This is a genomic window from Rhodoferax sp. SPJ4 (assembly GCF_058216275.1).
The window spans coordinates 113,409-169,012 of the sequence record NZ_JBYZMN010000001.1 but is presented as its reverse complement, the minus strand read 5'-3'; the positions used below and the strand labels follow the sequence as shown (position 1 = coordinate 169,012).

General features: G+C 68.0%; 50 protein-coding genes and 1 riboswitch (2 of these 51 cut by a window edge). Of the genes, 9 read left to right on the top strand and 41 right to left on the bottom strand.

What is annotated here, in order from left to right; genetic code table 11:
- Positions 1–99 carry the 5' portion of a dihydroorotase gene (gene pyrC, locus AC4BAR_RS00780; RefSeq protein ID WP_490625914.1) on the bottom strand. 942 nt of this gene lie to the left of the window's left edge, so only the first 99 of its 1,041 coding nucleotides appear in the window; it begins with the start codon at positions 97–99; its stop codon lies beyond the left edge, outside the window.
- Positions 100–227: 128 nt separating this feature from the next.
- Here pyrC and AC4BAR_RS00775 point away from each other — a divergent pair, with 128 nt between their 5' ends.
- Positions 228–2,261: a C1 family peptidase gene (locus AC4BAR_RS00775; protein WP_490625913.1), complete on the top strand. Its 2,034-nt coding sequence runs from the start codon at positions 228–230 to the stop codon at positions 2,259–2,261.
- Between the two features lie 28 nt (positions 2,262–2,289).
- The gene (locus tag AC4BAR_RS00770) at positions 2,290–2,589 is read left to right on the top strand and encodes a protease inhibitor I42 family protein (RefSeq protein ID WP_490625912.1); all 300 of its coding nucleotides are present in this window, start codon (positions 2,290–2,292) and stop codon (positions 2,587–2,589) included.
- Between the two features lie 10 nt (positions 2,590–2,599).
- Here AC4BAR_RS00770 and AC4BAR_RS00765 read toward each other — a convergent pair whose 3' ends face one another.
- The 8 genes from AC4BAR_RS00765 to AC4BAR_RS00730 all read right to left on the bottom strand — a co-directional run bounded on the left by AC4BAR_RS00765 (position 2,600) and on the right by AC4BAR_RS00730 (position 11,357).
- Positions 2,600–3,337 carry an amino acid ABC transporter ATP-binding protein gene (locus AC4BAR_RS00765; protein ID WP_490625911.1) on the bottom strand — a complete coding sequence of 246 codons (738 nt, stop codon included), beginning with the start codon at positions 3,335–3,337 and terminating at the stop codon, positions 2,600–2,602.
- A gap of 11 nt (positions 3,338–3,348) precedes the next feature.
- On the bottom strand, positions 3,349–4,014 hold the full coding sequence (locus AC4BAR_RS00760) for an amino acid ABC transporter permease (protein WP_490625910.1): 666 nt from the start codon (positions 4,012–4,014) through the stop codon (positions 3,349–3,351).
- 1 nt (position 4,015) lies between these two features.
- Positions 4,016–4,723: an amino acid ABC transporter permease gene (locus AC4BAR_RS00755; protein WP_490625909.1), complete on the bottom strand. Its 708-nt coding sequence runs from the start codon at positions 4,721–4,723 to the stop codon at positions 4,016–4,018.
- Between the two features lie 81 nt (positions 4,724–4,804).
- Entirely contained in the window at positions 4,805–5,707 is a 903-nt protein-coding gene (locus AC4BAR_RS00750) for an amino acid ABC transporter substrate-binding protein (RefSeq protein ID WP_490625908.1), read from the bottom strand.
- A gap of 125 nt (positions 5,708–5,832) precedes the next feature.
- Positions 5,833–7,233, bottom strand: a complete 1,401-nt coding sequence (locus AC4BAR_RS00745) for an aspartate ammonia-lyase (RefSeq protein WP_490625907.1) — start codon at positions 7,231–7,233, stop codon at positions 5,833–5,835.
- Between the two features lie 109 nt (positions 7,234–7,342).
- Positions 7,343–8,272 carry a LysR substrate-binding domain-containing protein gene (locus AC4BAR_RS00740; protein WP_490625906.1) on the bottom strand — a complete coding sequence of 310 codons (930 nt, stop codon included), beginning with the start codon at positions 8,270–8,272 and terminating at the stop codon, positions 7,343–7,345.
- Between the two features lie 40 nt (positions 8,273–8,312).
- Entirely contained in the window at positions 8,313–9,230 is a 918-nt protein-coding gene (locus AC4BAR_RS00735) for a GGDEF domain-containing protein (protein ID WP_490625905.1), read from the bottom strand.
- Positions 9,231–9,251: 21 nt separating this feature from the next.
- Positions 9,252–11,357, bottom strand: coding sequence for a lytic transglycosylase domain-containing protein (locus AC4BAR_RS00730; RefSeq protein ID WP_490625904.1), 2,106 nt, complete (start codon positions 11,355–11,357; stop codon positions 9,252–9,254).
- Between the two features lie 9 nt (positions 11,358–11,366).
- Between AC4BAR_RS00730 and AC4BAR_RS00725 the strand changes: the two genes are divergently transcribed.
- A complete protein-coding gene (locus AC4BAR_RS00725; protein WP_490625903.1) occupies positions 11,367–11,993 on the top strand; it encodes a 5-formyltetrahydrofolate cyclo-ligase in 627 nt (208 codons plus the stop codon).
- Between the two features lie 17 nt (positions 11,994–12,010).
- Here AC4BAR_RS00725 and AC4BAR_RS00720 read toward each other — a convergent pair whose 3' ends face one another.
- The 7 genes from AC4BAR_RS00720 to AC4BAR_RS00690 all read right to left on the bottom strand — a co-directional run bounded on the left by AC4BAR_RS00720 (position 12,011) and on the right by AC4BAR_RS00690 (position 19,119).
- The gene (locus AC4BAR_RS00720) at positions 12,011–13,177 is read right to left on the bottom strand and encodes a DUF1501 domain-containing protein (RefSeq protein ID WP_490625902.1); all 1,167 of its coding nucleotides are present in this window, start codon (positions 13,175–13,177) and stop codon (positions 12,011–12,013) included.
- A gap of 3 nt (positions 13,178–13,180) precedes the next feature.
- The gene (locus AC4BAR_RS00715; RefSeq protein ID WP_490625901.1) at positions 13,181–14,512 is read right to left on the bottom strand and encodes a DUF1800 domain-containing protein; all 1,332 of its coding nucleotides are present in this window, start codon (positions 14,510–14,512) and stop codon (positions 13,181–13,183) included.
- A 39-nt stretch (positions 14,513–14,551) separates the two neighbouring features.
- On the bottom strand, positions 14,552–15,055 hold the full coding sequence (locus tag AC4BAR_RS00710; protein ID WP_490625900.1) for a septal ring lytic transglycosylase RlpA family protein: 504 nt from the start codon (positions 15,053–15,055) through the stop codon (positions 14,552–14,554).
- Positions 15,056–15,110: 55 nt separating this feature from the next.
- A complete protein-coding gene (gene metF, locus AC4BAR_RS00705; RefSeq protein WP_490625899.1) occupies positions 15,111–15,950 on the bottom strand; it encodes a methylenetetrahydrofolate reductase [NAD(P)H] in 840 nt (279 codons plus the stop codon).
- The gene (locus AC4BAR_RS00700) at positions 15,947–16,951 is read right to left on the bottom strand and encodes a TlyA family RNA methyltransferase (protein ID WP_490625898.1); all 1,005 of its coding nucleotides are present in this window, start codon (positions 16,949–16,951) and stop codon (positions 15,947–15,949) included. The genes metF and AC4BAR_RS00700 overlap by 4 nt, the downstream gene beginning before the upstream one ends.
- Before the next feature lie 147 nt (positions 16,952–17,098).
- Entirely contained in the window at positions 17,099–18,535 is a 1,437-nt protein-coding gene (gene ahcY / locus AC4BAR_RS00695; RefSeq protein ID WP_490625897.1) for an adenosylhomocysteinase, read from the bottom strand.
- Between the two features lie 73 nt (positions 18,536–18,608).
- Positions 18,609–18,698: riboswitch (S-adenosyl-L-homocysteine riboswitch) on the bottom strand.
- 61 nt (positions 18,699–18,759) lie between these two features.
- Complete coding sequence (locus AC4BAR_RS00690) at positions 18,760–19,119, bottom strand: group I truncated hemoglobin (protein WP_490625896.1); 360 nt, start codon at positions 19,117–19,119, stop codon at positions 18,760–18,762.
- A 158-nt stretch (positions 19,120–19,277) separates the two neighbouring features.
- On the opposite strand from AC4BAR_RS00690, the gene AC4BAR_RS00685 reads away from it, so the two are divergent.
- The 3 genes from AC4BAR_RS00685 (at position 19,278) to AC4BAR_RS00675 (ending at position 24,578) form a co-directional block, all read left to right on the top strand.
- Positions 19,278–20,852 (top strand): winged helix-turn-helix domain-containing tetratricopeptide repeat protein, encoded by a 1,575-nt coding sequence (locus tag AC4BAR_RS00685; protein ID WP_490625895.1) that lies wholly within the window; start codon positions 19,278–19,280, stop codon positions 20,850–20,852.
- A gap of 108 nt (positions 20,853–20,960) precedes the next feature.
- Complete coding sequence (locus AC4BAR_RS00680) at positions 20,961–22,589, top strand: peptide chain release factor 3 (protein ID WP_490625894.1); 1,629 nt, start codon at positions 20,961–20,963, stop codon at positions 22,587–22,589.
- 126 nt (positions 22,590–22,715) lie between these two features.
- A complete protein-coding gene (locus AC4BAR_RS00675; RefSeq protein WP_490625893.1) occupies positions 22,716–24,578 on the top strand; it encodes a YhgE/Pip domain-containing protein in 1,863 nt (620 codons plus the stop codon).
- Between the two features lie 25 nt (positions 24,579–24,603).
- On the opposite strand, the gene uvrA is transcribed toward AC4BAR_RS00675, so the two are convergent.
- The 13 genes from uvrA to AC4BAR_RS00610 all read right to left on the bottom strand — a co-directional run bounded on the left by uvrA (position 24,604) and on the right by AC4BAR_RS00610 (position 42,656).
- Positions 24,604–30,582 carry an excinuclease ABC subunit UvrA gene (uvrA, locus tag AC4BAR_RS00670; protein WP_490625892.1) on the bottom strand — a complete coding sequence of 1,993 codons (5,979 nt, stop codon included), beginning with the start codon at positions 30,580–30,582 and terminating at the stop codon, positions 24,604–24,606.
- Between the two features lie 123 nt (positions 30,583–30,705).
- Positions 30,706–31,194 carry a hypothetical protein gene (locus AC4BAR_RS00665; protein WP_490625891.1) on the bottom strand — a complete coding sequence of 163 codons (489 nt, stop codon included), beginning with the start codon at positions 31,192–31,194 and terminating at the stop codon, positions 30,706–30,708.
- Positions 31,195–31,291: 97 nt separating this feature from the next.
- A complete protein-coding gene (locus AC4BAR_RS00660) occupies positions 31,292–31,933 on the bottom strand; it encodes a 2-hydroxychromene-2-carboxylate isomerase (protein WP_490625890.1) in 642 nt (213 codons plus the stop codon).
- Positions 31,930–32,151 (bottom strand): DUF1289 domain-containing protein, encoded by a 222-nt coding sequence (locus tag AC4BAR_RS00655; RefSeq protein WP_490625889.1) that lies wholly within the window; start codon positions 32,149–32,151, stop codon positions 31,930–31,932. The genes AC4BAR_RS00660 and AC4BAR_RS00655 overlap by 4 nt, the downstream gene beginning before the upstream one ends.
- Positions 32,148–32,681 (bottom strand): YbaK/EbsC family protein, encoded by a 534-nt coding sequence (locus tag AC4BAR_RS00650; RefSeq protein ID WP_490625888.1) that lies wholly within the window; start codon positions 32,679–32,681, stop codon positions 32,148–32,150. The genes AC4BAR_RS00655 and AC4BAR_RS00650 overlap by 4 nt, the downstream gene beginning before the upstream one ends.
- 87 nt (positions 32,682–32,768) lie before the next feature.
- Positions 32,769–33,677, bottom strand: coding sequence for a hydroxymethylglutaryl-CoA lyase (locus tag AC4BAR_RS00645; protein ID WP_490625887.1), 909 nt, complete (start codon positions 33,675–33,677; stop codon positions 32,769–32,771).
- The gene (locus AC4BAR_RS00640; RefSeq protein WP_490625886.1) at positions 33,674–35,674 is read right to left on the bottom strand and encodes an acetyl/propionyl/methylcrotonyl-CoA carboxylase subunit alpha; all 2,001 of its coding nucleotides are present in this window, start codon (positions 35,672–35,674) and stop codon (positions 33,674–33,676) included. Before AC4BAR_RS00640 ends, AC4BAR_RS00645 begins: the two co-directional genes overlap by 4 nt.
- A gap of 8 nt (positions 35,675–35,682) precedes the next feature.
- A complete protein-coding gene (locus AC4BAR_RS00635; protein WP_490625885.1) occupies positions 35,683–36,318 on the bottom strand; it encodes a DUF4126 domain-containing protein in 636 nt (211 codons plus the stop codon).
- A 6-nt stretch (positions 36,319–36,324) separates the two neighbouring features.
- Positions 36,325–37,116, bottom strand: a complete 792-nt coding sequence (locus AC4BAR_RS00630) for an enoyl-CoA hydratase/isomerase family protein (protein WP_490625884.1) — start codon at positions 37,114–37,116, stop codon at positions 36,325–36,327.
- Positions 37,116–38,738 carry a carboxyl transferase domain-containing protein gene (locus AC4BAR_RS00625; RefSeq protein WP_490625883.1) on the bottom strand — a complete coding sequence of 541 codons (1,623 nt, stop codon included), beginning with the start codon at positions 38,736–38,738 and terminating at the stop codon, positions 37,116–37,118. Before AC4BAR_RS00625 ends, AC4BAR_RS00630 begins: the two co-directional genes overlap by 1 nt.
- Entirely contained in the window at positions 38,735–40,459 is a 1,725-nt protein-coding gene (locus AC4BAR_RS00620; RefSeq protein ID WP_490625882.1) for an AMP-binding protein, read from the bottom strand. Before AC4BAR_RS00620 ends, AC4BAR_RS00625 begins: the two co-directional genes overlap by 4 nt.
- 133 nt (positions 40,460–40,592) lie before the next feature.
- Positions 40,593–41,603: an AraC family transcriptional regulator gene (locus AC4BAR_RS00615; RefSeq protein WP_490625881.1), complete on the bottom strand. Its 1,011-nt coding sequence runs from the start codon at positions 41,601–41,603 to the stop codon at positions 40,593–40,595.
- 162 nt (positions 41,604–41,765) lie between these two features.
- Positions 41,766–42,656, bottom strand: a complete 891-nt coding sequence (locus AC4BAR_RS00610) for a transporter (protein ID WP_490625880.1) — start codon at positions 42,654–42,656, stop codon at positions 41,766–41,768.
- Between the two features lie 227 nt (positions 42,657–42,883).
- On the opposite strand from AC4BAR_RS00610, the gene AC4BAR_RS00605 reads away from it, so the two are divergent.
- Together AC4BAR_RS00605 and AC4BAR_RS00600 are read left to right on the top strand one after the other, a co-directional pair.
- On the top strand, positions 42,884–44,119 hold the full coding sequence (locus tag AC4BAR_RS00605; protein WP_490625879.1) for a helix-turn-helix domain-containing protein: 1,236 nt from the start codon (positions 42,884–42,886) through the stop codon (positions 44,117–44,119).
- Between the two features lie 73 nt (positions 44,120–44,192).
- The gene (locus tag AC4BAR_RS00600) at positions 44,193–44,876 is read left to right on the top strand and encodes a glutathione S-transferase family protein (RefSeq protein ID WP_490625878.1); all 684 of its coding nucleotides are present in this window, start codon (positions 44,193–44,195) and stop codon (positions 44,874–44,876) included.
- 1 nt (position 44,877) lies between these two features.
- On the opposite strand, the gene AC4BAR_RS00595 is transcribed toward AC4BAR_RS00600, so the two are convergent.
- From AC4BAR_RS00595 to AC4BAR_RS00545, 11 genes are all read right to left on the bottom strand, one after another.
- The gene (locus tag AC4BAR_RS00595; RefSeq protein ID WP_490625877.1) at positions 44,878–45,537 is read right to left on the bottom strand and encodes an HAD family hydrolase; all 660 of its coding nucleotides are present in this window, start codon (positions 45,535–45,537) and stop codon (positions 44,878–44,880) included.
- Complete coding sequence (locus AC4BAR_RS00590) at positions 45,537–45,962, bottom strand: YchJ family protein (RefSeq protein ID WP_490625876.1); 426 nt, start codon at positions 45,960–45,962, stop codon at positions 45,537–45,539. Before AC4BAR_RS00590 ends, AC4BAR_RS00595 begins: the two co-directional genes overlap by 1 nt.
- Before the next feature lie 4 nt (positions 45,963–45,966).
- Positions 45,967–46,392: a rhodanese-like domain-containing protein gene (locus AC4BAR_RS00585; RefSeq protein WP_490625875.1), complete on the bottom strand. Its 426-nt coding sequence runs from the start codon at positions 46,390–46,392 to the stop codon at positions 45,967–45,969.
- A gap of 13 nt (positions 46,393–46,405) precedes the next feature.
- Entirely contained in the window at positions 46,406–47,536 is a 1,131-nt protein-coding gene (locus tag AC4BAR_RS00580) for an acyl-CoA dehydrogenase family protein (RefSeq protein WP_490625874.1), read from the bottom strand.
- Positions 47,537–47,543: 7 nt separating this feature from the next.
- Positions 47,544–48,725: an acetyl-CoA C-acyltransferase gene (locus tag AC4BAR_RS00575; RefSeq protein ID WP_490625873.1), complete on the bottom strand. Its 1,182-nt coding sequence runs from the start codon at positions 48,723–48,725 to the stop codon at positions 47,544–47,546.
- Positions 48,726–48,876: 151 nt separating this feature from the next.
- A complete protein-coding gene (locus tag AC4BAR_RS00570) occupies positions 48,877–49,368 on the bottom strand; it encodes a hypothetical protein (protein WP_490625872.1) in 492 nt (163 codons plus the stop codon).
- 2 nt (positions 49,369–49,370) lie between these two features.
- On the bottom strand, positions 49,371–51,209 hold the full coding sequence (gene aceK, locus AC4BAR_RS00565; protein ID WP_490625871.1) for a bifunctional isocitrate dehydrogenase kinase/phosphatase: 1,839 nt from the start codon (positions 51,207–51,209) through the stop codon (positions 49,371–49,373).
- Positions 51,210–51,242: 33 nt separating this feature from the next.
- Complete coding sequence (can, locus tag AC4BAR_RS00560) at positions 51,243–51,893, bottom strand: carbonate dehydratase (RefSeq protein ID WP_490625870.1); 651 nt, start codon at positions 51,891–51,893, stop codon at positions 51,243–51,245.
- A gap of 31 nt (positions 51,894–51,924) precedes the next feature.
- Entirely contained in the window at positions 51,925–53,106 is a 1,182-nt protein-coding gene (locus tag AC4BAR_RS00555; RefSeq protein ID WP_490625869.1) for an isovaleryl-CoA dehydrogenase, read from the bottom strand.
- 30 nt (positions 53,107–53,136) lie between these two features.
- A complete protein-coding gene (locus AC4BAR_RS00550; protein ID WP_490625868.1) occupies positions 53,137–53,571 on the bottom strand; it encodes a PaaI family thioesterase in 435 nt (144 codons plus the stop codon).
- Positions 53,572–53,664: 93 nt separating this feature from the next.
- Positions 53,665–54,078 carry a MerR family transcriptional regulator gene (locus AC4BAR_RS00545; RefSeq protein WP_490625867.1) on the bottom strand — a complete coding sequence of 138 codons (414 nt, stop codon included), beginning with the start codon at positions 54,076–54,078 and terminating at the stop codon, positions 53,665–53,667.
- Positions 54,079–54,178: 100 nt separating this feature from the next.
- Between AC4BAR_RS00545 and AC4BAR_RS00540 the strand changes: the two genes are divergently transcribed.
- Positions 54,179–55,297, top strand: a complete 1,119-nt coding sequence (locus tag AC4BAR_RS00540) for an MBL fold metallo-hydrolase (RefSeq protein ID WP_490625866.1) — start codon at positions 54,179–54,181, stop codon at positions 55,295–55,297.
- 24 nt (positions 55,298–55,321) lie between these two features.
- Here AC4BAR_RS00540 and AC4BAR_RS00535 read toward each other — a convergent pair whose 3' ends face one another.
- On the bottom strand, positions 55,322–55,604 hold the 3' portion of the coding sequence (locus AC4BAR_RS00535) for a M48 family metallopeptidase (RefSeq protein WP_490625865.1). The gene runs 635 nt beyond the window's last position; only the last 283 of its 918 coding nucleotides appear in the window; its start codon lies beyond the right edge, outside the window; the stop codon is at positions 55,322–55,324.

Here is a 55,604-nt window from a genome sequence, read left to right as displayed (position 1 = left end):
CTGGGCGGCGGTGTGGGGCACCACGGTGTGCAGGGCCTCGCCGTCGCGCAGGTGCACATGCCAGTCGTCGGGGCGGGTCAAGGTGAGGGTGGAAGTCATGCCGCCATTGTCCCAAATGGCGCCGCACAGGCCGAATGGCCTAGTCCGCCCGGCTTGGTCGTCTGGCGGATTCAGAAATCCGGGCGCTGCCTAGCATCAGGCCATTCCAATCACCCGGGGAGTTGAGCATGGCCAGTTTGAGCATCGAACAGAAGCGCGCCGCCATCCAGGCGATCGGCGCGAAGTGGCAGCCGGGCACCTTGCCCGCTGGGGAAAAACCCCGCGCCCTGGGCTGGGAGCCCACCCCGGAGCTCATGCACCGGCTGGCGCTGACCAACGCCGAGCGCTTCATGACGCTGCGCGCGCCGCAGTTCTTCGGCCGCAAGCTGGCCAAGGACAGCATGCTGGCCGCGGCACCGGCTGCCGGACCGGCCGGCAGCCCGACCTACCCGGCGGCGTTTGACTGGCGCAGCCGCAACGTGATCGGACCGGTGACCGACCAGCGCTATTGCGGCTCCTGTGTGTCGTTTGCCGTGACCGGCCTGGTGGGCGCGATGTACGCCATCGAGCACAACACCAGCAGCGTCCACCTGTCCGAGGCCGATTCGCATTTCTGCTCCTCGCACGGCGCCAGCTGCGGTGGCTGGAACAACGGCACGGCGCTGGACCAGATCAAGTCGCGCGGCGTGGTGTTGGACGCCGACCTGCCCTACATGACGGCCTTTGACACCCCACCGGTGCTGGCCAACCCGTCCGACCCACACAGTCTGTGGGCCGCCCACTGCCGCGGCGTGGCCGACCGCGAGCGCAAGGTCTTCAAGGTGACCGAGGTGGCCGCCTACAGCGGCAACGACCGCAAGGCCTACCTGGCCCATGTGGGCCCGCTGGTCTGCGGCTTCACCGTCTACGAGGACTTTGACGACTACGGCGCCAGCACCACCGGCGGGGTCTACACCCATGCCTACGGCGCCGTGCGTGGCGGCCATGCGGTGCTGGTGGTGGGTTATTCCGACACCGAGCAATGCTGGATCTGCCGCAACAGCTGGGGCACAGGTTTTTGCGGCACGGCCCGGGCCGACGGCACCGGCGGTGGCTTCTTCAAGATCGGCTACGGCCAGTGTGGCATCGACAACGAGGCCTTCTACGGCGCCCAGGGCGTGATTCCGCCCGCCAGCACCCGCTGGGGCGGCTGGTGGCCACTGGCCGGTGGCGTGTCGGCACCCAACAGCTCGGTGTTCGGTGTCTCGCGCAGCGCCAACAAGCTCGACGTGTTCTGCGCCGGCACCGACCATGGCACCTACACCGCGGCCTGGCAACCCGGCGACGCCCACTGGCGGGGCTGGTGGCGGGTGCAGGGCGGCGTGGCCGCACCCAATACCTCGGTCACGGCCATCAGCCGCAGCACCGACAAGCTCGACATCTTTTGTGTCGGCACCGACCAGAAGGTCTACACCGCCGCCTGGCAGGCCGGCGACACCCAGTGGCGCGGCTGGTGGCCGGTGCAAGGCGGGGTGGCCGCGCCCGGCAGCTCGGTGTTTGGCGTCTCGCGCAGCACCGACAAGCTGGACATCTTCTGCGTCGGCACCGACCACGGTGTCTACACCGCGGCCTGGCAGCCGGGCGACACCCACTGGCGTGGCTGGTGGCGGGTGCAGGGCGGCACCGCCGCGCCCAACACCTCGGTGACGGCGGTCAGCCGCAGCGCCAACAAGCTCGACATCTTCTGTGTCGGCACCGACCACAAGGTCTACACCGCCGCCTGGCAGGCCGGCGACACCAGCTGGCGCGGCTGGTGGCCCATCCAGGGCGGCGTGGCCGCGCCCGGCACTTCGGTGTTCGGTGTGTCGCGCGGGCCGGACAAGCTGGACATCTTCTGCATCGGCACCGACATGCAGGTCTACACCGCGGCCTGGCAGGCCGGCGACACCCAGTGGCGCGGCTGGTGGCCGGTGGGCCATTTCAAGGTGGCGCCCAACACCTCGGTGCATGCGGTGTCGCGTGGCCCGGACAAGCTGGACATCTTTGCAGTGGGCGCCGACGGTGGCATCTACTCGGCCGCCTGGCAGGCCGGCGACAGCCGCTGGCGCGGCTGGTGGCGCATCCTGGGCGGCGCGGCCGCACCGGGCACCATGGTGACCGGCGTGGTGCGCAGCGCCGACCACCTGGACATCTTCGCGGTGGGCACCGACCACCGGGTCTACACTGCGGCCTGGCAGCCGTGAGCGTTTGCCGCGGCACAGGGAGCAGCCCATGACAGACAGCGTGGTGCGTGTGCAAGGCCAGGCTGGCCAGCCGGTGGACCTGCCCATGGCCCAGGGACCGGCGACCGGCTACAGCTGGTGGCTGAGCCTGCCGGCCGGTGTGGTGCAGCTGGACGATGGCCCCTCCCGCACCGCGCCACCCGGCCAGCACCTGGGCGCGGCGCTCAGCGGGCCACTGCGGGTGTTGGCCACCGCCCCCGGGCGCTACCGGATCACCGCCCGGCTGGCCCGGCGCTGGAGCCCGGACGATGCCCTGCAGACGGTGGACATTGACCTGGTGGTGAACTGAGCCGCAGCGCTCAGTGCTGCAGGATCTTGTTCAAGAAGTCCTTGGTGCGCGGCTGGCGGTTCTCCGGGTGGCCGAAGAACTCGTCTTTGGAGCAGTCTTCCAGGATCTTGCCGCCGACGTCGATGAAGACCACCCGGCTGGCCACCTTGCGCGCAAAACCCATCTCGTGGGTGACACACATCATGGTCATGCCCTCCTTGGCCAGCGTGACCATCACGTCCAGCACCTCGCCCACCATCTCGGGGTCGAGCGCCGAGGTGGGCTCGTCGAACAGCATCACGATGGGGTCCATGCTCAGCGCGCGGGCGATCGCCACCCGTTGCTGCTGGCCGCCCGAGAGCTGCCCGGGGAACTTGTCCTTGTGCGCCATCAGGCCCACCCGGTCCAGCATCTTCAGGCCGCGGGCCTTGGCGTCGTCGGGGCTGCGGCCCAGCACCTTGATCTGCGCAATCGTCAGGTTCTCGGTCACGCTCAAATGGGGAAACAGCTCGAAATGCTGGAACACCATGCCGACCCGGCTGCGCAGCTTGGGCAAATCGGTCTTGGGGTCGTGCAAGGCCACGCCGTCGACAAAGATCTCGCCCTTCTGGAACGGTTCCAGCGCGTTGACGGTTTTGATCAGCGTGGACTTGCCCGAACCCGACGGGCCACAGACCACCACCACATCGCCCTTGGCGATGCTCACCGAACAGTCGTTGAGCACCTGCACCGGGCCATACCACTTGGACACGTTTTTGATTTCGATCATGGAACAGTTCCTCAGCGAATGATGGCGATCTTGTTTTGAAGCCGGCGCACCAGCATGGAAAGACTGAAGCAAATGACGAAGTACACGACCGCCGCCACCAGGTAGGTCTCGATGGGCCGGTTGAAGTTCTTGCCCGCCACCTCGAAGCCCTTCAGCAGGTCGTAGGCGCCAATGGCGTAGACCAGCGAGGTGTCCTGAAACAGGATGATGGTCTGGGTCATCAGCACCGGCAGCATGTTGCGGAAGGCTTGCGGCAACACCACCAGTTGCATGGCCTGCGCATAGGTCATGCCCACCGCGTAGCCGGCATTGACCTGGCCCTTGGGCACGCTTTGGATGCCGGCCCGCATGATCTCGGAGTAGTAGGCCGCCTCGAACACGGTGAAGGTGATGATGGCCGACAGCTCGGCCCCCATGGGCCGGCCGATCAGCAAGGGAATCAGCAAAAAGAACCACAGGATCACCATCACCAGCGGGATGGAGCGCAAGGTGTTGACGTAGAAGGCCGCCGGCGCCACCAGCCAGGGTTTGCCAGAAAGCCGCATCAGCGCCAGCACCGTGCCCAGCGCGATGCCGCCCACCATGGCGATCAGCGTCAGCTGGATGGAGAACAGAAAACCCTTGAGCACAAAGCCCGAAATGACCTCGGTGGTGAGAAAGGAAAAGTCGAAGTCCATCTCATTTCCCTCCCGTCGAATGGCCGGGAATGCGCAGCCGGCCCTCGATGAACAGCATCACCCGGTTGATGGCAAAGGCCGACACAAAGTACAGCGCCGTCACCGCCAAGTAGACCTCCACGCCGCGCGACGTTTCTTCCTGCGCCTGCATGGCGAACATGGTCAGTTCAGTAACCGACACCGCGAAGGCCACCGACGAGTTCTTGACGATGTTCATGCTCTCGCTGGTCAACGGCGGCAGCACGATGCGAAAGGCCATGGGCAGCAGCACGTAGCGGTAGGTCTGCGGCAAGGTGAACCCCACCGCCAGGCCGGCGTAGCGCTGGCCGCGCGGCAGGCTCTGGATGCCGGCCTTGACCTGTTCGGAAATCCGGGCCGAGGTGAAAAAGCCCAGCGCCAACACCACCAGCAGAAAGCTGGGCACCTGCTGCAGCGACTTGAACATGCCGGGGATCACGTGGTACCAGAGGATGACCTGCACCAGCAGCGGGATGTTGCGGAACAGCTCGGTCCAGGCGTTGCCGATGAAGGCCAGGCCCTTGTGTGGCACGGTGCGCAGAATGCCCATCAGCGAACCCACCACCAGGGCCACGGCCAGCGCCAGCAAGGCCACCGACAGCGTCCAGCCCCAGGCCGACACCATCCACTGCCAGTAGGTGGGGTACTCGCCCCCGGGGTCGGTGAAAAACACCTGCCACTGCCAACTCATAGCCATGCTCCTTATTCAGGCAATCGCCCGCGGCACACAAAAAACCCGCTCAAACCCGTGGGTCGGAGCGGGTGGCTGGCCTCACTGTTTGGCCGCGTAGCTTTCCATCGGTTCGCTGTTGGGCTTTTTCAGGGCGGTCTTCAGCGTCTCGCTCATGGGCAGGCCCACCTTGGCGCCGGTGGGCGGGGTGGGCTCGAGGAACCACTTGTCGTAGAGCTTGTAGATCTCGCCCGACTTGACCATGTCGGCAATGGTTTTGTTAACCAGCTTCAGCAGCTCGGCGTCGTCCTTGCGCACCATGATGGCGATGGGCTCGACCGACAGCACCTCACCGACGATCTTGTATTCGGCCGGGTTTTTGGAGCGGGCGATCAGGCCGGCCAGCAGGCTGCCGTCCATCACGAACACATCGGCGCGGCCGGACTCAAGCAGCAGAAAGCTGTCGGCGTGGTCCTTGCCAAACACCTCCTTGAATTCCACCCCGCTGGCGCGCTTGTTCTTGCGCAGCGTCTGCACGCTGGTGGTGCCGGTGGTGGTGGCCACGGTTTTGCCCTTCAGGTCGGCCACCGACTTGATGCCCGAGCTGGCCTTGGCGGCGATGCGCACCTCTTCGACAAAGGTGGTGTTGGCGAAGCTGACGTCCTTGGCCCGGGTGGCGTTGTTGGTGGTGGAGCCACACTCGATGTCCACCGTGCCGTTTTGCACCAAGGGGATGCGGTTCTGCGAGGTCACCGGCTGGTATTTGACCTCCAGCTTCTTGCCCACCGCCTTCTCGATGGCCTCGATGGCTTTTTCGCAGATGGCCACGTGGTAGCCCACGTACTTGCTGCCGCCCAGCGTGTAGGACAACACACCGGAGGACTCGCGCACCCCCATGGTGATGCTGCCGGCAGCCTTGACCTTGGCCAGGGTGTCGGGGGTCTGCGCCAGAACGCTGCCGGTGGCGAAGACCGTGAGGGCCAACGCGAGGATGTGCTTGTGCATGGAAACTCCTTCAAGGTGTCGGTGAAACCGTCAAATTCATTCTAGAGAGTTCAGCTTCAGGGTTCACCCGGGTTGGCCACCGGGTGTTTGCAGGGCATGGCAGCTCAAGCAGTCTTCGTGCCACGTCAGCGGGCGGGCTGGGTCAGGTGCTCGGCCACCAGCAAGGCCTCCAGCTCGGCCCGGCCCATGATGCCCAGCGACTCGGCCACCTCGGCGATGGGCTGGCCGGTGGCCATGGCGGTCTTGGCAATCAGCGCGGCCTTCTCGTAACCGATCAGCGGGTTCAGCGCGGTGACCAGCGTCACCGACTCGCGCACCCGTTTGGCCAGCAGCGCGTGGTTGGCCTCGATGCCGGCCACACAGTGGGTTTGCAGCGTCAAACAGGCCTGGCTCAGATGGCTGATGCTTTTGAACAGACTCCAGGCCATCAGCGGCTCGAAGGCGTTGAGCTGCAGCTGCCCGGCCTCACTGGCCATGGTGATGGCCATGTCATTGCCAATCACCTCGAAGGCCACCTGGTTCACCACCTCCGGAATCACCGGATTGACCTTGCCGGGCATGATGCTGGAGCCGGCCTGGCGGGGCGGCAGCTTGATGTCGCCAAAGCCAGCCTGCGGCCCACTGGACAGCAGCCGCAGGTCGTTGCAGATCTTGCTGAGCTTGGTCGCCACCCGCTTCAGCACCCCCGACAGCTGCACCAGCGCCCCGGTGTCCTGGGTCGCCTCGATCAGGTTGCTGGCCTTGACCACCGGGATGCCGGTGTCCTCGGCCAGCAGCTGGCAGACCAGCTCGGCATAGCCGGCCGGCGCGTTGATGCCGGTGCCGATGGCGGTGGCGCCGAGGTTGATTTCCTGGATCAGCGCCCGCGCCTCGCGCAGCCGGGCCTCGTCCTCTTCCAGCATCACCGCGTAGGTCAGGAACTCCTGGCCCAGGGTCATGGGCACGGCGTCCTGCAGCTGGGTGCGGCCGATCTTCAGCACGTCCTTGAACTCCAGCGCCTTGGCGTCAAAGCCGGCGCGCAGAAAAGCCATCGAACCCAGCAATCGGTCGATCGCGGTCCACAGCGCCAGCCGCATCGCCGTGGGATAGACGTCGTTGGTGCTCTGCGAGGCGTTGACATGGTCGTTGGGGTGCAGCAGGTCGTAGCGGCCCTTGTCATGGCCCAGGATTTCCAGCGCCAGGTTGGCAATCACCTCGTTGGCGTTCATGTTGGTCGAGGTGCCAGCCCCGCCCTGGATCACGTCAACCACAAAGGCCTCGTGCAGCCGGCCGGCCAGCAGCGCGTCGCAGGCCTGGCGGATGGCGCCGGCCCGCTCGGCGTCCAGCGCCCCCAGCGCCAGGTTGGCCCGGGCGGCGGCTTTCTTCACACTGGCCAGCGCGCGAATCAAATCGGGCATGGCCGAAATCGGCGTGCCGGTGATGGGGAAGTTGGCCACCGCGCGGGCCGTGTGCACACCCCAATAGGCGTCGGCAGGAATGGCCTGCTCGCCCAGAAAATCATGCTCGATGCGGACGCTGTCGGCCATGGCCATCACCGGTGGTGGAGAGACCTGCACTGTAGGCCTTGTGGCGTCCGCTGGCCAATGCCCAATGCGGCGCCTGCCCATGCGCTTTGGGCATGACGCAAAAAACGGTTCAGCGCGGCGGGTGGGCCAGCAAATAGTCCCACAGCGCCTGGGCCGTGCCCTTGGGCGCCTGTTTGCCCACCGGCTTTTCGCGGCACAGCCGAACGTCCATGGTCATTTCCAGCGCGGCCGCGCCGGGGCCGTCGGCGCGCACCAGCTTCTTGCTGCGCAGCTCTTTTTTCACCGCGCTCTGCGGCAGAAAGGCGATGCCATGACCTTCCAGCGCCATGGCCTTCAGGCCCTCGGCCATGTCGGTCTCGTAGACCCGGTCGAGGTGGATGGCGGTGCGCGACTGCTTCAGGATCAGGTCCACCACCCGGCCCAGGTAGGCGCCGGGCGCATAGCCCAGGTAGGGCAGCGGCTGGCCGGGTGTGCCGGGCAGGCGGAACAGCGGCTCACCGTCGGCATCGGGCTTGACGCAGGGCGCCAGCACCTCCTGGGCCAGGCTGACGATTTCGTAGCGTTCGGTGTCGAGCTGGAAGGGCTGCGAAGGGTGGTGGTAGGCGATCAGCAGGTCGCAGCTGCCCTCCACCAGGCGTAGCACCGCGTCGTGCACGTTGAGCGCGATCAGCCGGCTCTTGATGGGGCCGAACTGCTCGCGCAGGCCGGACAGCCAGGCCGGGAAAAAGGTGAAGGCCAGCGTGTGCGGCACGGCGAACTCGATCACGTCCTGGCCAGCCGAGGTGTGGCCGCGCAGCATGGCCCGGGTGCTTTGCAGCGCCTGCAGCATTTCCAGCGACTGCGCGTACAGGGTTTCGCCGGCCGGGGTCAGCCGCGTGGGGTAGGAAGAGCGATCCACCAGGTCGGTGCCGGCCCAGGCTTCCAGGGCCTGGATGCGGCGCGAGAACGCCGGCTGGGTGACATGCCTGACCTGGGCCGAGCGGCTGAAGCTGCGGGTCTCCGCCAGGCTGACAAAGTCCTCAAGCCATTTGGTGTCCATGGCCGGATGATACGGGCAAGCCCCGGGCTCGCCAGGCGGTTCAGGACAGCGGTTCGGGCAGCACGCTCTCGTCGACCACCACCGCGTTGCGACCGCGGCGCTTGGCCTCGTACAAGGCCATGTCGGCCCGCCGCAGCAAAGCCCTGGGGTCGTTGACGGCGCCGTCGCGGCTGGCCACGCCAAAGCTGCAGGTCACCGACACCATCACCCCGCCCTCGCCCGGGATTTTCAGCGCGGCAATGCGCTGGCGCAGCCGCTCGGCGACGATGCGCGCCCCCTTCAGGTCGGTCTCGGGCAGCAGCAGCACGAACTCGTCGCCGCCGTAGCGGGCCAGCGTGTCGATGCGGCGCCGCACCACCGAACAGCAATGGGCAATCGCCAGCAGCACCCGGTCACCGATGGTGTGGCCCTGGGTGTCGTTGATGGTCTTGAAGTTGTCGATGTCGAAGATCACCATGGACAGCGGTGAGCCGGTGCGCTCGGCCCGCATCAGCTCGCGCTCGGCCGATTTCTCGAAGGCCCGCTGGTTGCCCAGGCCGGTCATGGTGTCGGTCAGGGCCTGACGGCGGCGCTGCTTTTCGGCCTGGTCCAGCCGCCAGCGCAGCCAGCCCACCAGCCCGGCCATCATCAGGGCCGCCGGGGCCAGCGACGCCACCGGCAGGCCAGACCAGGGCGGGCGGCCCGTCCAGGTGCCGGAGACCATGGCCAACACCAGCAGCCCGGCACTGGCCAGCCCCGAACGCCAGCCACCGACCACCGCCGAAGCGGCCACCAGCAGCAGCAAAAAGGCCTCAATGCCGGTCAGGCTGGCAACCCAGGCCGGCTCGCTGGCGAACAGCACCACCACCGCCAGCATCAGCGCCGGACCGGCCCATTGCCTGGCGACCTTGGTTTCGGCGCTGAGCCGGGTCAGCCGGCGGCGCCAGGGCGAGGGAGGGGTAGAGGGAGGACGGGCCATGACAAAGGGGGGGAGGACGGCTCAGGGCAGTTCGCGGTTGACTTCGGGGGCCTGCGCATCGCGGGGGCCCACCTGGCCCAGCCGCGCTTTCAGCGACTGCGGCTGGCCCGTCAAGACGGCAGCGTAATTGGTGGTGTTGGCCAAGACCTTTTTCACGTAATCCCGGGTTTCCGCAAAAGGCACGTTTTCCGCCCAGATCGCGGCTTCCAGCACCGGTGCACCGGTCTGGCCACGCCAGCTGCGGGGGCGTCCCGGTCCGGCATTGTAGGCGGCGGCGGCCATCGGCATGGAGCCGGCAAAGTCGTCCAGTACCAGCTTCAGGTAGCCGGTGCCGATGGCGATGTTGGTGTCGCGGTCGGTGATCTGGTCAGGCGTGAAACCCACCAGGCCGATCTTCTTGGCGGTCCAGCGCGCCGTGGCCGGCATGACCTGCATCAGGCCCGAGGCGCCGACGCCGGAGCGGGCGTCGGTGACGAAACGCGACTCCTGGCGGATCAGGCCATAGACATAGGCCGGGTCCAGGCCGATCTCGCGGCAGCGTTTGACCACCGCCTCGCGGAAAGGCAGCGGAAAGCGCTGCTCGAAGTCCAGTTCCATGCGGGTGCGTTCGCTGGTGTTGATGCAGCGGTCCCAGACCGCGCGCTCGCAGGCCAGCTGGGCCGCGGCCAGCAGCTCGCGCTCACCCATGCCACCGGGCTGGCCGCGGGCATTGACCAGGTTGGTCTGGTAGTTCCATTCGCGCACGCCCTCGCTGCGCAGGCCGATGGCAATGGCCGCCAGGGCCCGCTGCAGACCGGGCAGCTGGCGCACCAGGGCTTTTTCTTCGGCGGTGAGCGGCGCGGGCTTGGCCGGCACGCTGACCTTGCGGCCCAGCTCTTCCAGCGCCAGCTGCTCGTAAAAGCCCCGCACACCGGCAATGCCCTCCAGCAGGGTCTGGGCCTCGGCCCGCTGGGCGGCGGCCTTGTCTTCGCGGGACGCGCTGGGGTGGGCTGCCGGGCGGATGCCGGGGCCTTCGGCCTCGGCGCGTTCCGGCGCAGCCGTGGCCACCGCAGGGGCCGGGGGGGCCAGCGCCAGCAAGGCCCGGGCTTTCCAGTAAACCCAGGTCGGGTCGCGGCGGCTCTCCTCGTCCATCTCGTTGATGGCGGCCAGCACCAGCTTCCATTGCGGCTGGGCGCCGGCACGCAGCGCAGCGCGGGCCTTCCAGGCCAGCATCTCGTCGCTGAGGTCGCTGTCCTTGCCGACCTTGGCGTAATGCTCCAGCGCATTGCCGTTGAGCCGGATTGCCGCCTGCTTGCCAATCACGCCCCAGGCCCAGTGGCGCTCCTCGGGCAACAGGTGCACGCTCCATTTGTTTTCCAGCAGCGTGGCGGCGGTGTCGGGGTCGTTGCTGGCCATGCGGATCAATGCCAGCAACACCAGCTCCTTGCGCACCCGGCCGCTGGCGGTGGCGTGGCTGGCCAGGAACTTGGCCGGGTTGTTGAGGACCTCGGTCACCTGTGGCAGGTATTCGGGCGCCACCAGCTCCACCGCGCTGCGCAGCGAACGCAGCCGGCCCTGGTCGGCCGACAAGCGGGCCTTTTTCCAGATGTCCATCGCGCTGAGCCGTTTGGCATCGAGCAGGCGGCCGGCGGCCAGCGTGCAGCCATCGTCACCGTCGCGCTGCAAATACCAGAGCTTGCGCACCTCGTCGCCCAGCGTCGCGGGGGCGGCCGGGCCTTTGCGCAGCAAGTCGATGGTCAAGGCGTAGCAACGCAGCTCGCGGTCGTCACCCATGCGGTAGTTGGGGTGCTCGGCGGCAAAGGCCTCCCAGTCGCGGCGCTGGCCCAGCAGCAGCAGCCAGTCGTTGCGCAACCGGTCTTCCTGGTAGCTGCCGGCGTAGCGACGGAAGAAGTCCTGCACCTCCTGCGGGCTGGCCTCGTCGAGCCGGGCCCGCAGCTCCCAGTAGGCGGCCCAGGGTTCCAGCTGGTGGCCGCGGGCCTGCGGCAACAACTGGCTGAGTTTCTTGCGGTCGCCGGCCTTGAAAGCCTGGCCCATTTCCAGCAAGACCTCATCGCCCCGGGTCTGGGCCCCTGCGGGCACCACCAAGGTCAGCGCCACCAACAAGCCCACACAAAGTTTCACTATCATGGAGCGATTATGGACAAAGCCGCTCTGCGCAAACAATTGATCGACGAACGCCTGGCCTTGCCGGACCGCGCGCTGCGCGCCGACATGCTGCAACAGGTGCTGCGGATCTGGCTGGTGGGACGCCCCGACGAGGTGATTGGCGCCTACTGGCCCATCAAGGGCGAGTTCGACCCGCTGCCCGCGCTGTACCGCTGGCAGGAGGACGGCGCGCTGGGCGAGGCGCTCGGCGACATGCCGGCCGAGGTGGCGCAGCTGGCCACCAGCACCATGGCCGGCCGCTCGCCGCGCAAGATCGGCCTGCCGGTGGTCAACAAGCTGCACAAGACCCTGACCTTTCACGCCTGGTACCCCGGTTGCCCGATGGAAGAAGACGCCTACGGCATCCCCAAGCCCAAGGACACCGAGCTGGTGGTGCCCACGCTGCTGTTTGTGCCCTGTGTGGGCTATGGCGCCGGTGGCCACCGGCTGGGTTATGGCGGCGGCTTCTACGACCGCACGCTGGCCACGCTGCAGCCCAAACCGGTCACCGTGGGCCTGGGCTTCACCCACGGCTTTTTGCCCGACATGGAACCCGAGCCGCACGACGTGCCGCTGGACGCCATCCTGAACGACAACGGCGTGGTCTGGTCGGCCTGAGCCGCGCCCCGTCCGGTTCACCCACGCCACAAACCCGTCAGGCCGGGCGGCGCACCGGGCAGGATGTCGCGCGCGATCTGGGCCGTCGCCAGGCCCAGTTGCCGCTGCACCACCGGCTGGATCAGGGCCCGCAGGTCCAGCGTGGGCCGCAGGTCCCGGCCCTCGAACAGCTGGCCTGAGGCCAGCCCCGGCCAGTCGGCCAGCACCCGGCCGCCGGCCACCTGCCCACCCGCCAGAAAGGCCACGCCGGCCGTGCCGTGGTCGGTGCCGCCACTGCCATTCATCGCCGCCGAGCGGCCGAACTCGGTCATCACCAGCACCATGCTGCGGTCCCACGCCGCGCCCAGGGCCTCGCGCAGCGCGGCCAGACCCTGGTCCAGGTCGGCCAGCTGGCGCGCCAGCCGCTGCGCTTGCTGGCTGTGGGTGTCCCAGCCGCCACTGTCTATCCAGGCAATCGGCGGGCCGTCGGGCGCGGCCAGAAAACGCCCGGCCTGCTTGGCCAGCGCCACAAAATCGCCGGTGCCGCGGGCGTCGGCCATCACGCTGCTGCGCTGCTGCCTGGCCTGGCTAAACACCGGGCCCAACTGGGCATCGTTGGCATAGAGCCGGGCGATGCGGTCCAGCAGGTCGGCATCGACCTCGGGCTGGCTGGACGGCGACCAGCTGGTGGCGCTGGCCGCACCCCGCAAGGCCAGCGGCAGCGCCGGGCTCAGCGCCACGCCGGGGCTGTGGGCCGCCGCCATGGCCCGGCCCAGCCAGCCGGTCTGCAGCTCGAAGGCGCGGTTGCCGCCGCTTTCCAGCAGCTGCTGGGCGTCAAAGTGCGAGCGCTCGCGGTAAGGGCTGGCCACCGCATGCACCACCAGCAGCTGGCCCTCACCGTACCAGCGGTGCAGCTGGGCCAGGCCCGGGTGCAGCGCGAAGGTGCTGTCCAGCGGCAGCGGTTGGCCCCAGCGGGCCTGCTCGGCCTCGGCCTGGGGTCGCAGCGTGCGGTACACCGGGTCACCCACCGGCGGCACCGCGGCCAGACCATCGAGCGCACCACGCAACAGCACCACCACCAGGCGGCGCCCGTCGGCCGCCGGGTCGGGTGCAGCCAGCGCCAGCCGGGCGTTCAGCGCCAGACCGGCACCGCCCAGGGCGAGTTGGGCCAGCAGGCGACGGCGGGACAGAGAAGAAGACGGCATGGCTTACCTCCGCTGGAATTCGGGGCTGGCCAGCAGCAGCGCCAAGGCCTGGGCCCCGCTGTCGGCCCGTTCGATCTGGCGCTGGGTCTCGGCGCCCAGGTCGGCACCGAAGCCGAGGCTGGCGAGCTGGCGGGCATCGGCCTTGCCATGTTGCCGGGCAAAGGCCGCCGCCCATTCGGTGCGTTTCCACAGCGCGTCGGGCGCCAGCCAGTCTTCGGTGCGGTCGGGCCAGCCCTGGGGCGAGGGCGCGCGGCCCGGCGGCTGGCCCATTTGCGCCAGCAGGTTGGCCAGCCGCTCGGTGGCCGGGGTCGGCTGTTGCAGCAGCCGGTGGGCCGACAACACCAGCTCTTCAGGCCGCTTGAATTTCGGCGGCGACGGTTGCCAGGTCTGCGCATGGCCGAACAGCGCCTCGGCCAGCGCCAGCAGGTCGCCGTCGCTGGCGCGGAAGCGCTGGACCAGCGCGTCCACCAGCGCGACCGGCGGCTCGTCGGTGACAAAGTGGCGGGCCAGCTTGGTGCAGACAAAACGCAGCGTGGCCGGGTGGCGGGCCAGGTCGGTCAGCAGCAGGTCGAGCGCCTCGGGGCCCTCGGGGTAGCGCTTGCTGAGCACCCGTTTGCTGCCGGGCTCGTGCAGCAGCGGGTTGAAGCGCGCAGCGCCGCTGTCGCGGTCCAGCGACCAGCCGGTGAGCAGCCGCGCCAGCTCGGTGACATCGGCCTGCACATAGCCGCCGTGCACCCCCACGGTGTGCAGCTCCAGCAGCTCGCGCGCCAGGTTTTCGTTGAGCCCACGATCGCGGCGCCGGCCGGCCCGCGAGTTCGGGCCGATGGACTGGGCGTTGTCCAGGTACAGCAGCATCGCCGGGTGGGTGGTGGCCGCCCGCAGCAGGTCGACAAAGCGGCCGGTGGCGTGCGGCCGGATGGCCTCGCGCTCGAAGGGCCAGACTTCGCCCAGCGTGACGCCCTTGGTGGCGGCCACACTGAAATGGTTGGCCCAGAAGCCCACCCAGCGTTCGTACACCGGCGTGGGCGTGGCCACCATGTGTTGCCAGCGCCGCTGCAGGGCCAGGCCGTTGGCGCGGCGCAGTGCCTGACGCTGGGCCTGTGGATCGGACGCTGGCGTGGCCGGGGCGCTGCCAGCGGGTGGCTGGGCCACCGCGTTGCCCAGCACCTGGCGGGTCATCAGCCAGGCCTCGGTGCCACCCACCAGGCCGCTGCCGTCGAGCAAGGCCGGCTGGCGCAGCTGGGCCAGCACCCAGCCGCGCGGGTCGCTCTGCAGGGGCAACAACGAGGGCTCGGACAAGCCGAAGCGGTGGGCAGCGAGGGTGGCGGCTTGCATGCGGAACTCCGGGCCGGTGCGGGGAAGAACGCGGGGGGTCTAACGGGGCTCTTCGGCGCAGGCCGACAAGGCTTCGGTGGGCGCGCCCATCAGCCACTCGACCGGCGCGGTGCCGCGGTTCAGAATGCCCAGCGCGCTGGCGGCGGCCCGGCTCAGGTCCAGGCTGCGGTTGCCGATGTGGGGGCCGCGGTCGGTGACACGCACCACCACCGTGCGGTTGTTGCCAGGGTTGCGCACCGTGAGCTTGGTGCCAAACGGCAGCGTGCGGTGGGCGGCGGTGAAGCCGTTGGCGTCAAACCGCTCGCCGCTGGCGGTGCGCCGGTTGTGAAAGCCCCGGCCATACCAGGAGGCCAGCCCGCGTTGCCAGGTGGTCCACAGCGCGCCCGGGCTGTCGGTGGGCAGCCAGCGCGCCACCTCGCAGCGGCTGGGGGCCACCGCCGGGCCGGGCTCTTGGGCCAGCGCGGACAAACCCGGCGTGGCCAGCCAAAGCCCCAGGCCGCCACAGAGAACGGCACGCTGCAGGGCGGTCAGCGGGGTGGGCATGGGCGCATGCTAAACCAGCCGTGTAAAGGCCGGCGGCGGCGCCCGGCAGGGCGGCTCAGAGGCCCAGCCGCTGGCAGATTTCCAGCGTGGCCACGCTCTGGTTCATGGTGTAGAAATGCAGGCCGGGCACACCGCCGTTGCGCAGCTGGTCGCACAAATCGGTCACCACGTCCAGGCCGAAGGCCTTGATGGAGGCGGTGTCGTCGCCAAAAGCCATCAGCCGGCTGCGGATCCAGCGCGGGATCTCGGCGCCGCAGGCGTCGGAGAAGCGCATCAGCTGGGTGCTGCTGGTGATGGGCATGATGCCGGGCACCACCGGCACGTCCACGCCCAGCTTGTAGGCGTCGTCGACGAAGCGGAAGAAGGCGTCGGTGTTGTAGAAATACTGGGTGATGGCGGCGTTGGCGCCGGCCTTGACCTTGGTCGCGTAGGCCAGCAGGTCGGCCTCGGGCGACTTGGCCTGCGGATGAACCTCGGGGTAGGCCGCAACCTCGATGTGGAAGTCGTTGCCGGTCTCGGCGCGGATGAAGGCCACCAAATCGCTGGCGTGGTGGAACTCGCCCCCGGCGCCGTAACCGCTGGGCAAATCACCGCGCAGCGCCACCAGGCGCTTGACGCCCATGGCCTTGAGCTGGCCCAGCTGCTCGCGCACGCTCAGTTTGGTGGCGCCGATGCAGGAGAAATGCGAGGCCGCCGGCACCCCTTCGGCGAGGATGTCGCGCACCGTGTTGAAGGTGCCTTCCTGGGTGGAGCCGCCGGCGCCATAGGTGACCGAGCAGAACTCGGGCTTCAGCGCGTACAGCTGCTGGCGCACCAGGCGCAGCTTGTCCACCCCTTCGGGAGTTTTGGGCGGAAAAAATTCCAGGCTCAGCGGAAGGCGGGCAGACGAGGTCATGGGGCGGTTTGGCAATGGATGAAGAACTCTTGGTTGCCGTCGCCACCGTCAATCGGCGAAGGCAGCCAGGCGAGCACAGGCAATTGGAGGGCGGCGCAGGCCTCGCGCAGCCGCTGCTCCACCACCGCGTAGAGGGCGGGGTCGCGCACGATGCCGCCCTTGCCCACCTGGCCGGGCTGCAGCTCGAACTGCGGCTTGACCAGCATCAGCAAATGGCCACCGGGCCGCAGCAGCGGCGCCAGCGCGGGCAGCACCAGCGTCAACGAGATGAAGGACAGGTCGCCGGTGACCAGGTCGAAGGACGGGTTGACATCGGTGGCCTCGCGGCCGGGCCGGCGCCGCCGCACCATGGGCAGCTGGCCGGCCGCGCGGGCACGGGCCCGCTCGGCACGCTGGGCCTTGAAGGCCTCGACCTCGTGCTCCTTGGCGTCGTCGCTGTCGTTGTAATCGTCGTCCACCACGCCGCCGTTGCGCATCCAGGCATAGGGCGCCTGTGGCAGGGTGGCGTTGTCTTCGACGTCCTCGACCCGTTCGGACAGCGCCTCCTCGCAGGCCTCGACCAGCGCCTCGGCGCTCAGCGCGCGGGCGTTGACGCCCTCGACGCAGACCACCCGGGCGTCCTGGCGCATCCGTTCGTGCAGCTGGCCATGGCCGACATCGACACCGATGACCTGGGCCGCGCCGGCCTGCAGCAGGCAGTCGGTGAAACCACCGGTGCTCTGCCCCACGTCCAGGCAGCGCTGCCCCGCCGGATCCAGACCCAGGCTGCGCAGCGCACCTTCGAGCTTGAGCCCGCCGCGCGACACATAGCGGGCCTCGGCCAGGTCCAGCAATTCGATCTCGGCCGCCGCCGGCACCTCGTCGCCGTTCTTCGCCACCTTTTTCCAGGGCGCCACGCCCGCCGCACCGGCGCGCCACTGCACCCCCGCGGCAATCAGCCGCTGGGCTTGCGAACGGGACGAGGCCAGGCCGCGCTCCACGAGGAGTTGGTCAATGCGCATTCAGTTTTCTTCCGACGGCCTCAAGGCGCGTAGCGAGCGGGTGCAGGGCAAGGCGCGGGAGGCGCCGTGAACCGGAGCGACCTTGAGGGTCGTGAGGATTCACGGACGGACCCGCAACGCGGTCATGCGGCCGCGCAGTAGCGCCGCTCAATAACGGTAGGTGTTGGCTTTGTAGGGGCCGGCTTTGCTCACACCGATGTAAGCCGCCTGCTCGTCGGTGAGTTCGCTCAACATCGCGCCCACCTTCTTCAGGTGCAGCCGCGCCACCTTCTCGTCCAGGTGCTTGGGCAGCACGTACACCTTGCCCACTTCGTAGTCGGCCTGCTTGGTGAACAGCTCGATCTGCGCAATGGTCTGGTTGGCGAAGCTGGACGACATCACAAAGCTGGGGTGGCCAGTGCCGCAGCCCAGGTTCACCAGCCGGCCCTTGGCCAGCAGGATGATGCGCTTGCCGTCGGGGAAGATCACATGGTCGACCTGGGGCTTGATCTCTTCCCAGGTGCACTTTTCCAGCGAAGCGACATCGATCTCGTTGTCGAAATGGCCGATGTTGCAGACGATGGCCTGGTCTTTCATCTTGGCCATGTGGTCGTAGGTGATGACGTTTTTGTTGCCGGTGGCCGACACGAAGATGTCGCATTTGTCGGCGGCGTAGTCCATGGTCACGACCTTGTAGCCTTCCATCGCGGCCTGCAGCGCGTTGATGGGGTCGATCTCGGTCACCCAGACCTGGGCCGACAGCGCGCGCAGGGCCTGGGCCGAGCCCTTGCCCACGTCGCCGTAGCCGGCCACCACGGCCACCTTGCCGGCGATCATCACGTCGGTGGCGCGCTTGACCGCGTCGACCAGCGATTCGCGGCAACCGTAGAGGTTGTCGAACTTGCTCTTGGTCACCGAGTCGTTGACGTTGATGGCGCGCAGTGCCAGCGTGCCCTTGACGCTCATTTCGTTGAGGCGCAGCACACCGGTGGTGGTTTCTTCGGTCACGCCGATGATGTTCTTCAGGCGGCGGCTGTACCAGCTGCCGTCTTCGGCCAGCTTGGCCTTGATGCTGTTGAACAAACAGATTTCTTCTTCGCTGCCGGGCTTGGCCAGCACCGAGATGTCTTGCTCGGCCTTGGTGCCCAGGTGCATAAGCAGCGTGGCGTCACCACCGTCGTCCAGAATCATGTTCGGGCCTTCTTCGGGCGTGCCCTTGGCGCCGGGGAACTCAAAAATGTTGTGGGTGAATTTCCAGTAGTCGTCCAGGTTTTCGCCCTTGTAGGCGAACACCGGCGTGCCATTGGCCACCAGTGCGGCGGCGGCGTGGTCTTGCGTGGAAAAGATGTTGCACGAGGCCCAGCGGACCTGGGCACCCAGGGCCTGCAGCGTTTCCACCAGCACGGCGGTCTGGATGGTCATGTGCAGCGAGCCGGTGATGCGCGCGCCCTTGAGCGGTTGGGCGGCGGCGAATTCCTCGCGGATGGCCATCAGACCGGGCATTTCGGTCTCGGCGATCTTGATTTCCTTGCGGCCCCAGTCGGCCAGGCCGATGTCGGCGATGTAGGCGTCGGTCAACAGGTTGGGGGCGATGCGTGCGTTCATGGGTCAGCTCCAAAACAGGTTTCGAAAAAACCACGGGCTGCGCACAAGGGGTGAAAAAGCCCATCACACAGACCGTGGATGAGCGTCGTTGCCTGGGGTGGCCGGGGCCACCGATTCGAGCCTCGCGCCGGGCTGGGCCGACGCTGCAACGCTCCTCGAATGGCCATGATTATACGGAGTCGTGCGCCAGCGCGCCGTGAACAAGCGCACGACCGCCGGCTTCTTCAGCCGCGGATGATGTGGCCCTTGAGGCTGTAGAGAATGGCCACCACCTCGTTCTTGGTGGCGTCGTCCAGCCGGTTCTTGGCCATCGCGCCGAGGATGTCGTCCATCGCCGCCAGGTACTCCTGCTCGCTGATGTTCATGCCTTTGTGGGCGCTGGCCATGTCCTTGCCGGTGTAGGGCTGGGACGCCCCGGCGCCGGCAGCAAAGAACTCGCGGGCCATGCGCTTGGCATGTTCCAGGTCTTTGATAGCCTCGAAGCGGGTCTTGATCAGGGGGTTGCTCAGGTGGGCCGCCATGGCATCGTCCACAAGGCGGGCAATGCCGGCGGCCTCACCGAGGCGCTGGTACAGGGAGGTCATGGCAAATCCTTTCAGGGGAGAACACCGGCCGCTCACACCGACCGGCCTGACGCCCACGATAGGCCGCCGCCGCGGCGAAGTCCTGCGGAACCGATGGAGAAGCGGTGGGGATCTCGTGGAGGATTGATGGCCGCCAGCCCGCTTCGTATGATGGCCCGATGGCTGACGACCGCCACCTGTTGCGCTTCGGGGATTGCGTGCTGGACCTGGCGCTGTTCACGCTGCGGCGTGGCGGCCAGCCGGTGCCCCTGGAGCCCCAGGTCTTCCGGCTGCTGACCTACCTGGCCGAACACCGCGACCGGGTGGTGCCACGGGACGAGTTGCTGGACCGCCTGTGGGCCGGCAAGGTGGTCAGCGAATCGGCGCTGAGCAGCTGCATCAAGGCCGCCCGCCAGGCGGTGGGTGACGATGGCCAGACCCAGGCCTGCATCGCCACCGTGCAGCGCCGCGGCTACCGTTTCGTGGCGCCGCTGGTGGCCACGCCCGCGCCGGCCAACAGCGTCTGGACCGACACCGCCCCCGTGCCACCGGCCGGGCCGCTCGCCCGGTCGCGCCCCCGGGTGGCGGTGATGCCCTTCACCGACCTGTCCGCCCCGCAGGTGGCACCAGGCGGCATGGCCGACGCGCTGGCCAGCGACATCATCACCGGCCTGGCCCAGCTGCGCAGCCTGTTCGTGCTGTCCCACGGCACCATGTTCGCGCTGCAGCGGCGCGGCATGGCCCCGGCCGAGGTGGCCCGAACCCTGAACGCCGACTACCTGGTCACCGGCACCGCCATGCACCGCACCGGCCAGCTGCGGGTCAGCACCGAACTGGTCGAGGCGGCCAGCGACCGCATCGTCTGGGCCGACCACTTCGATGTGGCGCCGCGCGAGGCCTTCGCGGTGCTGGACCAGATCAGCCTGCGGCTGGCCGCCAGCATCGCCCACGAGATCGAGGCCGCCGAGCGCAACCGGGCGGTGCTCAAGGCCCCCAGCTCGCTCGACGCCTGGGAGGCCCACCACCGGGGCCTGTGGCATGCCTACCGCTTCAGCCGGGAAGACAACGCGCTGGCCCAGCGCTTCTTCGACACCGCGGTGCAGCGCGACCCGACCTTTGCCAGCGCCCATGCCGGCCGGTCGTTCACCCATTTCCAGAGCGCCTTCCAGAACTGGGCCGACCGGCCGGCCGAGACCCGGCTGGCGCTGGCGGCGGCCAGCCAGTCGCTGCGCTGCGACGACCGCAACCCCGCCGCCCACCTGGCGATGGGCCGGGCGCTGTGGTTGCAGGGCCGCCCCGCCGAGGCCACGGCCGCACTGGCGCAAACCATCGCACTGAGCCCCAGTTTTGCGCTGGGCCACTACTCGTTGGCCTTTGTGCTGGCCCAGGCCGGCGACCCGCGGGCGGCAGTGGCGGCGGCCGATCAGGCCCGCACCCTCAGCCCCTATGACCCGCTGCTGTTCGGCATGCTGGGGGCACGCGCCATCGCCCTGGTGCGGCTGGGCGAGTTCGCGCCGGCCGCCCACTGGGCCAGCCAGGCCGCTGCCCGGCCCAACGCCCATGTGCACATCCGCAGCATCGCCGCCTGCACGCTGGCCCTGGCCGGGCGCCTGGAAGAAGCCCGGCAGCAGCTGCGGGCCATCCACGACACCACGCCGGGCTACCGCCTGGCCGATTTCCTGGCGGCGTTTCACTTCGATGCCGAGGGGACGGCGCTGTTCCAGCGCGGCGCGCTGGCCGTGGGCATGGTCTGAGGCGGGGCCGGGGGCGGCTTAAAATCAGGGTTTCGCGCCCGCCGGACCCGCGCCGGTCCGGCCCACCACCCCGCAGGGCCCGCCTCGCCCTGACCAGATCGCCCGACCGTGTCCTACCATTCCGAAACCCGGCGCCGCCGCACCTTTGCCATCATTTCCCACCCCGACGCCGGCAAGACCACGCTGACCGAAAAGCTGCTGCTGTTCTCGGGCGCGATCCAGATCGCCGGCTCGGTGAAGGCCCGCAAGGCCTCGCGCCACGCCACCTCGGACTGGATGGAAATCGAAAAGCAGCGCGGCATCTCGGTGGCTTCGTCGGTGATGCAGATGGCCTACCGCGACCATGTGGTCAACCTGCTCGACACGCCCGGCCACAAGGACTTCTCGGAAGACACCTACCGGGTGCTGACCGCGGTCGACTCCGCGCTGATGGTGATCGACGCAGCCAACGGTGTGGAAGCGCAGACCCGCCGGCTGATCGAGGTCTGCCGCCAGCGCAACACCCCCATCATCACCTTTGTGAACAAAATGGACCGCGAGGTCCGCGAGCCACTGGACATCCTGGACGAGGTGGAACGCGAGCTGGGCATGCCCTGCGTGCCCATGACCTGGCCGGTGGGCCAGGGCAAGAGCTTTGGTGGCATCGTCAACCTGCGCACCCAGGCCATGACGGTGTTCGAGTCGGGCAGCGAACGCCTGCCGCAAGACTTTGAATCCATGCCGCTGTCTGACCGCGAGGCCTTGCTGAAGCGCTTTGGCAGCGAGTTCGCATCGGCCGAAGAAAGCATGGAGCTGGCCACCGGCGCCTCGCCGGCCTACGACCATGAGGCCTTTCTGGCCGGCAAACAAACCCCGGTGTTCTTTGGCTCCGGCGTCAACAACTTCGGTGTGATGGAGGTGCTGGACGCGCTGGTGGATTTGGCGCCGCCGCCGCAGCCACGCACCAGTTCGCTGGTGGTCAACAAGCAGCCGGTGATCAAGGAAATCGCACCGGACGACAAGGCGTTTTCCGGCGTGGTGTTCAAGGTGCAGGCCAACATGGACCCCTCGCACCGCGACCGCATCGCCTTTCTGCGCGTCTGCTCGGGCAAGTACCAGCCCGGCATGAAGCTGAAGATCCAGCGCAGCGCCAAGGAAATGCGGCCCACCAGCGTGGTGACCTTTATGAGCCAGCGCCGCGAGGCGGTCAGCGAGGCCTATGCCGGCGACATCATCGGCTTCACCATCCACGGCGGCGTGCAGCTGGGCGACACCATCACCGACGGTGCCAGCCTGCAGTTCACCGGCCTGCCCTTCTTCGCCCCCGAGCTGTTCCAGACCGCCATCCTGACCAACCCCTTGCGCGGCAAGCAACTGCAGGCCGGCCTGGTGCAGCTGGGCGAAGAAGGCGCGATCCAGGTCTTCCGGCCCACGGTGGGCGGCGCCATGCTGCTGGGCGCGGTGGGCCAGCTGCAGTTCGAGGTGGTGCAGCACCGGCTGAAGGCCGAGTACGACGTTGACATGAAGCTCGAATCCAGCCGTTTTGTCGGCGCCCGCTGGGTGACGGCCGACACGCCGGAAGAGCTGCGCGCCTTCATGGACGCCAACCAGGGCAAGCTGGCGCTGGACGCCGCCGACACCCTGGCCTATTTGCTGACCTCGACCTACGACCTGCGGCTGGCGCAGGAGCGCCACCCCAAGATCCATTTCCACCCGCTGCGCGAACACGCCGGTCTGGCGCTGCAGACCGCCGGCTGACAAGCCCTGCGTTTAGAGGCGCCCGCCCAGCCCGGGCGCGGCGGGGCACAGGGATAATCTGGCCCCACAAGGTCTGGGGGCATGGGGTGCGCAGCGCCTTGGCTCCGGACCGCACCGGACCTGCCCATGACCGCTTCCCTGCGCCGCCTCGTTCACAGCCTCACCCAGATCGTCCGGGCCGACCTGGCCCTGTTCCGGCGCTTCCCCCGGCTGGGCGTCTCGGTGGCCGGCATCGCACTGGTGCCGGCGCTGTACGCGCTGATTTATTTGTCCAGCGTCTGGGACCCCAACACCCGCACCAACGCGCTGCCGGTGGCCCTGGTCAACCTGGACGCCGGCATCAGCTACCAGGGCCAGCAGGCCAATGTGGGGGCCGACCTCAGCGCCAACCTGGTGGCCCAGGGCCTGTTTGGCTACCGCCCCATGCAAGACCCGGCCGCCGCCCGCGCCGCGGTGCACCGCGGTGAGCTGGCCTTTGCGGTCATCATCCCCAAAGACTTCAGTGCCAACGCCGTGCCCGGCGCCACGGCCGGCGCCGGCCAGGTGACGGTGGTGCTGTCGGAAGGCAACAACTACTCGTCGGCCGGCTTTGCCAAACGTTTCGCGGTGGAGCTGGGCCACAAGGTCAACGAAACCCTGAACGAAAAGCGCTGGGCCCTGGTGCTGGCCACCGCCGACGGCTCCAGCAAAAGTCTGGACCAGTTGAAAGAAGGCGTGGCCGCGCTGCAGGCCGGCGCCCGCCAGCTGCGCAGCGGCAGCCAGCAGTACAGCGAGGCCGCCGACAAACTGGCCAGCGGCTTCAAGCAGGCCGGTGGCGGGGTGCGCACCATGGCCGCCAAACTGCCGGCCGACGCCGACCTGCAAGCCTTCAAGGCCGGCCACAAACAGCTGCTGGCCGGCGAACGCGAGTTGGGCAAGGGCCTGGTGCAGTTGGAAACCGGGGCTGGCCAGCTGACCGCCGGCGCCGGCCGGATGCGCGATGAAACCAAGGGCATCCTGATCGTCGGCGGCAAGATTTCGCAGGGTGCCGGCGAGCTGGCCACCGGCGGCGCCAAGCTCAGCGCGGGCCTGGGCCAGGCCCGTGCGGCCAACACCCAGTTGACCGAAGGCGCACAGCAGCTGGACGCGGCCAGCGAGAAGCTGGCCGACGGCATGGCCGCCCTGGGTGGCGGTGTGCGCACGCTGGCCGCCAAACTGCCCGACGATGCCACGCTGGACCGCTTTGCCCAGGGTGGCCACGCGCTCAGCGACGGTTCGGCCAAATTGCTGGGCGGGTTGACGCTGCTGCAGTCCTCGCTGCCGGCCGGCCTGGGCAAGCTGGACGGCAGCGCCCAGGGCCTGGCCGAGTCGGTCAAGCCGGCGCTGGAGGTGCTGGCGCCGGTGGCCAACAACGGCAGCGCCTTTGCGCCCAACATGGTGGCGGTGGCGCTGTGGATTGGCGCGGTGATGACGGCTTATTTGTTCAACCTGCGCATCCTGCCCAGCGCCCAGGCCGGCGCACCGCGGCTGGCCCGCACGCTGGGCAAGTTCGCCGTGCCAGCCGGCGCGGTGCTGCTGCAGGTGGTGTTGTGTTTGCTGATGGTGGTGTTTGGCCTGGGCGTCAAGGTGCCGCATCTGCTGAGCTTTGCGCTGACCATGGTGGTGGCCTCGCTGGTGTTTTTGTCCATGGTGTTTGCGCTGCTGAGCCTGTTCGGCGAGGCCGGCAAGTTGCTGGCGGTGCTGCTGCTGACGCTGCAGCTGGCCGCCGGCGGCGGCGTGATCCCCATCGAGCTGAGCGGTGGCTTCTTCCAGGCGGTGCACGCCTGGCTGCCCTTCACCTGGGTGGTGCAGGCCTTCCGGGCCAGCCTGTTCGGCGCCTTCGACGACGCCTGGTGGCCGGCCTGGTCCATGGTGGTGCTGGGCGGCGTGGTGGCGCTCAGCCTGGTCACGCTGCTGGGCCGCTGGAAGGCGGTCGAGCCGGCCGACTACCGGCCCGGCATCGAGGTCTGAGCGGGCGGGGCTGCCCTGCCCCGGCTCAGCGCGCCAGCACCGGCCCCAGCACCCGGCCGGTGGGCGTGTCCAGCCGCACCACCTCTTCTGGCGTGGCGGCGGCGACGATGCTGCCGCCGGCGCTGCCGCCGTCCGGCCCCAGGTCGATGACCCAGTCGGCCTCGGCGATCACGTCAAGGTCGTGTTCGATCACCACCACGCTCTGCCCGCCGTCCACCAGCCGGTGCAGCACCCGGATGAGTTTTTCCACATCGGCCATGTGCAGGCCCACCGTGGGTTCGTCCAGCACATACAGCGTGTGCGGTGCCTTCTGGCCGCGGCGGGTGATGTCGTCGCGCACCTTGCTGAGTTCGGTCACCAGCTTGATGCGCTGCGCCTCGCCGCCCGACAGCGTGGGCGAAGGCTGGCCCAGCGTGAGGTAGCCCAGGCCCACGTCCTGCAGCAGCTGCAGCGGGTGGGCGATGCTGGGCATGGAGGCAAAGAAGCCCACCGCCTCGTCCACCTCCATCTGCAACACGTCGCCAATGCTCTTGCCGCGCCAGGTGACGGCCAGCGTCTCGGGGTTGAAGCGGGCGCCATGGCAGCTTTCGCACAGCACCTTCACGTCGGGCAGAAAGCTCATTTCGATGGTGCGCACGCCCTGCCCTTCGCAGGTGGCGCAGCGGCCCTCGCCGGTGTTGAAGCTGAAGCGGTTGGCCGCGTAGCCGCGGGCCCGCGCCTCCAGCGTGTCGGCAAACAGCTTGCGGATGGTGTCCCAGAAACCGATGTAGGTGGCCGGGCAGCTGCGCGGCGTTTTGCCGATCGGCGTCTGGTCGACCTCCAGCACCCGGTCGATGCCCTGCCAGCCGTCCACCGAGGCGCAGCCGGTCCAGTGGTTGGGCAGGTCGCGGGTGGCGCGCACGCTGTGCTTGGCCACCGCGCTTTGCACATTGGCCAGCAGCACGTCGCGCGCCAGCGTGGACTTGCCCGAGCCGGACACCCCGGTCACCGCCACCAGGCGTTGGAGCGGGATGGCGGCCGACACCTGCTGCAGGTTGTGCAGCTGCGCGCCGGTCACGGTGAGCCAGACCTGGGGTGGGTCCACCGCCTCGACCGGCGCTTCCAGGGCAGCCTGGGCGCGCTTGCGTTTGGCCGCCGCCGACAACTTGACCGGGGCCTCTTCGGGTGCGACCTGCACCGGTGGGGCTGGGGTGTCCGACGGGCCGTCCGGGTCCACCCAGCGGCGGGGTTTCAGCGGGTGGCGCATGGCGTGCAGCAGGTAGCGGCCGGTGACCGAATCGCTGGCCGCCGAGATGTCGGCCACCGTGCCCTCGGCCACCAGGCGGCCGCCGCGTTTGCCAGCGCTGGGCCCGATGTCGATGATGTGGTCGGCCCGGCGAATGGTGTCTTCGTCGTGCTCCACCACCACCAGGGTGTTGCCCTTGTCGCCCAGCTTGTGCAGCGCGTTCAGCAGAATCTGGTTGTCGCGCGCGTGCAGGCCGATGGTGGGCTCGTCCAGCACGTAGCACACGCCCTGCAAATTGCTGCCCAGCTGCGCGGCCAGCCGGATGCGCTGGGCCTCGCCGCCCGACAGCGTGGGCGCGCCCCGGTCCAGCGTCAGATAGCCCAGGCCCACCTCTTCCAGAAAGGACAGCCGGCCTTCAATTTCTGGCAGCAGGTCGCGGGCAATCTCCACGTCTCGGCCGCTCATCACGCCGGCCGCGGCCAGGCCTTGCACCCACAGCCGCACGTCGCGCACCGCCAACCGAGCGATGTCGGCAATGCCCGCCCCGGCGAACTTGACCGCCCGGGCCTGGGCGTTGAGCCGCGTGCCCTCGCAGCCGGCGCAGACGGCGTCCAGCACATCCTCCACCTCGGGCTCGGCAAAGGTCTGTTCTCGGCCCTTGTGGTCGTCGTCGCGCACCGAGTCGTCAAAGGCCTTGCGTTGTTCGCGGGTCAGCGCCACACCGGTACCCACACAGTCGGGGCACCAGCCGTGTTTGCTGTTGTAGCTGAACAGCCGCGGGTCCAACTCGGCGTAGCTGGTGCTGCAGACCGGGCAGGCCCGCTTGGTGGAAAACACCTGCACCCGGCCGATGCCGGCCGTGGGGCTGCCGTCGGCCATGGCCTGCTGCAGGCCGTCCAGCGGCGCCAGCACATGCAGCACGCCCTTGCCATGCTCCAGCGTCAGCGCCAGCGCCTGGCGCAACTCAGCCTCGCGGGCCGAACTGACCACCAGGTCGGCCACCGGCAACTCGATGGTGTGTTCCTTGAAACGGTCGATGCGGGGAAAGCCCTGGGTGGGCACAAACTCGCCGTCCACCCGCAAATGGGTGTGGCCACGCGGCCGGGCCCAGTCGGCCAGCTCGGTGTAGACGCCTTTGCGGTTCACCACCAGCGGCGCCAGCAGGCCGATGTGCTGGCCGGCATAACGCTTCAGCAGCGCCGCGGCAATGCTGTCCGGTGTTTGTGGCATCACCGCCGCGCTGTCGTGCACACAGTGCTGGGTGCCCAGCTTCACATAGAGCAGGCGCAGGAAATGCCAGACCTCGGTGGTCGTGCCCACGGTGCTTTTGCGGCCGCCGCGGCTCAGCCGCTGTTCGATGGCCACGGTGGGCGGGATGCCATAGACCGCGTCCACCTCGGGCCGGCCGGCCGGCTGCACGATGCTGCGGGCGTAGGCGTTCAGGCTTTCCAGGTAGCGGCGCTGGCCCTCGTTGAACAGGATGTCAAAGGCCAGTGTGCTTTTGCCCGAACCGCTGACGCCGGTGACCACGTTGAACTGGCCGCGCGGGATGGACACCGACAAACTCTTGAGGTTGTGCTCCTTGGCGTTGACGATCTGGATCACGTCCAGCGCCGCGCTGGCCGGCGCCGCGCGCCAGGCCGCCATGGCCTCCTGCGCGCTGAGCGTGCCGGCGCCCAGCTGCTGGTCGTACTCGCGCAGCGCGCGGGCGGTGTGCGAGGTCGGGTGTTCGCGCAGCGTCTCGGGCGGGCCTTCGGCCACCAGCAGGCCGCCGCCGTCGCCGCCTTCGGGGCCGAGGTCGATCAGCCAGTCGCTGGCGCGGATCACGTCGAGGTTGTGCTCGATGACGATCAGCGAATGGCCCACGTCCAGCAGCCGGCGCAGCGCCCGCATCAGCTTGGCGATGTCGTCGAAATGCAGGCCGGTGGTGGGCTCGTCGAACAAGAACAGCGTGCCTTTTTTGCTCAGCGCCTGGCGGCTGCTGGCCTCGCTGCGGGCCGCCTCGGCCAGGTGGCCGGCCAGCTTGAGCCGCTGGGCCTCGCCACCGGACAGCGTGGGCACGGGCTGGCCCAGCTTCACATAGTCCAGCCCCACGTCGACGATGGGCTGCAGCGCCCGCAGCACGTCCCTGTCCTTGGCGAACAGTTGCACCGCCTCGTGCACCGTCAGGTTCAAGGTCTCGGCCACGCTGAGGAAACGCCCGCCGCGCTCGACCTTGATGTCCAAAATCTCCGGCCGGTAACGCTGGCCGTCGCAGTCGGGGCAACGCAGGTAAACGTCGCTCAGAAACTGCATCTCCACATGCTCGAAGCCCGAGCCGCCACAGGTCGGGCAGCGGCCGTCGCCGCTGTTGAAGCTGAACTTGCTGGCGGTGTAGCCGCGCTGCCGGGCCAAGGGCGCGTTGGCAAAGATCTCGCGCAGGCTGTCCCAGGCGCCGACGTAGCTGACCGGGTTGGAGCGGGCGGTTTTGCCAATCGGCGACTGGTCGACAAACACCACGTCGCTGAGCCAGTCGGCGCCCAGCAGGCGGTCGTGCTGGCCGGGGGTGTCGGTGGCCTTGCCGAAATGGCGCAGCAGCGCCGGTGCCAGCACGTCCTGGATCAGCGAGGACTTGCCCGAGCCGCTGACGCCGGTCACACAGACCAGCTTGTGCAGCGGGAACTCCACCGTCAGGTTGGCCAGGTTGTGCTCGCGCACGCCCTCCAGAATGAGGCGGGGCGTGCTGTCGGTGACCATGCGCTTGAAGCCCAGGCCGATGTGTTTGCGCCCACCCAGGTAGGCGCCAGTCAGCGTGTCGGCGTGGCGCAGCGCGTCCACCGGGCCGTCAAACACGATCCGCCCACCGCGCTCGCCGGGGCCAGGCCCCATGTCGATGATGCGGTCGGCCGCCACCATCACCGCCGGGTCATGCTCCACCACCACCAGGGTGTTGCCGGCGTCGCGCAGCCGCAGCATGGCCTGGTTGATGCGTTGCATGTCGCGCGGGTGCAGGCCGATGCTGGGTTCGTCCAGCACAAACAGCGTGTTGACCAGCGAGGTGCCCAAGGCGGTGGTCAGGTTGATGCGCTGCACCTCGCCGCCGGACAGCGTGCGGCTTTGCCGGTCCAGCGTCAAATAGCCAATGCCCACGTCGCACAGGTACTTGAGCCGGGTGCCGATCTCGTCGAACAGCATGTCCAGCGCCTTGCCGTCGCCGCTGTCGCTGGCACCGTCCAGCGCGTCCACGGTGGCGCTGCGGTCGGCCTGCAGGCTGTCGAAGAAGCAACGCAGCCGGTCTATCGGCAGCTGCATCAGGTCGTTCAGGCACAGGCCGGGCAAGGCCTCCAGCTGGGCACGGCTCCAGCCCACCCCCTGGGGCAGAAAGCGCTGGGCCGGCGGCAGCACCGCGTCGGCCTGGGCCTGACTGCCGATGCGCCACAGCAGGCTATCGGTCTTGAGCCGGGCGCCAGCACAGCTGGGGCAAGGGGTGTAGCTGCGGTACTTGGACAGCAGAACCCGGATGTGCATCTTGTAGGCCTTGGTCTCCAGGTACTCGAAGAAACGACGCACACCGAACCAGTGCTGGTTCCACTTGCCGTTCCAGTTCGGCGAGCCGTCGATCACCCAGTGCCGCTGCTCGGGCGTGAGCTTGTACCAGGGCGTGTCGCGCGGGATGCCGGCCGCCTCGGCGTGGCGCATCAGGTCGTCCTGGGCTTCCTGCCAGGCCGGGGTCTGCATGGGCTTGATGGCACCCGACCGCAGCGTCAGCTTGTCGTTGGGAATCACCAGGCCGTAGTCGACACCGATCACCCGGCCAAAGCCGCGGCAGGTTTCGCAGGCGCCCACCGCCGAATTGAAGGAGAACATCGACGGGATCGGTTGCGCGTAGCGCAGGTCGCTTTCAGGGCAATGCAGGCCGGTCGAAAACCGCCACTGGATGCTGGCCCCCACGCTCCCCACTGCGTGTGGTTCGCTGCCCCCCGAGGAGGCCGTGCCTTGCTCGGGGCGGCCCGTCGCTGCGGCGGCGTCTTCCAGTGGATCGTCCAGCACATAAACATTGAGCCGGCCCGCGCCACGCTTCAAGGCCACCTCAATGGCCTCCAGCACCCGCGCCCGCTCGGTGGTGACCAGGCGGAAGCGGTCGGCCACCACGTCGAGCACGATGCGTTTGGCCGCTGGGGCCTCGCTGGCCTTGGCGGTTTTTTTCTTGGGCGCGGCCTCGGCGGCCGGCGGTGCGTCCACCTCGCGCTGGGCCTGGACCTTGGTGAAGCCGCTGACCGACAGCCACTGTTCAATGTCTTCCGGCGTGGTGCCGCCGGGCAGCTCCACGGGAAAGGTGAACACCAGGCGCGGGTTGGTGGCGGCGCAGCGGGCCTGCAGTTCGGCGTAGATGCTCTCGGCGCTGTCGTGCCGCACCTCCTGCGCCGTGACCTTGTCAAACAGCCGGCCAGCGCGCGGGAACAGCAGCTTCAGGTGGTCGTTGAGCTCGGTCATCGTGCCCACGGTGGAGCGCGAGGAGCGGACCGGGTTGGTCTGGTCGATGGCAATCGCCGGTGGCACACCGTCGATGCGGTCCACCGCCGGCTTGTCCATGCGGTCCAGGAACTGGCGGGCGTAGGCGGAAAAGGTTTCCACATAGCGCCGCTGGCCCTCGGCGTACAAGGTGTCGAACACCAGACTGGATTTGCCCGAGCCGCTGGGCCCGGTCACCACCGTCAGTTCGCCGGTGCGGATGTCGAGGTCCAGGTTCTTGAGGTTGTGTTGGCGTGCGCCACGGATGCGGATCCGGCCCTGTGTCATGACGACGGTCTTTCGGTGGTGAGCCGAACATTCTAGGGACAGCCACCCGCCCAGCGGGCCGCGTGGTCTTGCGGGCTCAGGCGCCCCCGCCCCACCGTCGCGGCGGGGCGCAAAAAGCCGGTATCAGTGGCTGACCAGGTCAGCCAGCGGCTGGAATTTCGCCGGGCCCACGGCCTCGCGGATCTTGGGCAGCACCGCCAGCAGCTCACCGTAGCTGCCGGCCCGCTCCACCGCCAGGTTGAGCAGGAAGCCACGCAGGCCCAGCTCGGAGGTCAGCTTGATGGCCAGCGGGTAGGCTTTCAGGTACTGCGCCTCGGCCTCGCTGGCCAGCGGCGGCATGTCGGCCGGCCGCACCGTGATGGCCAGCGGCGACGGCGGTGGGGCCACCACCGTCACCGCCGGTGTGGCGTCCGGCACCGGCTGGATCAGCCCGAGCTGCAACAGGTGGTCGATGTCCTGGCTGCCCACACCCAGGCCGGCGGTGGACTTGAGCACCTCGTCCAGCTCGTGTTTGCCGTCCAGCAGGATGAAGGCGAAGCGTTGGCGGGGGGTGATGGCAGCGGAACGGTCCCTGAGGGCCAGCTGCCCGAGTTCGGTTTTCGCGTAGATCATGCCCTGCTATCGGCAGGGGGCCGCGCAACTTCAGGGCGCTGCGGGTAAACCTTGGTCCGGCCCGCGGTCGCGGCGTGACTTACCGCACAAGGGCGGCTCAGCGGATCCGGGTCAGGCCTTCGGGCAGCGTGGCGGCCTGGGCCCAGTCGCCGCCGTCGAACCAGGCGCCGCCCTCCAGGTAGTCGCGCAGCATGGGCAGGGCGTCAAAGCCCCAGAACAGCTTGTCGTCCACCGCGAAGCTGGGCACACCGAACACGCCGCGGGCCAGGGCCTCCTCGCCATGGTCCCGCAGCTGCTGCTTGACCTCGGGCGAGTCGGGGAAACGGCCGGGCTGCAGCTGCCGCGTCAGCTGTTGCAGACGGGCCGGGTCGGCCGCGTCGGCGCCACCGCGCCAGGCGTGACGGAAGATGGTCTCCACGGCATAGCGGTTGGGCGTGCCGGCGGGGTCGCAGGCCACCGCCAGCCGCAGCAGGCCCAGCGGGTTAAAGGGGTGGGCCTCGGGCAGGTCCAGTGGCACACCGTGGTGCTGGCCCAGCCATTCCACCTGGCGGTAGGTCCAGTCGCGCTTGGGCTTGATCTCGGCCGGACCCAGCTGGCCGTGGTGCTGCAGCAGGCTGGCAAACAGCAGGGGTTTGTAGCTCACCTGGTGGCTGATGCCCATCAGCGCCTCGGGCAGCTTCTCGAACGCCAGGTAGGCGTAGGGCGAGATGAAGTCGAGGTAGAAGGTGATGTGTTTCATGGCAGGCTCAGGCGGGCACGTTGTTCGATCAGACCCCAGACGCGGCGCTTGTCGGCGTCGCTGGACCGACTCCAGGCGGTGATTTCGGCGATGCTGCGAAAACAGCCCTCGCACAAGCCATTGTCCTCCCGCATCCGGCACACCGACACACAGGGCGAAGGCAGCTCCTGGCTGGCCTGGCGGGCCCGCTTGGCCAAGGCCAGCAGCGCGGCGTTCACGACGCCACCTCGGCAAGGTCTTGGGCCACGTCGGCCAGCGGCGCGCCGGTGTAACGCTGCAGTTCTTGCGGGCTCAGCGCAAACAGGCTGTTCGGGTGGCCGGCGGCGGCCCACAGCCGCTCGAAGCGCAGCAGGCTCTGGTCGATCAGCGTCACCAGCGGCTGGGCATGGGCCAATGGTGACACGCCGCCGATGGCAAAGCCGGTCTGGGCGCGCACAAAGTCGGCGTTGGCCCGGCCCAGTTGGCTGCCCGGCGGGCAGGCCAGCGCGGCCACCTTGGCCTCGTCGACCCGGCGGTCGCCGGCCGTGACCACCAGCACCGCCCGCTCGGCGCCGTCGGCGTCGCGGCGGCGGAAGATCACGCTCTTGGCCACCTGGCCCAGGGCCACGCCCAAGGCGTCGGCCGCCTGCTGGGCGGTGCGGGCCGCGTCCTGCAGCATCCGCGGGGATTCGGTGTGGCCCAGCGCCTGCAGCGCCGCCGTCACCCGCTGCACGGCCTCGGGCAAGGGCGTCAGTTCAGCGCCGCACATGGGCAGCTTCCGATGGTGAAAAAGTCATGCCCGGATTGTGCCTTGCGACGCCGCCGCTGTGCAGGCGGTGCCGGCATTCCCCCAGCGTCAACCCCGGCGTTTGTTCAGCAAGGCGGTGGCGGCGCGGGAGTTGGGTTTGCGCTGCAGAAAGTCGCTGATGTAGGCGCCGGCATCGACCAGGGCGTCGAGGTCGATGCCGGTGTCGATGCCCATGCCCTGCAGCATGAAGACCACGTCTTCCGAGGCCACGTTGCCGGTGGCACCCTTGGCATAGGGGCAGCCGCCCAGGCCGGCCACCGAGGTGTCGAACTGCCACACGCCCAGTTCCATCACCGCCAGCGTGTTGGCCAGCGCCTGGCCATAGGTGTCGTGGAAATGGCCGGCGGTGTGGTCCAGGTCGTAATGGGCCAGCGCGGCGGCCATGGCCGCCTGCACGCTGCGCGGTGTGCCCACGCCGATGGTGTCGGCCACGTAGATGTGGTCCACACCGATGTCCTTCATCAGCCGCGCCACCAGGCCCACCCGCTCGGGCGCAATGTCGCCCTCGTAGGGGCAGCCCACCGCGCAGGAGATCGCGCCCCGCACCGACAGGCCCTGGCCGTGGGCGGCTTCCACCACCGGGCGGAAACGCTCGATGCTCTCGGTGATGGAGCAGTTGATGTTGCGCTGGCTGAAGGCCTCGCTGGCCGCGCCAAACACCACAATCTCGTCGGGCCAGCTGGCTTTGGCCGCCTCGAAGCCCTGCAGGTTGGGCGTCAGCACCGAGTAGCGCACGCCGGGCTGGCGCTGGATGCCGGCCATGACCTCGGCGTTGTCGGCCATCTGCGGCACCCATTTGGGCGACACAAAGCTGGTGACCTCGATGTGCTTCAGGCCGGCGGCCTGCAACCGGTGCACCAGTTCGATCTTGACCGCCGCCGGCACCGGCGCTTTTTCGTTTTGCAGCCCGTCGCGCGGGCCGACGTCGGTGAGCTGGACGCGGCTGGGCAGGCTCATGCGGCCTCCAGCTTCAGCAGCTCCGCGCCCTCGGTGACCTGGTCGCCCGGCGCGTACAGCAGTTCCTGCACGGTGCCGTCCAGCGGCGCGGCAATCGTGTGCTCCATCTTCATCGCCTCCATCACCGCCAGTGGCTGGCCTTTTTTCACCGCGTCGCCCACCTTGACCGCAAACGACACCACCTTGCCCGGCATGGGTGCGGTCAAGCGCCCGGCCTCGCCATGGGTGTCGCCGGCATGGGCCAGCGGGTCGATCACGGTGATGGTGGTTGCACCCTGGCCGGCAAACACAAACACCGCCTCGCCCTGGGTGTAGGCCTTGGCCACCAGGCGCTGGCCGGCGAACCGCAGGTCCAGGTGGTCGCCCTGGGCGGTGAAGGCTAGCGGGCCGGCGACGTCGCCCACCTGCAGCACCAGGGCCCCGTCGTGGCCACAGGTCAAGGCAGCCTGGCAGGCCTCGCCATGAAATTCAAAGTCGAAGCGGCGCACCACCACACCGTGCGAGCGCCAGCCGTCGCGCTGGCTGAACGGGTCCACGCCCTCCAGGGCTTTCTCGTCCTGCAGCGCCCGGGCCACGGCCGCCGCCACCGCCAGCGGCAGGCCGATGGGTTCCTGCTTGAACAACACCGCCTGTTCGCGCGGAATCAGTCCGGTGTCCAGATTCGCCTGGGCAAACGACGGGCTCTTGACCACATGGCGCAGGAACTGCACGTTGGTGGCCAGGCCCACGATGTGGGTCCGGGCCAGCGCCTCGTCGAGCCGGGCCAGGGCCTCGGCGCGGGTGGCACCGTGCACGATGAGCTTGGCCACCATAGAGTCATAGAAGGGGCTGATGGCGTCGCCCTCGCGCACGCCGTCGTCGATGCGCACCGCGTTCGGCGCCCGCTCAAAGGCGGCGTGGCCGGGCTTGCGGTAGACCTGCAGGCTGCCGGTGGCGGGCAGGAAGTTGTTGTCGGGGTTCTCGGCGCAGATGCGGGCCTCGATGGCGTGACCCTGGATGCGCAGATCGGCCTGCTGCAGCGGCAGCGGCTCGCCAAAGGCCACCCGCAACTGCCACTCCACCAAGTCGAGGCCGGTGATGGCCTCGGTGACCGGATGCTCCACCTGCAAGCGCGTGTTCATCTCCATAAAGAAGAAGTTCATCGTGCCATCGGCCCGCTGCTCGACGATGAATTCCACCGTGCCGGCGCCAACGTAGTTCACCGCACGGGCCGCGGCCACGGCCGCCTCGCCCATCTGCTGGCGCATCGCCTCCGTCATGCCGGGCGCGGGCGCTTCTTCCAGCACCTTCTGGTGCCGGCGCTGCACCGAGCAGTCGCGCTCGAACAAATACACGTAATTGCCCTGGGTGTCGCCAAACACCTGGATCTCGATGTGGCGCGGGCGCTGCACGTATTTCTCAATCAGCACCGCGTCGTCGCCAAAGCTGTTGATGGCCTCGCGCTTGCACGAGGCCAGCGCGTCGGCAAAATCCTCGGCCTGGTCCACCGCCCGCATGCCCTTGCCACCGCCGCCGGCACTGGCCTTGATCAGCACCGGGTAGCCGATGCGGTCGGCCTCTGCTTGCAGCATGGCCGGGTCTTGCCCCGCGCCGTGGTAACCGGGCACCAGCGGCACACCGGCTTTTTCCATCAGTTGCTTGGACTCGGCCTTCAGGCCCATGGCCAGGATGGCCGAGGCCGGCGGACCGATGAAGACCAGGCCGGCGGCGGCACAGGCCTTGGCGAAGTCTTCGTTCTCACTGAGGAAACCGTAGCCGGGGTGGATGGCCTGGGCGCCGGTGGCCTGGGCCGCCTCGATGATTTTTTCCCAGCGCAGATAGCTGTCCTTGGGCGCGCTGCCGCCGAGGTGAATGGCCTCGTCGCAGACGCTGACATGTTTGGCGCTGGCGTCGGCGTCGGAGTACACCGCCACGGTCTGGATGGCCATGCGCCGGGCGGTGGCCGCCACGCGGCAGGCGATTTCGCCACGGTTCGCGATGAGGATTTTTTTGAACATGGGTCTTCTCAGTTTGTCTTGGGCAATGCGCCGCCGCCCAGGAATTGGGCCAATCGCTTCAGCAGCGCTTTCAAAAACTTCACCAGCACCACCAGCAGCCAGACCATCAGCACGATGGCGATGGCCAACGCCGCGCCGAACAGCACCGGGTGGGTCGTGGCCAGCCACAGGCCGCCAACCACCAGGCCGTCTTCCACCAAGCTCATGCCGAGGTTGGAAAAGGGTTCGGGCGAGGTGTTGATGGCGGCGCGGGTGGTCAGCTTGGTGGCGTGCGAGGTGGCCGCCAGCGTGCCACCCAACAGCGCCGCGACCGTGGCCAGGGTGGCGCTGTCGGCGCCCAGCGCGCCGGCTGCCAGCGCCGCACCGGCCGGGATGCGGATGACGGTGTGCACCAGGTCCCACAGGCTGTCGACACCGGGAATCTTGTCGGCGAAGAACTCGATGAACAGCATGAAGCCGCTGGCGCCCAGCATGGCCGGGTGTTGCAGCACTTGCAGGCCGGGCGGCAGCGTGAGCCAGCCGGTCCAGCCGGCCAGGCCAGTCAAAAACACCACCGCGTAGAGCCGGAAACCACTGGCCCAGCCCAGGGCCGCGGCGAGCGCCAGCAGCTGGGGCGTGTCGAGCAGGTGGCGCGCGGCGTCCATGGGGGTTCAGGCCTGCGGCAGCCAGTTCGGCTTGCGCTTTTGCAAAAAGGACGACACACCCTCCTTGCCTTCGTCGCTGGCGCGGATGTCGGCAATGCCTTTCACCGTCAGCGCCAGCAGCTCGGGCGTGAGTTCGGCGCCGGCCACGTCGTGCAGCAGCCGCTTGCAGGCCTTCAAGGCCTCGGGGCCGGCGCTCACCAGCGCCTGCGCCAGCGTGGCCACGCGCTCGGCCAGCGCGTCGGCGGCCACCACCTCGTGCACGAAGCCGATGCGCAGCGCCTCGGCGGCGCTGAAGCGCTCGGCGGTGAGGAAGTAGCGGTGGGCCGCGCGGGCGCCCATGGCGCGGATGACGTAGGGGCTGATGGTGGCCGGAACCAGCCCCAGCTTGACCTCGCTGAGGCAAAAGTTCGCCTGGTCCACGCTGATGGCCATGTCGCAGGCCGCCACCAGCCCCATGCCGCCGGCGAACACGTCGCCGTGGATGGCGGCCAGCGTGGGCTGCGGGCAGCGGTAGATGGCCTGCAGCATGTCCGAGAGCAGCGTGGCGTCGGCCAGGTTCTGTTCGCGGGTGTAGTCGGCCATGCTGCGCATCCAGTTCAGGTCGCCGCCGGCGCAGAAGGCCGGGCCCTCGGCGGCCAGCACGATGGCCCGCACGTCGGCGCGCTGACCCAGCTCGCGAAAGGCCTGGGTCAGCTCGGCGATCAGCGCGCTGTTGAAGGCGTTGCGCACCTCGGGCCGGTTCAGGCGCACGGTGGCCACATGGCCGGTGGTGTCAATCAGAAGGTATTGCATGGCCATCACATCCGGAACAGGCCGAACTTGGTGTCGGGAATCGGCGCGTTCATGGCCGCGCTCAGGCCGAGGGCCAGCACACGGCGGGTGTCGGCCGGGTCGATCACGCCGTCGTCCCACAACCGGGCGGTGGCGTAATAAGGGTGGCCCTGGTCTTCGTACTGCTGGCGAATGGGGGCCTTGAAGGCCTCTTCTTCGGCCGCGCTCCACTGGCCGCCCTTGCCTTCGATGCCGTCGCGCTTGACCGTGGCCAGCACGCTGGCGGCCTGTTCGCCACCCATCACCGAGATGCGAGCGTTGGGCCACATCCACAAAAAGCGCGGGCTGTAGGCCCTGCCACACATGCCGTAATTGCCGGCGCCAAAGCTGCCGCCGATGATGACGGTGAACTTGGGCACCTGGGCCGTGGCCACGGCGGTGACCATCTTGGCGCCGTTGCGGGCAATGCCTTCGTTCTCGTACTTGCGGCCGACCATGAAGCCGGTGATGTTCTGCAAAAACACCAGTGGGATCTTGCGCTGGCAACACAGCTCGATGAAGTGCGCGCCTTTCAGCGCCGACTCGCTGAACAAAATGCCGTTGTTGGCGATGATGCCCACCGGCATGCCTTCGATGCGGGCGAAGCCACAGACCAGCGTGGCGCCGAAACGGGCCTTGAACTCGTCGAACTCGCTGCCATCGACGATGCGGGCGATGATTTCACGCACATCAAAAGGCTTGCGGGTGTCGGTGGGGATCACGCCGTACAGCTCCTCGGCCGGGAATTTGGGGGGTTGCGGTGCGTGCAGCGCAAACGGTTGCGGCTTGGTGGCGTTGAGGTTCTTCACCGCATTGCGCGCCAGCGACAGCGCATGCAAATCGTTCTGCGCCAGGTGGTCGGCCACGCCCGAGAGCCGGGTATGGACATCGCCGCCGCCCAGGTCTTCAGCCGTGACCACCTCACCGGTGGCGGCCTTCACCAGCGGCGGGCCGCCGAGGAAAATCGTGCCCTGGTTCTTGACGATGATGGTCTCGTCGCTCATCGCCGGCACATAGGCACCGCCGGCGGTGCACGAGCCCATGACCACCGCGATCTGCGCGATGCCTTGGGCGCTCATGTTGGCCTGGTTGAAGAAGATGCGGCCGAAATGGTCGCGGTCGGGGAACACCTCGTCCTGGTTGGGCAGGTTGGCGCCACCGCTGTCCACCAGGTAGATGCAGGGCAGGCGGTTCTGCGCGGCGATTTCCTGCGCGCGCAAATGCTTTTTCACCGTCATCGGGTAGTAGGTACCGCCCTTCACCGTGGCGTCGTTGCACACAATCAGGCAGTCCACCCCGCTGACCCGGCCAATGCCGGCGATCACGCCGGCACAGGGTGCGCTGTCGCTGCCGTCGCGGTCGGGGTACATGGCCAACGCGGCCAGCGGTGCAATCTCCAGGAAAGGGGTGCCGGGGTCCAGCAGCATCTGCACCCGGTCACGCGGCAGCAGTTTGCCGCGGCCGGTGTGTTTGGCCCGGGCGGCCTCGCCGCCGCCGGCGGCGGCTTTGGCGATTTGCACGTTCAGGTCGTCCACCAGCTTGCGCATGGCGGCGGCGTTGGCCTGAAAGTCGGCGGATCGGGCGTTCAGTTGGGTGTCGAGGATGCTCATGCGGTTCTTTCTTCTTCCAGTCCCAGCTCTTCTTTCATCGCGTCGCGAATCTTGAATTTCTGGATTTTGCCGGTGACCGTCATCGGGAAGGCGGTCACGAAGCGGATGTGGCGGGGCACCTTGTAGTGGGCGATCTGGCCCTTGCAGAAATCGCGCACCGCGTCTTCGGTCAGCGTGGCGCCGGGCTTGGTGATGACCCAGGCGCACAGCTCCTCGCCATAGCGTTTGTCGGGGACGCCGACCACCTGCACGTCCTGCACCGCCGGCATGCGGTACAGAAATTCCTCGATCTCGCGCGGGTAGATGTTTTCGCCGCCGCGGATCACCATGTCCTTGATGCGGCCGACGATATTGACATAGCCCTCAGCGTCCATGGTGGCCAGGTCGCCGGTGTGCATCCAGCCCTCGGCATCCACCGCCTCGCGGGTTTTCTCGGCATCTCCCCAATAGCCCTGCATCACCGAATAGCCCTTGGTGCAGAACTCACCGCGTTCGCCACGCGGCAGCACCGCGCCGCTGTCGGGGTCGACGATCTTGACCTGCAAGTGCGGCTGCACCTGGCCCACCGTGGCCACCCGCTTGGCCAGCGGGGTGTCGGTGTGGCTCTGGCAGCTGACCGGGCTGGTTTCCGTCATGCCGTAAGCGATGGTCACCTGGTCCATGTGCATGTCGCCCACCACCCGCTTCATCACCTCGGTCGGACAGGGCGAGCCGGCCATGATGCCGGTGCGCAGCGTGGACAGATCAAACTCCCTGAAGCGCGGGTGGTCCAGCGCGGCGATGAACATCGTGGGCACGCCGTGCAGACCGGTGCATTTTTCGGCCTGCACCGTCTGCAGCACCGTGAGCGGATCGAAACCGTCGTTGGGGTAGACCATGGTGCTGCCGTGCGTGATGCAGGCCAGGTTGCCCAGCACCATGCCGAAGCAGTGGTACAGCGGCACCGGGATGCACAGCCGGTCGGCCGGCGTCAGCTTCATGCATTCGCCAATGAAAAAGCCGTTGTTCAGGATGTTGTGGTGGGTCAGCGTCGCGCCCTTGGGGAAACCGGTGGTGCCGCTGGTGAACTGCACGTTGATGGGGTCGCTGGCCTGGAGCGTGGCGCCGATCTGCGCGATGCGGGCATCGGCCGGGTCGCCAGTGGCCAGCAGCTGCGAGAAGCGCAGCGTGCCAGGGATGTCTTCGCCCTCGCCGGCCACATCGATCCAGACCACGGTGCGCAGCGCGGGCAAACGAGCGGCCTGCAATTGGCCGGGTATGGCGCCATCCAGCTCGGGCGCCAGCTCACGCAGCATGGCCAGGTAGTCGCTGGTCTTGAAACGCGCCATGCTCACCAGGGCCTGGCAGCCCACCTTGTTCAGCGCGTACTCCAGCTCGGCGGTGCGGTAGGCCGGGTTGATGTTGACCAGGATCAGGCCCACCTGAGCGGTGGCGATCTGCAGCAGCACCCATTCGGCGTTGTTGTGGGACCAAATGCCCACCCGGTCGCCCGGCTGCAGGCCGCAGCCCAGCAAGGCGCTGGCCAGCCGGCGGGCCTCGGTCTGCAGCGCGCGGTAGCTGTAACGGCGCTGCTGGTGGGCGCTGACCAGGGCCTCCCGCTGGGGCTGGCGCTCCACCATGGCGTCAAAAAACGCGCCAATGGTCTGCGCGATCAGCGGCGGGGTGGTCGGCCCGCTGGCCTGGCTGAGGGCCAACGGCGCGGCGCTGGAGGGGGATGTCATGGCCGGGTCTCCATTGTGTGTCTCGTGGTTCTGGCTGCTGGCGACAGCTTAGGCCCAGCAGGCGCTCCGCGTCGGCCAGCCAGGTTGCAAATCCTGCCAGCTTTTTCGCCCAGCCGTTCACCCGGCCGCGGCTTCAGCGGGCGGGGTTGATGCGGCGCCGGTAGTCCACCGGCGACTCGCCGGTCCACTGGCGAAAGGCCCGGGCAAAACTCTTTTCGTTGGCGAAACCCACGGCCTGCGCCACCTGCTTGACCGGCCGCTGGGTGCGGCCCAGCGCGTCCATGGCGCGGCGTCGCCGCACCTCGTCTTTCAGCGCCTGCAGCGAGGCGCCCTCCTCGCGCAGCTGGCGGTGCAGCGTGCGGCTGGACAGGCTCAGCGCGCTGGCCAGGTCGTCGGCGGTGCTGGCCTGGGGCTGGCTGTGCAGCAGCATGCGGACCTGTTGCACCAGCAGCCGGTCGCGGGTGTAGGGCCGCACGATCAGCGTCAGCGCGTCGGTCAGCATGGCGTCCAGCGCCTTGTCGTCGCGGCGCAGCGGCAAATCAAGGTAGCGGGCGTCGAAACGCAGCCCGGCCTCGGGCGCGCCAAAATAAACCGGCCCCGGAAACAACCGGTTGTAGACCTCGGCATGGGGCGGGGTGGCCAGCGGGAACTCCACCTGGCGCAGCGGGATGCGCGAGTCCACCAGCCAGCAGGCCACGCCGTGCAGGTTGCGCAGCAGCGTCACCAGGCAGAACTCGCGGGCCGGGCCCACGGCGCGCTGTTCGATCAGCCGCACCACCGCCTCGCCCTGCTGGCGTTCCAGCCGCAGTTCCACGTCGTCGGTCAGCAGGTGGTGGTGGCGGCACCAGCGGGTCAATGCCACACCCAGGCTGGGTGCGCTGAGCGAGGCCCGCACCAGCATGCCGTAGCTGCCCCAGGGCAGGCGGCGCGAGAACCAGCCCAGGCCCTCGTCGTCGAGCTCGCGCATCGCCGCGCCGGCCAGTTGCTCCAGCTGGCGCGAGGTGATGCTGGCCTGTGGCAGGGCCACCTGGTCGGGTGCAATCTGGGCGGCCGCCAGGGCCTGCGCCGGGTCCAGGCCACGCTGGGCGTAGGCCTGCAGCAGCATGCGCACAAAAGCCATCGGGGTGGCGGCGACGGGGTTCATACGGCGCAGTGTATGAGACTGGGACGGATCGCCGGCCGAAAAAAAAGAGGCTGCGCGGTACAGCCCCGCACAGCCCCCAACCTTGTCAAGACCTCGGCCTTGAAGGATCCCCTTGCACTGATTCAGAGGATGGTGAACCCGGGTTGATCCCGGGGCGTCAGATCAAAACACCTGCAGGAAGCGCAGGTTCAAACGGGCGTTCTCGCGGAAGCCGTTTTCAACCGAGGTGTCGCGGCCCACGGTGGCCAGCACCTGCTGGGTGGGTGACAGGAAATGGGCCACGCCGACATTGAACTTGACGGTCTGGTTCTTGTTGTTCTGGTCGACACCGTTGACGCGGGTCTCGCCGCCGGTGGTGTAGGACACACCGCCGCGCAGGTCGGTGCTGCCCGACAGGGCGTAGCGCAGGAAGCCCTGGAACTGGTACTGGGCTTTTTGCTTCAGCGTGCCGCCGCCGGCGATGTCGTTGTTTTTGCCAAACAAGGTGACGTCGGCCACCAGGTCCATGGTGACCTTGTCGGTCAGCGGCGTGATGTAGCCGGTGTTCAGGATCAGCTTGTAGCGGTTCTCGCCCAGGCTCAGCGGGTCGTTCTTGTTGTACTGGCCGATGGGCAGCGACAGGAAGGGGGTGATGCCGAAATGGGTCTTGCTGCTGGGCGGGTTGAACCACACGGTGGCGCCCACCAGCATGTCGCCCACGCCGCTGTTGCTGCCCAGCACAGGGCCCAGGTCGCCCTTGGCCTTGAGCTTGCCGAAGGGCAGGATGATCTGCGGGTCGACGATGTAGCCGCCGATATCCATGAAGTGCACCAGGCGAATGATGCCGATGTCGGAATCGAGCTTGTTGTTGCCAGGCGCCTTGTTGCCGTTGCTGTAGAGGGCGTTGCGCTGGGCGTGTTGGCCGTAGACGAGGGCCAGGTTGGTGCCGGCCGGCAGGGCCGTGTAGTCGCCGGCGTCAACGTCCAGCGCGTGCGCGGGCTGCAACAAGGCGGTGGTGGCCAGGGCGCTGGCTGCAGCACCACGGACAATGGTTTTCAGAAACGTGGAAAGCATGTTTTCTCCTCGATGATTTTTCAGGGTCTTGTCGTCTGCGGATGAAGCCACCGCGTGGCTGTCACGCGGCACGGACGGCCAGCAGGCCCGCCCGGTGCCGCACCAGCAGGCGCCGCACGGTGGGTACTTTCGCGGTTCACGAGCGTCCTCAACACATCGGGTTTTCCCGGCCATCAAATCGTCCCGTCTTAGAACAAGATGCGGGCTCTTCAGCCCGATGCGGTTCCATGCACGCCAAAATCACCGTCCCCTCCGGCCCTTTTTTTGTCACGCCCGAGCAGCGCGCCGAGCTCGCCCGACAGCGCTTTTTTGAAGAAGGCGAGCTGCCCACTGGCCTGGTGCCGGAGGCGGTGATCCAGTCTTGGGGCCGTTGCCTGCGGGCCCGCCGCGCGCCTGCCGAGCGCGCCGCCTTCTCCCCTGTCACCTCCGCCCGCAGCCAATACGCGTTGCAGCGCAACCGCACCCTGCTCGAATCGGCCCGGCCGGTGCTGGACGAGCTGGAAATGGCCATCTACGGCAGCGGCTGCCGCGTCATCCTGACCGACGCCCAGGGCGTGGTCATCAACGCCAGCCCAGCGGCGCCGGCCGACGGCACCATGACCCGGCTGGTCACGCGGGTGGGTGTCAACCTGGCCGAAGACGAGGTCGGCACCTGCGCACCCGGCATCGTGGTGAAGACCGGCAATGCTTGCGCGGTGCACGGCCCTGAGCATTTCTTCGAGAACGTGGTCGGCATGTACTGCGCCGCCGCCCCCATCCGCGAGGCCTCGGGCTCGCTGGCCGCGGTGCTCGACATTTCCATCGAAAACGCCCGCCTGCCCTTCGACGTGCCAGCGCTGGTGGGCATGTACGCCACCGGCATCGAGAACCGGCTGCTGATCGCCAGCTCGCACAGCCCGCTGCTGCTGCGGCTGCAGGTCAACCCAACGCTGTTTGGCACGCCGCTCGAAGGCCTAGTAGCGCTGGACGGCGACGGCAGCATCGCCTGGATGAACGCCACCGCCGAACGCCTGCTGGCCCGTCACCAGGCCAGCCGCGATGGCGGCCGCCTGCAGTGCGAAGACCTGCTGGGCGCCCACTTCCACACCTTTCTCGCCGCGGCAGCCGCTGGCACGGCACGCATGTACCGTGCGGCCAACGGCCTGGGCGTGTGGGCCACGGTGCAGCTGCTGGGCTCCGACGGTCTCAGCGGCACCCGGGTTTCGCTGCAGCATCCGCAGCCGCCCGCACCAGCCGCCCCCATCACCGTCGAACCGGTGGCGCCGGTGGTGACCCCACCCACCCAAAGCCCGCCGGTCTCGCTGGAACTGGCCAACCGCCAGACCATCGAACAGGCGCTGGCCGCGGCCAAGGGCAATGTGTCTCGCGCGGCCCGCACGCTGGGGGTGTCGCGTGGCCTGCTGTACCGCCGTCTGCGGGAATGGGGCCAGACCGGCAGCGAGGCAGCGACCCTCACCGAGTGAACACCGCGCCGCCTGTCGCCATCGGGGTTTGAAACGGCGGCATCGGTGCCGTCACCGCGTCTAGACTGGGCACATGACCACCCTTGTTCTGCACCACTGCGTCGGTGCCCGCTCCTTCCGCCCGCTGTGGCTGCTGGAAGAGCTGGGCCTGCCCTGCCAGCTGCGCATGCTGCCCTTCCCGCCGCGGGCACTGGCCAAGTCTTTCCTGGCCGACAACCCGCTGGGCACTGTGCCCTTGCTGGAGGACGGCGCGGTGCGCATGACCGAGTCGGCGGCGATCTGCCAGTACCTGGCGGCCCGCCATGGCAACGGTGCGCTGGACGTGGCCCCCACCGACCCGGCCTATGGTGCCTACCTGAATGGGCTGCACCAGGGCGAAGCCACCTTGACCTTTCCGCAGACGCTGGTGCTGCGTTACCGGCACTTCGAGCCGCCCGCGCAGCGCCTGCCGGCCGTGGCCGACGGCTACGCGCGCTGGTTTCTGGCCCGGCTGCGCTGGCTGGACAACGCGTTGCAGCAGCAGCCTGACTTTGTCTGTGCCGGCCGCTTCACCGCCGCCGACGTGTCCATGGGTTATGCGCTGATGGTGGCCGACCACCTGGGCCTGGCGCCGCAGTTTCCAGCGGCGGTGGGCCGCTACTGGGCCAGCCTGCAACAGCGGCCAGCCTACCGGCGCGCCCTGCAGGTGGAGCACCAGGCCGCGCTGGACCAGGGGGTGCCCACCACGCCGGCGCCGTTGATGCGGCCGTTCGGCTGATTCAGGCGGTGGCCAGCATTTCTGGCAGCCGCGCCATGTCGGCAAACAGCCGCTGCGCACCGGCCGCCTGCAGGGCGTCGCCCTTGGCCGGGTCCGGGCAATAAGCCCACACCGTGGCACCGGCCGCCACGCCCGCCGTCACCCCGGTGGGGGTGTCCTCCACCACCAGGCATTGCGCCGGTGGCACCGCCAAATGCGCGGCCGCGGCCAGGTAAACGTCGGGCGCCGGTTTGGAGCGCGGCAGGTCATGGCCGCTGAACACCGCATCGCCGAAGTAGCGCGACAGGTCCACCATCTCCAGCTGCATCACCACCTTGGCCAGGTCGGCGCCCGAGGCGCAGGCCAGCCGCCCGTCCAGGCGGGCGTGCAGCGCAGCGACGCTGGCCACTGCCCCGGGAATGGCCTGCAGTTCCGCCGCCAGCCGCTGGTTGCGCCTTGCGTAAAAGCGCGCCATCCAGTCCTCGGTCAACGGCTGGCCGGTGCGGGCCTCGATCAGCGCACGCTCGTCGCGCACCGCCTTGCCAATGAAGATGCGCATGCACTCGGCCGACGACAAGGCCCAGCCGCTCTCGTCCAGCATGTCGCGCAGCACACCGTTGGTGATGGGTTCGCTGTCGACCAGCACGCCATCGCAGTCGAAGAGCACGGCCGTGAAGCGCATCAACGCGGCTCCCCGTCCAGGTAATACCAGCGGCCGTCGGCCTCTCGCACAAAGCGGCTGCGCTCGTGCAGCCGGCTGGCCTGGCCACCGGGGTGGCGCATACGGGCAACGAACGCCACCTCGGCATGGGCGCTGTCCAGCACCTGGTGGTCACGCACCTCCAGGCCCAGCCAGCGGGTGCCGGGCTCGGGGCGCACATCGGCCGGCCGCTGGCTGGCATGCCAGCTGGCCAGCAGGTAGGCCTCGTGGCCTTGCGTGAAAGCGGTGTAGCGCGAGCGCATCAGCGCCTCGGCGTCCGGGGCCAACTGCCCGCCGTCGATGAAGCGGCCGCAGCAGTCGGCGTAAGCGCGCGGCGCCTGCCAGGGCTTGTCGTCCAGACGGGTACCGCCACAGGGGCAAACCGGGTCAACAGCGGCCTTGGCCATGGGCTCAGGTTTTGGCGGCCTTGCGGGCCTGGCGCTCGGCCAGGGTTTCGGTGGGCAGGCCCTGCTGGGCCCAGTCGGTGAAACCGCCGTCCATGTGGGCGACGTTGGCCATGCCCATGTCCTGCAAGGCCTTGGCGGCCAGCGCGCTGCGCCAGCCACCGCCGCAGTACAGGATGTACTCGGCCGATTCGTCGGCGAAATAGGGTTTGAAATAGGGCGAGGCCGGATCGACCCAGAACTCCAGCATGCCGCGGGTGGCATGGAAGGCGCCGGGAATCAGGCCGTGCAGTTCCAGCTCGCGCGGGTCGCGGATGTCGACGATGCGCACCTGGGGCTGGCCCAGCCGGGCCGCCACCTGCGCCGGGCTCAGGGTGGTGACCTGGGCCAGCGCCTCGTCAACCAGTGCACGGAAACCTTTGGTGATGGGCATGGGGGGTTCTCGTTCAGGCCAGCGCGCGCTGGATCAAAATCTTTTGCACGTCGCTCGTGCCTTCGTAAATCTGGCAGACCCGCACGTCGCGGTAGATGCGCTCGACCGGAAAGTCACTGACATAGCCGTAGCCGCCCAGGGTCTGGATGGCGGTGGTGCAGACGCGCTCGGCCATCTCGCTGGCGAACAGCTTGGCCATGGCGGCCTCTTTCAAACAGGGCAGACCGGCGTCGCGCATGGCCGCCGCATGCCAGGTGAGCTGGCGGGCGGCCTCGATCTGGGTGGCGCATTCGGCCAGCCGGAAGCCCACGGCCTGGTGGTTGAAGATGGGCGTGCCGAAACTCTCGCGCTGTTTGGCGTAGTCCACCGCCACCTCGAAGGCGCTGCGGGCCATGCCGATGCTTTGCGAGGCGATGCCGATGCGGCCGCCTTCCAGGCCACCGAGGGCGATCTTGTAGCCCTCGCCTTCGGCGCCAATCAGGTTTTCGGCCGGGATGCGGCATTGGTCGAAATTGATCTGCGCGGTGTCGCTGCTGTGCTGGCCCAGCTTGTCTTCCAGCCGCGCCACCACATAGCCGGGTGCGTCGGTGGGCACGATGAAGGCGCTCATGCCCTTCTTTCCGGCGGCCTTGTCGGTCACCGCAATGACGATGGCCACCTGGCCCTGCTGGCCGCTGGTGATGAACTGCTTGACACCGTTCAGCACATAGCCGTCACCGTCTTTCACCGCGGTGGTTTTCAGGCCTGAGGCGTCGCTGCCCACCTGGGGCTCGGTCAGGCAGAAGGCGCCCAGCATCTGACCCTGGGCCAAGGGCACCAGCCAGCGCTGCTTTTGCGCCTCGCTGCCGTAGCGCATCAGGATGGCGTTGACCGGGCAGTTGGTGACGCTGATGGCGGTGCTGGTGCCACCGTCACCGGCGGCAATTTCCTCCAGCACCACGGCCAGCGTGACGTAGTCGAAATTGGCGCCGCCATAGGCCTCGGGCACACAGATGCCGTAGGCGCCCAGCGCCGCCAGGCCCTGGTGGGCTTCGCGCGGGAAATGGTGTTCCTTGTCCCAGCGCGCGGCATGGGGCCACAGCTCCTGCTGGGCAAAGGCGCGCACCGCCTCGCGCACGGCCTGTTGGTCGGGGTTCAGCAGCATGGGCGGGTCAGAGCAGTTCGATGGCCATGGCGGTGGCTTCGCCGCCGCCGATGCACAGCGTGGCCACGCCTTTTTTCAGGCCCCGGGCCTTGAGCGCGTAAATCAGCGTCACCAGGATGCGGGCGCCGCTGGCACCGATGGGGTGGCCTAAAGCGCAGGCGCCGCCGTTGACGTTGACCTTGTCGTGCGGGATGGCCAGCTCGGTCATCAGCGCCATGGGCACGACGGCGAAGGCCTCGTTGATCTCCCACAGGTCCACGTCGGCCACCGTCCAACCGGCCTTGGCCAGCAGCTTCTGGGTGGCGCCCACCGGTGCGGTGGCAAACCAGTTCGGCTCCTGGGCATGGGTGGCGTGGGCCACCACGCGGGCGATGGGCGTGCTGCCCAGCTTTTGCGCGGTGGAGGCCTTCATCATCACCAGCGCGGCCGCGCCGTCGTTGATGGACGAGCTGGAGGCGGCGGTGATGGTGCCGTCTTTCTTGAACGCGGGCTTGAGGCCGGGGATCTTGTCGAGCTTGATCTTTCCCGGGCCTTCGTCGATGGCAACCACCGTCTCGCCGGCGCGGGTCTTGACCGTCACCGGCGTGATCTCGGCGGCAAAGGCGCCCGAAGTGGTGGCGTTCTGCGCGCGCTGCACGCTGGCCATCGCAAAGGCGTCTTGCTGCTCGCGGGTGAAGCTGTACTTGGCGGCGCAGTCTTCGCCAAAGGTGCCCATGGAGCGGCCGGCCTCGTAGGCGTCTTCCAGGCCGTCCAGCATCATGTGGTCCATCACCCGGTCGTGGCCGATGCGGATGCCGCTGCGGCCCTTGGGCAGCAGATGCGGCGCGTTGGTCATGCTCTCCATGCCCCCGGCCACCAGGACCTCGTGGCTGCCGGCCAGCAGCATGTCGTGGGCGAACATGGCCGCACGCATGCCCGAGCCACACATCTTGCTCAGCGTGACCGCGCCCGCGCCCTTGGGCAGGCCGCCCTTGAACGCGGCCTGACGGGCCGGCGCCTGGCCCTGGCCGGCCATCAGGCAGTTGCCGAACAAGACCTCGGTCACCACCTCCGGCGACACACCGGCACGCGCCACCGCGGCCTTGATGGCGGCCCCGCCCAGGTCGTGGGCGGCCAGGCTGGAAAAGTCGCCCTGAAAGCCGCCCATGGGGGTGCGGGCGGCGCCGGTGATGACGATGGAGTCCGACATGGAGAGATCCTCTTCAGAAAGTGAACGGGTGGAACGGAGCGTTGCAGGGCCAGGCCCTTCCGCTCGCCAGTTTAGTTTACGTTTACGTAAACGTCAATCAACCCGACGGCGGCAAAACACCTCCACAGCGCCCGTGTTTGGGGGCTGCTGCTCAGCCCGGGTCCATGCGGGCCACGCCCTCTTGCGCGGCGATGCGCAGAATGTGTTGCTGGAACTGCGGGTCTTCACCCCGCAACAGCAGCGGCAGGGACTGGGCAAACCGCTCGCGGCGGCACCATTCGTGCATGAAGTCGTCCCAGCTGTTCCAGCGGCGTTTTTCCACCTCGCTCATGGTCTCGCTCCAGGCCACCAGGTAGGCCCGCTCGAACAGCGAGATCAGCATGTCGTAGATGACCAGGATGCGTTCGTTCTGCTCGGGCGTGGGGTTGGTCAGCGGCTCGTTGGTGCGCAGCCGCAGGTCGGGGTTGGCGAGCACGGTTTTCAGGAAGTCGTTGTAGGCGTCGGACAGCAGCTGGTAGGCGGCCTCCTCCTCGTTGTTGCGCTCCTTGCGCTGCTCCCACATGAAAAACACAATGCCCACCGGCAGGGCCAGCGTGGTGACCACAAAGCTCGCGAACTCCCAGAAGTCACGCACCGTGCCCATGCTCAGCTGCCGGTCAACTCGGCCGGCGAGGTGGTCAGGCTGTGGCGGATGTAGCGCTCCACGAAGCGGTGTTTGCGTTCGTAGGGGAAGACATCGTGCACATGGCCGGCGGCGATGCGGTCTTTGTGGCCTTGCCAGAAGGCCACGTCCAGCAGGTCGGCATGGTGTTTCATGAACACCTGGCGCACCGCCGGGTTGCCCAGCAGGAAGGGCCCAAAGGTCTCCGGGAACACGTCTTTGGGGCCCACGCTGTACCAGATCTCGCCGCTCATCTCGTCTTCTTCGTTGCGCGGCGCCGGCACCCGGCGGAAGTTGCAGTCGGTGATGTACTCGATCTCGTCGTAGTCGTAGAACACCACCTTGCCGTTGCGGGTGATGCCGAAGTTCTTCCACAGCATGTCGCCGGGAAAGATGTTGGCCGACACCAGGTCCTTGATGGCGTTGCCGTACTCGATGACGCCGCGCTCGATCTGCTCCTGGGCCCGCGGATCGCCCTTGGCGTCAAAGGCCTCCTGCAGGTAGATGTTGAGCGGGATCATGCGGCGCTCAATGTAGACATGCTTGAGGATGACCTCCAGCCGGCCGTCGCCGTCGCGGTCGGAAATCTCCAGCAGGCTGGGGGCAAACTTCTCGATCTCGGCGATCAGTTCGTCCTCAAAGCGATCACGCGGAAAGGCGACGTCGCTGTACTCCAGCGTGTCGGCCATGCGGCCCACCCGGTCGTGCTGCTTGACCAGCAAATACTTGCTCTTGATCATCTCCCGCGTGGTGTCTTTCTGCGGCGGGTAGTAGTCCTTGATGACCTTGAACACGTAGGGAAAGCTCGGCAGGTCAAACACCAGCATCACCATGCCCTTGATGCCGGGCGCGATGCGGAACTTGTCGGTGCTGTGGCGCAGGTGGTAGAGAAAGTCGCGGTAGAACAGGGTCTTGCCCTGCTTGGCCAGGCCCAGGCTGCTGTACATCTCGTTGCGCGGCTTGCGCGGCATCATGCTGCGCAGAAACTGCACATAGGCCGACGGGATTTCCATCTCCACCATGAAGTAGGCGCGGGCAAAGCTGAACAGCATCAGCAGGTCGTCCTCGCCAAACAGCGCCGAGTCGATCACCAGCTTGCCGTGTTTGTTGTGCAGGATGGGCAGGGCGAACGGCAGCTCGTTGAAGCCGTTGATGATCTTGCCCACCACGTAGGCGCCCTTGTTGCGGAAGAACAGGCCCGACAGCACCTGGAACTGAAAGTTGGCGCGCAGCTTGATCTGGTCGAAGCGGCCGTCCATGGCCTTCAGCACAAAACCGGCGTCGCGCTCCAGGTCATCGAACTCGCGGCGCAGGCCGTAGTCGCCAATCAGCTGCACCAGCGTGGACTGCAAGGTCTCGCGGGTCGGGTAGTAGGCGCGGTAGGTGGGCTTGGCCTCGGGCTCGCTGTTCTCGATGTACTCGGTGCTGACCACCGGCCGCACAAAGATGAAGTCGTTGTGGAAATAGCTGCGGTGCAGGATCTTGGTGGTGACCGAGTTGAAAAAGGTCTCGGCCAGCTCGGGCTGGTGGTGGTTCACCAGCAGCCCGATGTAGTGCAGCTTGACCTGCTGCCAGACCTCCATGGGCTGGTCGCCGCCCTTGAACTCGCGCTCCAGCCGGGTCGAGCATTCCTTGACCCGCAGGTCATAGAACTCGATGCGCTCGCGTTGCGCCCGCTGCTGGCCATGCCAGTCGGCCGTCTCGTAGCGGTGTTTGGCCCGCGCCGATTCGGTGCGGAACAAACGGTAGTGGCGGTTGAAACCGTCGATCATCGCCTTGGCGATGTCGTAGGCGATGGTGGAGTCAAGGGTTTGCGGAAACATGGCGCTATTTTGCGGCAGGCCCGCACCTGTGGCTCAGCCGGGCTGGACGCCCGCCACCGCAGCGCGGTGCACGCTGTCCAGCACGTCATTGCCGGTCACGGTCATGTGCAAGTTGCGGATGTGGCCGTCTTTCAGGCCATAACACCAGCCATGCAAGGTGAGCTTCTGGCCACGCGCCCAGGCGTCGCGCACCACCGTGGTGTGGGCCATGTTGACCACCTGCTCGATGACGTTGAGCTCGCACAGCGCGTCGCCGCGGGCCTCGGCGGGCATCCTGTCCAGCAGCGGCCGGTGCAGGTCGCGCACGTCCTGGATGTGGCGTATCCAGTTGTCGGCCAGACCGACACGGGTGTTGTTGAGCGCGGCCAGCACACCGCCGCAGCCGTAGTGGCCGACGATCATCAGGTGCTTGACCTCCAGCACATCGACCGCGTACTGCACGGCCGACAAACAGTTCAGGTCGGTCGGCACGACCACGTTGGCCACGTTGCGGTGCACAAAGACCTCGCCCGGTTCCAGACCGGTGATCTGGTTGGCCGGGACGCGGCTGTCGGAGCAGCCGATCCACATGTACTGGGGCTTTTGCTGCGCCAGCAGGCTGCTGAAAAAGCCGGGGCGGTCACGCTCCATCTGCGCAGCCCAGCGGCGGTTGTGATCGAAGAGGTGTTGCAGTTCGTCTGACATGGTCTGAATTGTGCCTTGGCGTTTTGGGGGATCAGCATGTTTCGGAGAACAACTCACGGCCGATCAGCATGCGGCGGATTTCGCTGGTGCCGGCGCCGATCTCGTACAGCTTGGCGTCGCGCCACAGCCGGCCCAGCGGGTACTCGTTGATGTAGCCGTTGCCGCCGAAGATCTGGATACCATTGCCGGCCATCTTGGTGGCTTCTTCGGCGCACCACAGGATGACCGAGGCGCAGTCCTTGCGGACCTGGCGCACATGGGCGGCGCCCAGCGCGTCGAGGTTCTTGCCAATGGTGTAGCAGAACGCCCTGCCCGCCTGCAGCACGGTGTACATGTCGGCCACCTTGCCCTGGATCAGCTGGAACTCGCCGATGCTCTGGCCGAACTGCTTGCGGTCGTGGATGTAGGGCACGACGTTGTCCATCACCGCCTGCATGATGCCGATGGGCCCGGCCGCCAGCACCGCTCGCTCGTAGTCCAGGCCGCTCATCAGCACCTTGGCGCCGCCGTTCAGGCCGCCCAGGATGTTGGCGGCCGGCACCTCGACGTTCTGGAACACCATCTCACCGGTGTGGCTGCCGCGCATGCCCAGCTTGTCGAGCTTTTGCGCGGTGCTGAAGCCCTTCATGCCCTTCTCGACGATGAAGGCGGTGACGCCGCGTGCGCCCAGCTCGGGCTCGGTCTTGGCGTAGACCACCATGGTGTCGGCGTCCGGGCCGTTTGTGATCCACATCTTGCTGCCGTTGAGCAGGTAGTAGCCGCCTTTGTCTTCGGCTTTGAGCTTCATGCTGATGACGTCCGAGCCGGCGCCCGGCTCGCTCATGGCCAGCGCACCCACATGCTCGCCCGACACCAGCTTGGGCAGGTACTTGGCGCGCTGGGCGTCTGTGCCGTTGCGCTTGATCTGGTTCACGCACAAATTGCTGTGCGCGCCGTAGCTCAGGCCCACCGAGGCCGAGGCGCGGGAGATCTCCTCCATCGCAATCATGTGGGCCAGATAGCCCATGTTGGCGCCGCCGTACTCCTCGCTGACCGTGATGCCCAGCACCCCCAGGGCGCCCATCTTGGGCCACAGGTCCATGGGGAACTGGTCGCTGCGGTCGATCTCGGCGGCGCGCGGCGCGATCTCGGCCTGGGCAAAGCTGCGCACCGCGTCACGCAGCGCGTCAATGTCTTCGCCAAGGTGGAAATTGAGGCCTGGGAGTTCGGTCATGTCGGTGTCCTTGAAGAATGGAGAAGGTGTTCAATAGGTTTGGGGCACGGCCATCAGCGTCTGCTGCATCACCGCGCAGGGCGATTCGCGGCCATCGGCGGCGCGGTGCACCACCTCGGCCTGGGTCACGATGAGCCGCTTGCCGGCCCGCAGCACCTGGCCCCGGCCGACCAGTTCGCCCCCCTGGAAGGCGGCCAGGAAATTGATCTTGTATTCCACCGTGGTGACCTCCATGCCCTCGGGCGCCTGGGTCAGGCCGGCATAGCCGCCGACGATGTCGGCCAACGCGCCCATGGCGCCGCCATGGAAGCCCCCTTGCTGCTGCGTCACCTTGTCGGAGTACGGCAGCACCACCTCGCAGCGGCCCTCGCCGGCCGAGACCAGGCGGGCGCCGAGGTGCTGCATCAGGCCCTGGCGGGCAAAGCTGGCGGCAACGCGCTCGTGGGAAGTGGGGGCAGTGTCCATGGGGCTGGGTGGGGGCCGGTGGGCGGCCACCCACGGTGGGTGAAAACGAAGCGCAGTCTAATTGACGTTTACGTAAACGTCAATTAAGTAGTTTCACGCAAGGGCCGCGCCGGACTTGCCTTTTTCCAGCCGGGTCAGCACCGCCTTGGCCTCTTTTTCATGGGCCCGCACCTCTTCCAGGTTGGCCTGCAAATCGGCCATCTGGGCCTCCAGCGCCTTGCGGTGGTCGGCCAGCACCAGCAGGAACTTCTTCAGCTGGGTGCCGGTGTCGCGCGGGCTGTCGTACATGTCGATGATGTCCTTGGCCTCGACCAGGCTCAGGCCCAGGCGCTTGGCCCGCAGCGTCAGCCGCAGCCGGGTGCGGTCGCGCCCGGAGTAGATGCGGTTGCGGCCGCCTGCGCCCTCGCGCGTGGGCTGCAGCAGCCCCATGTCCTCGTAGAACCGGATGGCCCGGGTGGTGAGGTCGAATTCCTTGGCGAGTTCGCTGATGGTGTAGGTGGTGGCCATGGTGGGTGGGTGACAGGGGTACGGAGGTGACAGGGCCGCTGGTGAGCCCGTCCCTACAATGCCCGCATTACATATGACGTTTACGTAAACGTCAACACCCATGAACAGCCTCGAACACCAGCTCCACTACCCGCATGGCAACACCCTGCCAGCCCCCGGCCGCAGCCTGGAAGTGGCGCCCGGTGTGCGCTGGCTGCGCATGGGCCTGCCTTTTGCGCTGGACCACATCAACCTCTGGCTGCTGCGCGACGAGCTCGATGGACGGCCCGGTTGGAGCGTGGTCGACTGCGGCATCACCCGCGCCGACACCCAGGCGCTGTGGGAGCAGGTGTTTGCCAACGAGCTGCAAGGCCTGCCCATTCTGCGCGTGATTGTCACCCACATGCACCCCGACCATGTGGGCCTGGCCCACTGGCTGTGCGCCCGCTGGCAGGCCCCGCTGTGGATGAGCGCCACCGACTACCACGCGGCCCGGCTGGGCTCGGTGGCCACCACCGGTTTTGGCGGCGAGACGGCGGCGCGCTTCTTTGCCGCCCATGGCCTGCGCGACGAGGCGGCGCTGGCCAGCATCCGGGGCCGCACCGGCTACTACCCCGGCATGGTGCCCTCGGTGCCCGACCGCTATGTGCGTTTGATGGACGGCGATGTGCTGCGCGTCGGTGACCACGACTGGCGCTGCATCAGCGGCTACGGCCATGCGCCGGAACACATCGCGCTGTTTTGCCCCAGCCTGGTCTGGCACCCTGGCCAGGGTGCGGACCCCGACCCTGCCTCCGAGGCACCACGAACGGGCCAGGGCGTGCTGATCGGCGGCGACATGATGCTGCCCCGCATCTCCACCAACGTCAGCACCTACGACACCGAACCCGAGTCCAACCCGCTGCGGCTGTTTCTGGACTCCATCGACAAGTTCGCCCCGCTGCCCACCGGCACCCTGACCCTGCCCTCGCACGGCAAGCCCTTCACCGGCCTGCACGCCCGCATTGGCCAGCTGCACGACCACCACCGCGACCGCCTGGCCGAGGTGCTGGACGCCTGCGCCGCCCGCCCCTGTTGCGGCCACGACATCCTGCCCATCATGTTCAAGCGCCCGCTGGACGTGCACCAGACCACCTTTGCCTTGGGTGAGGCGGTGGCCCATTTGCATGCGTTGTGGTACGACGGCCAGCTGCAACGCCGGCTGGACGCCGACGGCGTGTACCGCTTCAGTGTGGCCTGAAGGCCTGGCGGTGGTTGGGAGGCCTCAGTCCCACCGGGGCACGGCCGCGGCCCGCAGTTCGGCCCGCAGCGCCGGGTAGTCGGGCATCACGCTGCCCACTGTGGCCCAAAAACGCGGGCTGTGGTCCATCACCCGCAGGTGGGCCAGTTCGTGCACCACCACGTAGTCCAGCACCGCCAGCCGCAAATGCATCAGCCGCCAGTTGAGCCGGATGTGGCCGCGCGCGTTGGCGCTGCCCCAGCGGGTGCCGGCGCTGCTCAGCGCCAGCTTGTGCCACTGCACACCCAGCAAAGGGGCGTGGTGGTTC

Excerpts from the sequence above, each read along its gene's own strand:
- uvrA (WP_490625892.1), bottom strand. The coding sequence starts at position 30,582 with ATGACACAGGGCCGGATCCGCATCCGTGGCGCACGCCAACACAACCTC.
- AC4BAR_RS00710 (WP_490625900.1), bottom strand. The coding sequence starts at position 15,055 with ATGCCCACCCCGCTGACCGCCCTGCAGCGTGCCGTTCTCTGTGGCGGC.
- AC4BAR_RS00600 (WP_490625878.1), top strand. The coding sequence starts at position 44,193 with ATGACCACCCTTGTTCTGCACCACTGCGTCGGTGCCCGCTCCTTCCGC.
- AC4BAR_RS00580 (WP_490625874.1), bottom strand. The coding sequence starts at position 47,536 with ATGCTGCTGAACCCCGACCAACAGGCCGTGCGCGAGGCGGTGCGCGCC.
- AC4BAR_RS00685 (WP_490625895.1), top strand. The coding sequence starts at position 19,278 with ATGGCTGACGACCGCCACCTGTTGCGCTTCGGGGATTGCGTGCTGGAC.
- AC4BAR_RS00740 (WP_490625906.1), bottom strand. The coding sequence starts at position 8,272 with ATGGACACCAAATGGCTTGAGGACTTTGTCAGCCTGGCGGAGACCCGC.
- AC4BAR_RS00720 (WP_490625902.1), bottom strand. The coding sequence starts at position 13,177 with ATGCCGTCTTCTTCTCTGTCCCGCCGTCGCCTGCTGGCCCAACTCGCC.
- ahcY (WP_490625897.1), bottom strand. The coding sequence starts at position 18,535 with ATGAACGCACGCATCGCCCCCAACCTGTTGACCGACGCCTACATCGCC.
- AC4BAR_RS00700 (WP_490625898.1), bottom strand. The coding sequence starts at position 16,951 with ATGCGCATTGACCAACTCCTCGTGGAGCGCGGCCTGGCCTCGTCCCGT.
- AC4BAR_RS00770 (WP_490625912.1), top strand. The coding sequence starts at position 2,290 with ATGACAGACAGCGTGGTGCGTGTGCAAGGCCAGGCTGGCCAGCCGGTG.
- AC4BAR_RS00605 (WP_490625879.1), top strand. The coding sequence starts at position 42,884 with ATGCACGCCAAAATCACCGTCCCCTCCGGCCCTTTTTTTGTCACGCCC.
- AC4BAR_RS00550 (WP_490625868.1), bottom strand. The coding sequence starts at position 53,571 with ATGGACACTGCCCCCACTTCCCACGAGCGCGTTGCCGCCAGCTTTGCC.
- AC4BAR_RS00620 (WP_490625882.1), bottom strand. The coding sequence starts at position 40,459 with ATGACATCCCCCTCCAGCGCCGCGCCGTTGGCCCTCAGCCAGGCCAGC.
- AC4BAR_RS00650 (WP_490625888.1), bottom strand. The coding sequence starts at position 32,681 with ATGTGCGGCGCTGAACTGACGCCCTTGCCCGAGGCCGTGCAGCGGGTG.
- AC4BAR_RS00755 (WP_490625909.1), bottom strand. The coding sequence starts at position 4,723 with ATGAGTTGGCAGTGGCAGGTGTTTTTCACCGACCCCGGGGGCGAGTAC.
- AC4BAR_RS00570 (WP_490625872.1), bottom strand. The coding sequence starts at position 49,368 with ATGGGCACGGTGCGTGACTTCTGGGAGTTCGCGAGCTTTGTGGTCACC.
- AC4BAR_RS00615 (WP_490625881.1), bottom strand. The coding sequence starts at position 41,603 with ATGAACCCCGTCGCCGCCACCCCGATGGCTTTTGTGCGCATGCTGCTG.
- AC4BAR_RS00745 (WP_490625907.1), bottom strand. The coding sequence starts at position 7,233 with ATGGCCGACAGCGTCCGCATCGAGCATGATTTTCTGGGCGAGCAGGCC.
- AC4BAR_RS00595 (WP_490625877.1), bottom strand. The coding sequence starts at position 45,537 with ATGCGCTTCACGGCCGTGCTCTTCGACTGCGATGGCGTGCTGGTCGAC.
- AC4BAR_RS00735 (WP_490625905.1), bottom strand. The coding sequence starts at position 9,230 with ATGGCCCGTCCTCCCTCTACCCCTCCCTCGCCCTGGCGCCGCCGGCTG.
- AC4BAR_RS00610 (WP_490625880.1), bottom strand. The coding sequence starts at position 42,656 with ATGCTTTCCACGTTTCTGAAAACCATTGTCCGTGGTGCTGCAGCCAGC.
- AC4BAR_RS00750 (WP_490625908.1), bottom strand. The coding sequence starts at position 5,707 with ATGCACAAGCACATCCTCGCGTTGGCCCTCACGGTCTTCGCCACCGGC.
- can (WP_490625870.1), bottom strand. The coding sequence starts at position 51,893 with ATGTCAGACGAACTGCAACACCTCTTCGATCACAACCGCCGCTGGGCT.
- AC4BAR_RS00630 (WP_490625884.1), bottom strand. The coding sequence starts at position 37,116 with ATGGCCATGCAATACCTTCTGATTGACACCACCGGCCATGTGGCCACC.
- metF (WP_490625899.1), bottom strand. The coding sequence starts at position 15,950 with ATGACCTCGTCTGCCCGCCTTCCGCTGAGCCTGGAATTTTTTCCGCCC.
- AC4BAR_RS00730 (WP_490625904.1), bottom strand. The coding sequence starts at position 11,357 with ATGATAGTGAAACTTTGTGTGGGCTTGTTGGTGGCGCTGACCTTGGTG.
- AC4BAR_RS00690 (WP_490625896.1), bottom strand. The coding sequence starts at position 19,119 with ATGACCTCCCTGTACCAGCGCCTCGGTGAGGCCGCCGGCATTGCCCGC.
- AC4BAR_RS00675 (WP_490625893.1), top strand. The coding sequence starts at position 22,716 with ATGACCGCTTCCCTGCGCCGCCTCGTTCACAGCCTCACCCAGATCGTC.
- AC4BAR_RS00765 (WP_490625911.1), bottom strand. The coding sequence starts at position 3,337 with ATGATCGAAATCAAAAACGTGTCCAAGTGGTATGGCCCGGTGCAGGTG.
- AC4BAR_RS00775 (WP_490625913.1), top strand. The coding sequence starts at position 228 with ATGGCCAGTTTGAGCATCGAACAGAAGCGCGCCGCCATCCAGGCGATC.
- AC4BAR_RS00645 (WP_490625887.1), bottom strand. The coding sequence starts at position 33,677 with ATGAGCCTGCCCAGCCGCGTCCAGCTCACCGACGTCGGCCCGCGCGAC.
- AC4BAR_RS00575 (WP_490625873.1), bottom strand. The coding sequence starts at position 48,725 with ATGTCGGACTCCATCGTCATCACCGGCGCCGCCCGCACCCCCATGGGC.
- AC4BAR_RS00555 (WP_490625869.1), bottom strand. The coding sequence starts at position 53,106 with ATGACCGAACTCCCAGGCCTCAATTTCCACCTTGGCGAAGACATTGAC.
- AC4BAR_RS00660 (WP_490625890.1), bottom strand. The coding sequence starts at position 31,933 with ATGAAACACATCACCTTCTACCTCGACTTCATCTCGCCCTACGCCTAC.
- AC4BAR_RS00625 (WP_490625883.1), bottom strand. The coding sequence starts at position 38,738 with ATGAGCATCCTCGACACCCAACTGAACGCCCGATCCGCCGACTTTCAG.
- AC4BAR_RS00640 (WP_490625886.1), bottom strand. The coding sequence starts at position 35,674 with ATGTTCAAAAAAATCCTCATCGCGAACCGTGGCGAAATCGCCTGCCGC.
- AC4BAR_RS00725 (WP_490625903.1), top strand. The coding sequence starts at position 11,367 with ATGGACAAAGCCGCTCTGCGCAAACAATTGATCGACGAACGCCTGGCC.
- AC4BAR_RS00545 (WP_490625867.1), bottom strand. The coding sequence starts at position 54,078 with ATGGCCACCACCTACACCATCAGCGAACTCGCCAAGGAATTCGACCTC.
- aceK (WP_490625871.1), bottom strand. The coding sequence starts at position 51,209 with ATGTTTCCGCAAACCCTTGACTCCACCATCGCCTACGACATCGCCAAG.
- AC4BAR_RS00760 (WP_490625910.1), bottom strand. The coding sequence starts at position 4,014 with ATGGACTTCGACTTTTCCTTTCTCACCACCGAGGTCATTTCGGGCTTT.
- AC4BAR_RS00635 (WP_490625885.1), bottom strand. The coding sequence starts at position 36,318 with ATGGACGCCGCGCGCCACCTGCTCGACACGCCCCAGCTGCTGGCGCTC.
- AC4BAR_RS00540 (WP_490625866.1), top strand. The coding sequence starts at position 54,179 with ATGAACAGCCTCGAACACCAGCTCCACTACCCGCATGGCAACACCCTG.
- AC4BAR_RS00585 (WP_490625875.1), bottom strand. The coding sequence starts at position 46,392 with ATGCCCATCACCAAAGGTTTCCGTGCACTGGTTGACGAGGCGCTGGCC.
- AC4BAR_RS00715 (WP_490625901.1), bottom strand. The coding sequence starts at position 14,512 with ATGCAAGCCGCCACCCTCGCTGCCCACCGCTTCGGCTTGTCCGAGCCC.
- AC4BAR_RS00665 (WP_490625891.1), bottom strand. The coding sequence starts at position 31,194 with ATGATCTACGCGAAAACCGAACTCGGGCAGCTGGCCCTCAGGGACCGT.
- AC4BAR_RS00590 (WP_490625876.1), bottom strand. The coding sequence starts at position 45,962 with ATGGCCAAGGCCGCTGTTGACCCGGTTTGCCCCTGTGGCGGTACCCGT.